Origin of the sequence: Streptomyces sp. NPDC001668 (genome assembly GCF_042893155.1) — a bacterium.
Lineage (GTDB): Bacteria > Actinomycetota > Actinomycetes > Streptomycetales > Streptomycetaceae > Streptomyces.
On the sequence record NZ_JBIAUQ010000020.1, the window covers coordinates 113,545 to 168,597 of the forward strand.

56 protein-coding genes and 2 pseudogenes (2 of these 58 cut by a window edge) are annotated in these 55,053 nt (G+C 70.0%); 33 read left to right on the plus strand and 25 right to left on the minus strand.

Features of this window, described 5'->3' with window-relative positions; genetic code table 11:
* Nucleotides 1–360: the 3' portion of a TetR/AcrR family transcriptional regulator gene (locus tag ACFYZ8_RS40190; RefSeq protein WP_388541171.1), read on the plus strand. It extends 294 nt beyond the left edge of the window; only the last 360 of its 654 coding nucleotides appear in the window; its start codon lies off the left edge, out of view; it ends in the stop codon at nt 358–360.
* Between the two features lie 24 nt (nt 361–384).
* On the opposite strand, the gene ACFYZ8_RS40195 is transcribed toward ACFYZ8_RS40190, so the two are convergent.
* The 3 genes from ACFYZ8_RS40195 to ACFYZ8_RS40205 form a co-directional block, all read right to left on the minus strand.
* Nucleotides 385–1,518, minus strand: coding sequence for an acyltransferase family protein (locus tag ACFYZ8_RS40195; RefSeq protein WP_388541172.1), 1,134 nt, complete (start codon nt 1,516–1,518; stop codon nt 385–387).
* Between the two features lie 146 nt (nt 1,519–1,664).
* Complete coding sequence (locus tag ACFYZ8_RS40200; RefSeq protein ID WP_388541174.1) at nt 1,665–3,020, minus strand: alpha-2,8-polysialyltransferase family protein; 1,356 nt, start codon at nt 3,018–3,020, stop codon at nt 1,665–1,667.
* The gene (locus tag ACFYZ8_RS40205; RefSeq protein WP_388541176.1) at nt 3,020–4,006 is read right to left on the minus strand and encodes a glycosyltransferase family 2 protein; all 987 of its coding nucleotides are present in this window, start codon (nt 4,004–4,006) and stop codon (nt 3,020–3,022) included. The genes ACFYZ8_RS40200 and ACFYZ8_RS40205 overlap by 1 nt, the downstream gene beginning before the upstream one ends.
* A gap of 198 nt (nt 4,007–4,204) precedes the next feature.
* Here ACFYZ8_RS40205 and ACFYZ8_RS40210 point away from each other — a divergent pair, with 198 nt between their 5' ends.
* From ACFYZ8_RS40210 to ACFYZ8_RS40230, 5 genes are all read left to right on the plus strand, one after another.
* Nucleotides 4,205–5,548 (plus strand): DUF6716 putative glycosyltransferase, encoded by a 1,344-nt coding sequence (locus ACFYZ8_RS40210; protein WP_388541178.1) that lies wholly within the window; start codon nt 4,205–4,207, stop codon nt 5,546–5,548.
* 35 nt (nt 5,549–5,583) lie between these two features.
* Entirely contained in the window at nt 5,584–6,849 is a 1,266-nt protein-coding gene (locus tag ACFYZ8_RS40215) for a cytidylyltransferase domain-containing protein (protein ID WP_388541180.1), read from the plus strand.
* 14 nt (nt 6,850–6,863) lie between these two features.
* On the plus strand, nt 6,864–7,805 hold the full coding sequence (locus ACFYZ8_RS40220) for an N-acetylneuraminate synthase family protein (RefSeq protein ID WP_388541182.1): 942 nt from the start codon (nt 6,864–6,866) through the stop codon (nt 7,803–7,805).
* 126 nt (nt 7,806–7,931) lie between these two features.
* Complete coding sequence (locus tag ACFYZ8_RS40225; RefSeq protein ID WP_388541274.1) at nt 7,932–8,996, plus strand: hypothetical protein; 1,065 nt, start codon at nt 7,932–7,934, stop codon at nt 8,994–8,996.
* Between the two features lie 129 nt (nt 8,997–9,125).
* Nucleotides 9,126–10,799 carry a LuxR C-terminal-related transcriptional regulator gene (locus ACFYZ8_RS40230; protein WP_388541184.1) on the plus strand — a complete coding sequence of 558 codons (1,674 nt, stop codon included), beginning with the start codon at nt 9,126–9,128 and terminating at the stop codon, nt 10,797–10,799.
* A gap of 39 nt (nt 10,800–10,838) precedes the next feature.
* Here the strand turns inward: ACFYZ8_RS40230 and ACFYZ8_RS40235 are convergent, their stop codons facing one another.
* Together ACFYZ8_RS40235 and ACFYZ8_RS40240 are read right to left on the minus strand one after the other, a co-directional pair.
* The gene (locus ACFYZ8_RS40235) at nt 10,839–11,762 is read right to left on the minus strand and encodes a DMT family transporter (protein WP_389050810.1); all 924 of its coding nucleotides are present in this window, start codon (nt 11,760–11,762) and stop codon (nt 10,839–10,841) included.
* Complete coding sequence (locus ACFYZ8_RS40240; protein ID WP_359039562.1) at nt 11,759–12,550, minus strand: methyltransferase; 792 nt, start codon at nt 12,548–12,550, stop codon at nt 11,759–11,761. The genes ACFYZ8_RS40235 and ACFYZ8_RS40240 overlap by 4 nt, the downstream gene beginning before the upstream one ends.
* A gap of 311 nt (nt 12,551–12,861) precedes the next feature.
* Between ACFYZ8_RS40240 and ACFYZ8_RS40245 the strand changes: the two genes are divergently transcribed.
* The 9 genes and pseudogenes from ACFYZ8_RS40245 to ACFYZ8_RS40285 all read left to right on the plus strand — a co-directional run bounded on the left by ACFYZ8_RS40245 (nt 12,862) and on the right by ACFYZ8_RS40285 (nt 19,862).
* Complete coding sequence (locus tag ACFYZ8_RS40245; RefSeq protein ID WP_359039564.1) at nt 12,862–13,260, plus strand: SseB family protein; 399 nt, start codon at nt 12,862–12,864, stop codon at nt 13,258–13,260.
* The gene (locus ACFYZ8_RS40250) at nt 13,257–13,859 is read left to right on the plus strand and encodes a hypothetical protein (RefSeq protein WP_359039566.1); all 603 of its coding nucleotides are present in this window, start codon (nt 13,257–13,259) and stop codon (nt 13,857–13,859) included. Before ACFYZ8_RS40245 ends, ACFYZ8_RS40250 begins: the two co-directional genes overlap by 4 nt.
* Nucleotides 13,859–15,265 (plus strand): annotated as a pseudogene (locus ACFYZ8_RS40255) (putative T7SS-secreted protein); the annotation flags it as partial. The gene ACFYZ8_RS40250 and the pseudogene ACFYZ8_RS40255, both read left to right, overlap by 1 nt.
* Nucleotides 15,266–15,584: 319 nt before the next feature.
* Nucleotides 15,585–16,985, plus strand: a pseudogene (locus ACFYZ8_RS40260) (polymorphic toxin type 28 domain-containing protein); the annotation flags it as partial.
* Nucleotides 16,982–17,416: a contact-dependent growth inhibition system immunity protein gene (locus tag ACFYZ8_RS40265; RefSeq protein ID WP_388541186.1), complete on the plus strand. Its 435-nt coding sequence runs from the start codon at nt 16,982–16,984 to the stop codon at nt 17,414–17,416. The pseudogene ACFYZ8_RS40260 and the gene ACFYZ8_RS40265, both read left to right, overlap by 4 nt.
* Before the next feature lie 161 nt (nt 17,417–17,577).
* Nucleotides 17,578–18,114 (plus strand): hypothetical protein, encoded by a 537-nt coding sequence (locus ACFYZ8_RS40270; protein WP_388541188.1) that lies wholly within the window; start codon nt 17,578–17,580, stop codon nt 18,112–18,114.
* A gap of 617 nt (nt 18,115–18,731) precedes the next feature.
* Nucleotides 18,732–19,040, plus strand: a complete 309-nt coding sequence (locus ACFYZ8_RS40275) for a hypothetical protein (RefSeq protein ID WP_388541191.1) — start codon at nt 18,732–18,734, stop codon at nt 19,038–19,040.
* A 32-nt stretch (nt 19,041–19,072) separates the two neighbouring features.
* The gene (locus ACFYZ8_RS40280) at nt 19,073–19,504 is read left to right on the plus strand and encodes an SMI1/KNR4 family protein (RefSeq protein WP_388541276.1); all 432 of its coding nucleotides are present in this window, start codon (nt 19,073–19,075) and stop codon (nt 19,502–19,504) included.
* A gap of 49 nt (nt 19,505–19,553) precedes the next feature.
* The gene (locus tag ACFYZ8_RS40285; RefSeq protein WP_388541193.1) at nt 19,554–19,862 is read left to right on the plus strand and encodes a hypothetical protein; all 309 of its coding nucleotides are present in this window, start codon (nt 19,554–19,556) and stop codon (nt 19,860–19,862) included.
* A 16-nt stretch (nt 19,863–19,878) separates the two neighbouring features.
* On the opposite strand, the gene ACFYZ8_RS40290 is transcribed toward ACFYZ8_RS40285, so the two are convergent.
* The 3 genes from ACFYZ8_RS40290 to ACFYZ8_RS40300 form a co-directional block, all read right to left on the minus strand.
* Entirely contained in the window at nt 19,879–20,538 is a 660-nt protein-coding gene (locus ACFYZ8_RS40290; RefSeq protein ID WP_388541196.1) for a class I SAM-dependent methyltransferase, read from the minus strand.
* A gap of 75 nt (nt 20,539–20,613) precedes the next feature.
* A complete protein-coding gene (locus tag ACFYZ8_RS40295) occupies nt 20,614–20,814 on the minus strand; it encodes a DUF397 domain-containing protein (protein WP_359039576.1) in 201 nt (66 codons plus the stop codon).
* Between the two features lie 8 nt (nt 20,815–20,822).
* A complete protein-coding gene (locus ACFYZ8_RS40300; protein ID WP_388541198.1) occupies nt 20,823–21,674 on the minus strand; it encodes a Scr1 family TA system antitoxin-like transcriptional regulator in 852 nt (283 codons plus the stop codon).
* A 216-nt stretch (nt 21,675–21,890) separates the two neighbouring features.
* Between ACFYZ8_RS40300 and ACFYZ8_RS40305 the strand changes: the two genes are divergently transcribed.
* The 10 genes from ACFYZ8_RS40305 (at nt 21,891) to ACFYZ8_RS40350 (ending at nt 33,014) form a co-directional block, all read left to right on the plus strand.
* Nucleotides 21,891–22,298: an ATP-binding protein gene (locus ACFYZ8_RS40305; RefSeq protein ID WP_388541201.1), complete on the plus strand. Its 408-nt coding sequence runs from the start codon at nt 21,891–21,893 to the stop codon at nt 22,296–22,298.
* A gap of 323 nt (nt 22,299–22,621) precedes the next feature.
* Nucleotides 22,622–23,203 carry a flavodoxin family protein gene (locus tag ACFYZ8_RS40310; protein WP_359039582.1) on the plus strand — a complete coding sequence of 194 codons (582 nt, stop codon included), beginning with the start codon at nt 22,622–22,624 and terminating at the stop codon, nt 23,201–23,203.
* Between the two features lie 464 nt (nt 23,204–23,667).
* Complete coding sequence (locus tag ACFYZ8_RS40315; protein ID WP_388541278.1) at nt 23,668–24,888, plus strand: M20 family metallopeptidase; 1,221 nt, start codon at nt 23,668–23,670, stop codon at nt 24,886–24,888.
* Between the two features lie 288 nt (nt 24,889–25,176).
* The gene (locus tag ACFYZ8_RS40320) at nt 25,177–26,238 is read left to right on the plus strand and encodes a BMP family ABC transporter substrate-binding protein (RefSeq protein ID WP_359039584.1); all 1,062 of its coding nucleotides are present in this window, start codon (nt 25,177–25,179) and stop codon (nt 26,236–26,238) included.
* A 296-nt stretch (nt 26,239–26,534) separates the two neighbouring features.
* The gene (locus ACFYZ8_RS40325) at nt 26,535–28,106 is read left to right on the plus strand and encodes an ABC transporter ATP-binding protein (RefSeq protein WP_388541280.1); all 1,572 of its coding nucleotides are present in this window, start codon (nt 26,535–26,537) and stop codon (nt 28,104–28,106) included.
* Nucleotides 28,103–29,230, plus strand: coding sequence for an ABC transporter permease (locus ACFYZ8_RS40330; protein WP_359039586.1), 1,128 nt, complete (start codon nt 28,103–28,105; stop codon nt 29,228–29,230). Before ACFYZ8_RS40325 ends, ACFYZ8_RS40330 begins: the two co-directional genes overlap by 4 nt.
* The gene (locus ACFYZ8_RS40335) at nt 29,230–30,510 is read left to right on the plus strand and encodes an ABC transporter permease (RefSeq protein WP_388541204.1); all 1,281 of its coding nucleotides are present in this window, start codon (nt 29,230–29,232) and stop codon (nt 30,508–30,510) included. The genes ACFYZ8_RS40330 and ACFYZ8_RS40335 overlap by 1 nt, the downstream gene beginning before the upstream one ends.
* A complete protein-coding gene (locus tag ACFYZ8_RS40340; protein WP_388541206.1) occupies nt 30,507–30,908 on the plus strand; it encodes a cytidine deaminase in 402 nt (133 codons plus the stop codon). The genes ACFYZ8_RS40335 and ACFYZ8_RS40340 overlap by 4 nt, the downstream gene beginning before the upstream one ends.
* An 84-nt stretch (nt 30,909–30,992) precedes the next feature.
* Nucleotides 30,993–32,270 carry a thymidine phosphorylase gene (locus ACFYZ8_RS40345; RefSeq protein WP_359039592.1) on the plus strand — a complete coding sequence of 426 codons (1,278 nt, stop codon included), beginning with the start codon at nt 30,993–30,995 and terminating at the stop codon, nt 32,268–32,270.
* Between the two features lie 96 nt (nt 32,271–32,366).
* On the plus strand, nt 32,367–33,014 hold the full coding sequence (locus tag ACFYZ8_RS40350; protein WP_388541208.1) for a Uma2 family endonuclease: 648 nt from the start codon (nt 32,367–32,369) through the stop codon (nt 33,012–33,014).
* On the opposite strand, the gene ACFYZ8_RS40355 is transcribed toward ACFYZ8_RS40350, so the two are convergent.
* Nucleotides 32,918–33,841 carry an AEC family transporter gene (locus ACFYZ8_RS40355; RefSeq protein ID WP_388541211.1) on the minus strand — a complete coding sequence of 308 codons (924 nt, stop codon included), beginning with the start codon at nt 33,839–33,841 and terminating at the stop codon, nt 32,918–32,920. The two genes, ACFYZ8_RS40350 and ACFYZ8_RS40355, sit on opposite strands and share 97 nt — an antisense overlap.
* A 133-nt stretch (nt 33,842–33,974) precedes the next feature.
* Between ACFYZ8_RS40355 and ACFYZ8_RS40360 the strand changes: the two genes are divergently transcribed.
* Entirely contained in the window at nt 33,975–34,361 is a 387-nt protein-coding gene (locus ACFYZ8_RS40360) for an STAS domain-containing protein (RefSeq protein WP_388541213.1), read from the plus strand.
* Here the strand turns inward: ACFYZ8_RS40360 and ACFYZ8_RS40365 are convergent.
* Nucleotides 34,245–35,261, minus strand: a complete 1,017-nt coding sequence (locus ACFYZ8_RS40365) for a sigma-70 family RNA polymerase sigma factor (protein WP_388541216.1) — start codon at nt 35,259–35,261, stop codon at nt 34,245–34,247. The two genes, ACFYZ8_RS40360 and ACFYZ8_RS40365, sit on opposite strands and share 117 nt — an antisense overlap.
* Before the next feature lie 189 nt (nt 35,262–35,450).
* On the minus strand, nt 35,451–36,719 hold the full coding sequence (locus ACFYZ8_RS40370; protein WP_388541218.1) for an MFS transporter: 1,269 nt from the start codon (nt 36,717–36,719) through the stop codon (nt 35,451–35,453).
* Nucleotides 36,720–36,782: 63 nt separating this feature from the next.
* Between ACFYZ8_RS40370 and ACFYZ8_RS40375 the strand changes: the two genes are divergently transcribed.
* On the plus strand, nt 36,783–37,733 hold the full coding sequence (locus ACFYZ8_RS40375; RefSeq protein WP_388541220.1) for a LysR substrate-binding domain-containing protein: 951 nt from the start codon (nt 36,783–36,785) through the stop codon (nt 37,731–37,733).
* Nucleotides 37,734–37,754: 21 nt separating this feature from the next.
* On the opposite strand, the gene ACFYZ8_RS40380 is transcribed toward ACFYZ8_RS40375, so the two are convergent.
* On the minus strand, nt 37,755–38,510 hold the full coding sequence (locus ACFYZ8_RS40380) for an alpha/beta hydrolase (RefSeq protein WP_359039606.1): 756 nt from the start codon (nt 38,508–38,510) through the stop codon (nt 37,755–37,757).
* Between the two features lie 113 nt (nt 38,511–38,623).
* Here ACFYZ8_RS40380 and ACFYZ8_RS40385 point away from each other — a divergent pair, with 113 nt between their 5' ends.
* Both ACFYZ8_RS40385 and ACFYZ8_RS40390 read left to right on the plus strand, forming a co-directional pair.
* The gene (locus tag ACFYZ8_RS40385; RefSeq protein ID WP_359039608.1) at nt 38,624–39,787 is read left to right on the plus strand and encodes an adenosine deaminase; all 1,164 of its coding nucleotides are present in this window, start codon (nt 38,624–38,626) and stop codon (nt 39,785–39,787) included.
* Nucleotides 39,788–39,925: 138 nt separating this feature from the next.
* Complete coding sequence (locus tag ACFYZ8_RS40390; RefSeq protein WP_359039610.1) at nt 39,926–40,288, plus strand: ATP-binding protein; 363 nt, start codon at nt 39,926–39,928, stop codon at nt 40,286–40,288.
* Between the two features lie 82 nt (nt 40,289–40,370).
* On the opposite strand, the gene ACFYZ8_RS40395 is transcribed toward ACFYZ8_RS40390, so the two are convergent.
* The 5 genes from ACFYZ8_RS40395 to afsQ1 form a co-directional block, all read right to left on the minus strand.
* Nucleotides 40,371–40,571 (minus strand): PspC domain-containing protein, encoded by a 201-nt coding sequence (locus ACFYZ8_RS40395; RefSeq protein ID WP_020141249.1) that lies wholly within the window; start codon nt 40,569–40,571, stop codon nt 40,371–40,373.
* A 93-nt stretch (nt 40,572–40,664) separates the two neighbouring features.
* Nucleotides 40,665–41,216 carry a VanZ family protein gene (locus ACFYZ8_RS40400; protein WP_388541224.1) on the minus strand — a complete coding sequence of 184 codons (552 nt, stop codon included), beginning with the start codon at nt 41,214–41,216 and terminating at the stop codon, nt 40,665–40,667.
* Between the two features lie 93 nt (nt 41,217–41,309).
* On the minus strand, nt 41,310–41,960 hold the full coding sequence (locus tag ACFYZ8_RS40405; RefSeq protein ID WP_359039615.1) for a hypothetical protein: 651 nt from the start codon (nt 41,958–41,960) through the stop codon (nt 41,310–41,312).
* On the minus strand, nt 41,960–43,537 hold the full coding sequence (locus ACFYZ8_RS40410) for an ATP-binding protein (RefSeq protein ID WP_388541226.1): 1,578 nt from the start codon (nt 43,535–43,537) through the stop codon (nt 41,960–41,962). Before ACFYZ8_RS40410 ends, ACFYZ8_RS40405 begins: the two co-directional genes overlap by 1 nt.
* Nucleotides 43,534–44,211, minus strand: a complete 678-nt coding sequence (afsQ1, locus tag ACFYZ8_RS40415; RefSeq protein ID WP_037718821.1) for a two-component system response regulator AfsQ1 — start codon at nt 44,209–44,211, stop codon at nt 43,534–43,536. Before afsQ1 ends, ACFYZ8_RS40410 begins: the two co-directional genes overlap by 4 nt.
* Before the next feature lie 230 nt (nt 44,212–44,441).
* On the opposite strand from afsQ1, the gene ACFYZ8_RS40420 reads away from it, so the two are divergent.
* A complete protein-coding gene (locus ACFYZ8_RS40420) occupies nt 44,442–45,185 on the plus strand; it encodes a SigE family RNA polymerase sigma factor (RefSeq protein WP_359039620.1) in 744 nt (247 codons plus the stop codon).
* 163 nt (nt 45,186–45,348) lie between these two features.
* Here ACFYZ8_RS40420 and ACFYZ8_RS40425 read toward each other — a convergent pair whose 3' ends face one another.
* Together ACFYZ8_RS40425 and ACFYZ8_RS40430 are read right to left on the minus strand one after the other, a co-directional pair.
* Nucleotides 45,349–45,672 carry a DUF6281 family protein gene (locus ACFYZ8_RS40425; protein WP_388541230.1) on the minus strand — a complete coding sequence of 108 codons (324 nt, stop codon included), beginning with the start codon at nt 45,670–45,672 and terminating at the stop codon, nt 45,349–45,351.
* A gap of 62 nt (nt 45,673–45,734) precedes the next feature.
* A complete protein-coding gene (locus ACFYZ8_RS40430; RefSeq protein WP_359039624.1) occupies nt 45,735–46,439 on the minus strand; it encodes a uridine kinase in 705 nt (234 codons plus the stop codon).
* A 60-nt stretch (nt 46,440–46,499) separates the two neighbouring features.
* On the opposite strand from ACFYZ8_RS40430, the gene ACFYZ8_RS40435 reads away from it, so the two are divergent.
* Complete coding sequence (locus tag ACFYZ8_RS40435; protein ID WP_359039626.1) at nt 46,500–46,895, plus strand: hypothetical protein; 396 nt, start codon at nt 46,500–46,502, stop codon at nt 46,893–46,895.
* Between the two features lie 62 nt (nt 46,896–46,957).
* Here ACFYZ8_RS40435 and ACFYZ8_RS40440 read toward each other — a convergent pair whose 3' ends face one another.
* The 3 genes from ACFYZ8_RS40440 to deoC are packed head-to-tail and all read right to left on the minus strand — an operon-like array spanning nt 46,958 to nt 50,266.
* A complete protein-coding gene (locus ACFYZ8_RS40440; RefSeq protein WP_388541233.1) occupies nt 46,958–47,860 on the minus strand; it encodes an aldehyde dehydrogenase family protein in 903 nt (300 codons plus the stop codon).
* Nucleotides 47,850–49,301: an aldehyde dehydrogenase family protein gene (locus tag ACFYZ8_RS40445; protein WP_359040601.1), complete on the minus strand. Its 1,452-nt coding sequence runs from the start codon at nt 49,299–49,301 to the stop codon at nt 47,850–47,852. Before ACFYZ8_RS40445 ends, ACFYZ8_RS40440 begins: the two co-directional genes overlap by 11 nt.
* A 5-nt stretch (nt 49,302–49,306) precedes the next feature.
* Nucleotides 49,307–50,266: a deoxyribose-phosphate aldolase gene (gene deoC, locus ACFYZ8_RS40450; protein WP_359040607.1), complete on the minus strand. Its 960-nt coding sequence runs from the start codon at nt 50,264–50,266 to the stop codon at nt 49,307–49,309.
* A 162-nt stretch (nt 50,267–50,428) separates the two neighbouring features.
* Here deoC and ACFYZ8_RS40455 point away from each other — a divergent pair, with 162 nt between their 5' ends.
* Entirely contained in the window at nt 50,429–51,100 is a 672-nt protein-coding gene (locus tag ACFYZ8_RS40455; RefSeq protein WP_359040603.1) for a PH domain-containing protein, read from the plus strand.
* 283 nt (nt 51,101–51,383) lie between these two features.
* Here ACFYZ8_RS40455 and ACFYZ8_RS40460 read toward each other — a convergent pair whose 3' ends face one another.
* The 3 genes from ACFYZ8_RS40460 to ACFYZ8_RS40470 form a co-directional block, all read right to left on the minus strand.
* Nucleotides 51,384–53,021 carry a phospho-sugar mutase gene (locus ACFYZ8_RS40460; RefSeq protein WP_388541237.1) on the minus strand — a complete coding sequence of 546 codons (1,638 nt, stop codon included), beginning with the start codon at nt 53,019–53,021 and terminating at the stop codon, nt 51,384–51,386.
* A 527-nt stretch (nt 53,022–53,548) separates the two neighbouring features.
* Nucleotides 53,549–54,373 (minus strand): purine-nucleoside phosphorylase, encoded by an 825-nt coding sequence (locus tag ACFYZ8_RS40465; RefSeq protein WP_359040386.1) that lies wholly within the window; start codon nt 54,371–54,373, stop codon nt 53,549–53,551.
* 113 nt (nt 54,374–54,486) lie between these two features.
* Nucleotides 54,487–54,924 (minus strand): gamma-glutamylcyclotransferase, encoded by a 438-nt coding sequence (locus ACFYZ8_RS40470; RefSeq protein ID WP_266521562.1) that lies wholly within the window; start codon nt 54,922–54,924, stop codon nt 54,487–54,489.
* A gap of 96 nt (nt 54,925–55,020) precedes the next feature.
* On the opposite strand from ACFYZ8_RS40470, the gene ACFYZ8_RS40475 reads away from it, so the two are divergent.
* Nucleotides 55,021–55,053, plus strand: partial view of an NAD(P)H-quinone dehydrogenase gene (locus ACFYZ8_RS40475; protein WP_359040389.1) — the start only. Its footprint extends 1,416 nt past the window's final position; 33 of the gene's 1,449 nt are visible here — the first part of the coding sequence; it begins with the start codon at nt 55,021–55,023; the stop codon falls past the right edge of the window.

Here is a 55,053-nt window from a genome sequence, read left to right on the forward strand (position 1 = left end):
CGCGACGGCGCCAAGGTCTACAGCGGCTCACGCTTCACGGGCCTGGTCCACGTCGAGCAGATGGAGGAGACCCTGAGCCTCTTCACCACGGCCGGCTTCACGCTCGCCCAGGCGGTGCGGGCCACGTCGACCTCGTACTTCTACACGCTCGGCTTCGTCACGGAGGAACAGGGCGTGGAGCCCCTGCCCGGAGAACGCCGGGAGGGCTTCGACGTGGCGGAACGCGCCCGCGTCATGGCCGACTTCCCGCTGTCGGCCGCGGCGGGCGCGGAGATCTTCCAGGACTTCGACCGGCATTACGAGGAGGGCCTGGAACTGGTCCTCGCGGGGATCGAGCAGCGGTACGGCAGCACCCGCTAGGGGCGCGGGACCCCGCGCTCGCGCTCAGCGCACCTTGTTGAGCGCCGTGCGCAGCCGCGGGGTCAGACGGTCCTCCACGAAGCGGTTCAGGAGCCAGGCCAGGGTCAGCATGGAGGCGATGGTCAGGGTGAAGGTCACGGCCGAGGGGAGTCCCAGGTCGCGGTGGAGGACCTTGATCACCACCCAGCCCAGGTGTTCATGGACCAGGTAGAAGGGGTACGTCAGCGCCCCCGCCACCGTCAGCCAGCGCCAGTTGGCCCGGTCCAGCCAGCCGAGGGCGATCGCGGCGACGGCGAGGAACCCGAAGGCGACGATCAGGACGATGCCGTACGACGTCCGGTGGGCGAAGGCGTTGGGGTCGGAGACGTTCCACAGGTCGCGTACCGCGTAGTGCTGGCCGATCAGGAAGCTGACGGCGACGATGCCCCACGCGTAGGCGTCCTTGCGGTCGCGGTGGACCAGGTAGAGGCCCATGCCGCCGATGAAGAACGGCGCGTACTCCGGCATCAGCACGATGTCCAGCAGCGGCATCTTCGCGCCCTGGGCGATCGCGGCCGCGAGGGTCCAGCACGCGCTGAACATGATGACCCGGCGCCGGCTCGCCCCCGGCAGGACCACGACCAGGGCGAACAGGGCGTAGAAGCGGATCTCCGCCCACAGGGTCCAGTCCACGCCGAGTACCCGGTCCACGCCCAGCGGCTGCTGGAGCAGGGTCAGGTTCACCAGGGCGTCGCTCGGCGAGACCGTCTCGTAGGCGACCCACGGGAGCGCGAACACCCCGGCGACCAGGAGGACGGCCGCCCAGTACGCGGGCATCAGCCGGGACACGCGCGAGGCGAAGAACGAGCGCAGCGGGCGGCCCCAGCCGCTCATGCAGATGACGAAGCCGCTGATGACGAAGAAGATCTGGACGCCGAGGCAGCCGTAGGCGAACGGCGTGTGCAGGGTGGGGAACTGCTGCTGGGCCGAGCTGCCCCAGGCCCCGGTGACTTCGCCGCCGCGCCCGCCGTAGTGGTACAGCGCCACCATCAGCGCGGCGATCAGCCGCAGCCCGTCCAGCGCGCGGAGCCGGCCCCCCGCGCGCCGCACGGGCACGACCTCGACGGGTGCAGCCGTGACGGACTGCGGCTTGGTGGTGCTCACGACCGTCTCGGTCACGGTGGTAACCCCTAGCAGGGAGAAGTGGCGTCCACCAGCAGGTTAGGCATCACCCCGAGGACTTTTGTTCGAGGAGATCCCTCTTCGCTCAGCTCTCTCCAAGGGTTCACCTGGCCGACGTACAGGATTTCCGAACTGTTCCCGGCCTATCGGCGCACCGACTTCTTCAGGGCCCGTGCCCTGCGTACCACCCGGCGCGCGGTCGCGTTGTGCGGCAGGAAGGCCAGCCGCTCCGGGATCCCGCCCGGCAGCCCGAGCGCGGTCAGGCGCTTCTTGCGGAAGTAGCGCCGGGTGCGCGGGCCGAAGTGCTGGGAGAGATAGCGTTCCGCGGCCGGCCGCAGCGACGGGTGGATCTGCGCCTGCATCGTGAAACTCAGCGCGGTGACCAGGGCGTTCAGCAGATCTGCCGGAATGGGGTCCTCGCCCTTGCGGCCCTCCAGATCCGGCAGCACCGCATCCGCCAGCACCACCGGGACCCGGTTGCTGTTCTGGTACGGCGTCAGCCGCTCGAGGAGGAGCTCCGTGCCGATCCGGGCGGCCGGGAGGTCGTAGAGCGCGGAGGCCGTGAACAGGGCGGTGGAGAAGCAGCCGACGACCAGCGCGGGCCGGGCCTTCTCGAACAGCACCTCGGCGAGCACCGGGGTGTCCAGGACGGTCAGGTCCACGCCGAGCTCGACCGCCTCCGCCTCCAGGGCGCGGCTGAAGCGGGCCGGGGCGCTGGGGTGCGGCTTGAAGACGACCGAGCGGTGCCCCTGGGCGACCGCGCCCTTCAGCATCCGTACGTGCAGGTCCTCCTCCTCCTCGGGGGAGAGGATGTCCAGCGCGGACAGGTACTGGCCGAGCAGCAGGGCCGCGCTGTCCGGCAGCGGCGGCAACTCGTCCACGGCCGCCGTGAGTTCGCCCATCGCCTTCAGGAAGGCCGACGTCGGCACCACCACCGGCGGTACGCCGAACTCGGTCAGCAGCATCGGCGTGAGACCCGCGATCAGGTCCAGGTGGAGCAGGCGGCGCACCCGCGTGCCGACCAGCGGGTCGAGCTTGTTGCGGGTGGGGCCGTAGCTCATCAGACCGTCGGCGTAGACGTCGACCGGGGCGCCGGTGAAGATCTGGGCGACGGTGAGAGCGGGGGCCACCTGGATGGACTCCAGGACCAGTTCGACCCGGTCGTCGCCGAGGCCCCACAGCAGGCGCAGATAGCGCTCGAAGAGCGGGACGTCGTCCGAGCGGGGCGTCCAGGAGCCGGGGTGGAAGGGGCGGATCGCCTCGTTCCAGGAGAGCACCTCGTCGAAGTGGTCGCGCAGCGGAGCGAAGCCCGGCATCTCGTCGAGCGGTACCGAGGTCTCCGGTGTCGCGGTGTTGTTGAACACCAGCAGCACCCGGCGCTCGGGCTCCTCGAAGAGATCGGAGTCGATCGCGGCGGCCAGTGTGACCGCGCCGTACAGCGTCGAGGCGCAGAAGATCTGGGTCGTACGGGAAGCCGTCGGGGAGCTGGTCCGGGACATCACGCGGCCGCCTTCGCAGTGGTGACCCGCCGCCGCAGCCGCCGCAGCTTGGCGGAGCGGCGCAGGTCCATGGTGTCGAGTACCTCGGCGAGCATGTCCTGCGGCATCCGCTTGATGGCCGCCGCGCTCATCGCCCGCAGCTGCCGGGCCACGGACGGCTCCCACTTGGACTCGTCGGACAGATGGTGGGCGATGATCGCGCAGTAGGTGCGCACCGCCTTGGGCAGGAGCCGGTCGGCGTCCCGGTCCGCCGCCGTCTCCTCGATGACCTGGTCGAAGGCGCGGATGAAGTCGAGCTGGCGGGCGTCGCCGATCTGGGTGAGGGAGGAGGCCACCCCGCGCCGGTAGAACACGCCCAGCAGGCTCACCACGGCGAACGACTCGGCCTCGCGGTGCAGCTTCCAGATCCACGGCCGGTCCTCGGCCGTGCGCAGTCCGTCGGTGAAGTGCAGCAGGCCCTTGTCGAGCAGACGGCGGTGGTAGGCGCCGGCCCACGCGTACGCGTAGTCCACGGACGTCGAGCGGTCGGCGGGCAGGATCGCGTCCCGCGGGTTCATCACCTCGTTCCGCCGCCCGATCGGGACCCGGTGCACGGTCCGGGCGCGGGCCACGGTCTGCACATGGTCGGTGCGCACGAAGTCGCAGCCCAACTCCTCGATGGCGGTGACCAGTTCCGTGAGGTAACCCGGCGCGAGCCAGTCGTCGCCGTCCAGGAAGGTCAGATACTCGCCGCGCGCCGCGTCCAGGCCGGTGTTGCGCGCGGTGGCGAGCCCTCCGTTCGTCTCGTGGTGGAGGACCTGCACCTGGGCGACGTCCGAGAGCTCCTCGGCCGCACGGTCGAGAATGGCCGGGGTTTCGTCTTTGGATTTGTCGTTCACCAGCACGAATTCGAAGTCCCGACGGGCATTCAGACGAAGACTTCGGAGGGTGTCCGGGGCGTATTGCTGCACGTTGTAGAACGGCACGATGACGGAGAGCTTAGGCACCCGAGAAACGCTAGAAGGCGGTCCGGCAGCACAACTTTCCGGAAAGGGTACTGCGGGTGAACTCGATGTGTCGGATCGGTGCATCCCGTGTACTTCCTGGTCTTCAGCGGGCCAGTTCGGCTCTCGGTGGGCTGTTGTTAACTTTTCGTTGATTCCCGGTTGGGCGGGACCTAGAAATTCCTTCCTAGCGTCGTCGTCGTGCCGCCAAGTACAACGAAGCCCCTTCGAATCGCCGTCCTCGCGGACTCCGACACCCGCTGGAAATGGGGTGCGCTGACCGCCGACCGCATCGCTCCGGATCCGTCCATGGAAACCGGACCGCGAGGCGGGGCGCAAGTCGGTCTCGCGCTGGACGGATATCTGCTGCGCGGCCGGGCCACGCCCACCGCACGCCAGCTCGAAGAGGTCGGCGTGCGCGCGGACTCCCTGCGGGAGGTCACCGCCGTCGAGTTCCTGCGGGCCATGGCCGAGACGTCGTACGACATCGTCGTGCTGGCCCTGGTCGGCGGCGGCGTCCAGGCGATGCTGCACGGCCTCGCGAAGGTCTGGGACGGTCTGGAGAAGCGGCCCGTCGTCGTCACCGGCTATGTCGGCGTCGTCTACGAGAAGCTCGCCGACGGCCTGCTCCTGCGGCACGGAGCCGACCTCGTGCTCGCCAACTCCCGTCAGGACGCCGAGCGTTTCCGCGCGGTGTACGAGGGAGTCGGCGCGGACGCCTCGGCGGTGACCGAGGTGGCACTGCCCTTCCTCGGCGGTGCCCCCTACGAAGGTGAACACGACCCGTACACCGTGGTGTTCGCCGTCCAGCCCTCCGTGCCGGACAACCGCAGGGACCGCGTGTACCTGCTGGAGCGGCTCGTGCGGCACGCCCGGCTGCACCCCGAGCGCGAGGTGCTGCTCAAGCTGCGCTCCAGGCCCGGCGAACACACCACGCACATCGAGGAGCTGCCGTACCAGAAGCTGATCCAGCGGCTCGATCCGCCGGCCAACTTCCGCCTGGTGTACGGCAACATGGGCGAGGTCCTCGACCGGACCGACCTGCTGGTCACCATCAGCTCCACGGCGGCACTGGAGTCGCTGCACCGCCGGATCCCGACGGTGATCCTGAGCGACCTGGGCATCCGCGAGGTCCTCGGCAACCACCACTTCGTGGGCTCCGGATGCCTCGCCTCCTGGGACCAACTGGACGCCGGACACCGGCCGGTGCCCGACGAGGAGTGGGTGGCACGGCAGGGGGTCGTCGCGGACGGCAGCTATGCCACCGCCTTCGACGCGGCCCGCGAGCGCATCGCCAAGCTGCTGGCCTCGCCCGAGCCGCCCCCGCTCACCCCGTACTACACACCCGTCACCGCCCCCGGCTACCTGCCCGGCATCCTCGCCCGCCACCACCTCGGCCCCGACGGCACACCGCTGCCCGGCGCCCCCGCCCACGACAAGGAGCCGGGCCCGGTGCGGCAGATCGTCCGCCGCGCGGCCCGCGGCGCCTACCGGCACGGGGTGCAGCGCGTAGCTCCCGTGATCCGGCGGATGGGGGAGCTGTGACCACCTTCCGAAGCCCTTTCCGAGGAGCTGAACCCATGTCCAACCCGCAAGCCGGCCAACACGCCACCGTGCGCCGCGTGCTCGCGGTGATCCCCGCGCGCGGCGGCTCCAAGGGTGTGCCCGCGAAGAACCTCGCCCCCGTCGGCGGTGTCCCGCTGGTGGCGCGAGCCGTGCGCGAGTGCCGGGCCTCCCGCCTGGTGACCGACGTCGTGGTCTCCACCGACGACCAGGCCATCGCCGCGGCGGCCCGCTCGGCCGGCGCCGAGGTCGTGCTGCGCCCCGCCGCCATCGCGGGCGACACCGCCACCTCCGAGGCCGCCGTCCTGCACGCCATGGACGCCCACGAGGCACTGCACGGCGCCACCGTCGACGTGGTGCTGCTCGTGCAGTGCACCAGCCCCTTCATCATCCGCGAGGACGTGGACGGCGTGGTCGGCGCCATCGTCGACAACGGCGCGGACTCCGCGATGACCGTCGCCCCCTTCCACGGCTTCGTGTGGCGCGACGCCGACGACGAAGCCCGCGCGGGCACCGTGGCGGAGGCCGAGGCGGCCGTCGGCGGCGGCTACGGCGTCAACCACGACAAGTCCTTCCGCCCGCGCCGCCAGGACCGCCCCCAGGACTTCCTGGAGACCGGCGCCGTCTACGGCATGGACGCGCCCGGCTTCCGCAAGCACCAGCACCGCTTCTTCGGCCGCACCGAACTGGTGCGCACCGACCCCGCGCGCGTGCTGGAGATCGACGACCACCACGAGCTGGCGCGGGCGCGGGCCCTCGCGCCGCTGTTCGACGCGGACCGCCCCGGTTCGCTGCCTTCTTTTGAGGACGTGGACGCGGTCGTACTCGACTTCGACGGCACCCAGACCGATGACCGGGTGCTGATCGACGCCGATGGAAAGGAGTTCGTCTCCGTGCACCGCGGCGACGGACTCGGCATCGCAGCGTTGCGCGACAGCGGCCTGAAGATGCTGATCCTCTCCACGGAGCAGAACCCGGTCGTCGCCGCCCGCGCACGGAAGCTGAAGATCCCCGTGCTGCACGGCATCGACCGGAAGGACCTCGCGCTGAAGCAGTGGTGCGAGGAGCAGGGCATCGCGCCCGAGCGCGTGCTCTACGTCGGCAACGACGTCAACGACCTCCCGTGCTTCGCCCTCGTGGGCTGGCCCGTGGCGGTCGCGAGCGCCCACGACGTGGTACGCGGCGCCGCCCGTGCGGTCACCACCGTCCCCGGTGGCGACGGCGCGATCCGAGAGATCGCCAGCTGGATCCTCGGCCCCTCTCTCGACTCCCTCACCAAGTAAGGAAATCACCCGCCATGACCGTCAACTCCCGTCTGCGCACCTTCGGCACCGAGCGCATCGCCGGACCCGGCCAGCCCGTCTACATCTGCGGCGAGATCGGCATCAACCACAACGGCGAGCTGGAGAACGCCTTCAAGCTCATCGACGTGGCCGCCGAGGCCGGCTGCGACGCCGTCAAGTTCCAGAAGCGCACGCCCGAGATCTGCACCCCGCGCGACCAGTGGGACATCGAGCGCGACACCCCCTGGGGCCGGATGACCTACATCGACTACCGCCACCGCGTGGAGTTCGGCGAGGACGAGTACCGCCAGATCGACGCGTACTGCAAGGAGAAGGGGATCGCCTGGTTCGCCTCCCCGTGGGACACCGAGGCCGTCGCCTTCCTGGAGAAGTTCGACGTCCCCGCCCACAAGGTGGCCTCCGCCTCCCTCACGGACGACGAGCTGCTGCGCGCCCTGCGCGCCACCGGCCGCACGATCATCCTGTCCTCCGGCATGTCGACCCCGAAGCAGATCCGCCACGCGGTCGAGGTCCTCGGCAGCGACAACATCCTTCTGTGCCACGCCACGTCGACCTACCCGGCCAAGGCCGAGGAGCTCAACCTGCGCGTGATCAACACGCTCCAGGAGGAGTACCCGAACGTCCCGATCGGCTACTCCGGCCACGAGACGGGCCTGCAGACCACCCTCGCGGCGGTCGCCCTCGGCGCCACCTTCGTCGAGCGCCACATCACCCTGGACCGCGCGATGTGGGGCTCCGACCAGGCCGCCTCCGTCGAGCCGCAGGGCCTGACGCGCCTCGTCCGCGACATCCGCACCATCGAGGCCTCCCTCGGCGACGGCGTCAAGAAGGTCTACGACTCCGAGCTCGGCCCCATGAAGAAGCTGCGCCGCGTCACCGGCGTGATCGCCGAGGCGGAGATCGCCGCCGCCGCGGGCGAGCCGGTCTCGGTCTGAGCCACCAGGTACCGGGTCCCCGGCGGCCGGCCGCTCTCGGCGGCAGTCGTTCCGGGGACCCGGTGTTCATCACCCGCGCATCATGAGCGCCTCATGAGCGCCTTACGACGGGACGGTCGTACGTCGATGAGCCCCCGCGCCGGGAACACCGGCCCCCACACTCTCGCGTTCGTCGAGAGCCCGGTCCAGCTGCTGAACGTGCTGGAGTGGGCGCACGGCCACGCGCCCGGCGCGCAGCTCACCCTCGTCGTGCTGTCCCCGACCGACCCCATGACCCGCGGCCAGCTGCGCCGGATGGCGGAACTCGCCCGCGAGGAGGGCCACGAGGTCCGCTGGGAGGAGGCGAGGGGCGGCCCCGCGGCCCCCTTCCAGACCATCGGCGGCCTCGCCGGCATGCTCCGCAAGGCGGACCGCGTGGTGCTGGGCGACCCGTTCTCCCGCTACGTACAACTGCTCCTCACCATCACCCGCGCCACCGACCTGGTCGTGGTCGACGACGGCACGGCGACGATGGAGTTCGTGTCCCAACTCGCCCGGGGCGAACGCCTGGTGCGCTGGCACCGCAAGGGCGGCCGCCCGAGCCCCCGCGACCTCGCCTTCGCCCCCATCTCGGCGGCGGCCCGCAAGCGCCTGACGCCCGGAGAGGGCAGGGGAGTCGAGATCTTCTCCTCGATGCCGATGGAGGAGACCCCCGCGGGAGTCACGGTCTCGTCCAACACCTTCGCCTGGACCCGCGCCCGCTTCGGCCCGCCGCGCATCACCAAGGGCGCCGACATGGTGGGTACTTCGCTCGTCGAGACGGGCGTGGTGGACGCCGACCACTACCTGGAAGCGGTCACCCGCCTGGCCAAGACCCACGGCGCGACCCGCTACTTCGCCCACCGCCGCGAGTCCACGGAGAAACTCCACCGGCTGGCCGTGGAGACGGGCCTGGAGATCGTCCGCCCGGATCTCCCCCTGGAGCTGATCGCCCGCCGCGGCCCCATCGGCCGTACGATCCTCAGCTTCCCCTCGACGGTCGTCCACACGCTCCCGCTCGCCCTCGCCGGCACGGAGGTCCGCGTTGCCGTCTGCGACATCGACCCGGACTGGCTGACGGAGACGGCCTCGCCGCGCGCGCAGGGGTTCCTGTCGGGGGTCACGGGGACGGCGCGGGACGTGCACCGGCTGTCGGCGGTGGTGGCGGGCTGAGCCCGGCGAACGCACCGCGACGCCGGTCCCGTCGACCTCGATCACCGCGCCTCCCCTCGCCCACCCCCACCCCAGCGCAACCGCTTGTTACCCTCTGACCTGCGAGGAAGTCGAGACGAGGGGCGGGCCGTGGCGACGTCCGGAGGCGATGACAGCGACGTGCCGAGCAGGGCCGAGACCCTTCGCCGCCAGGCCGAGAGCGCGTTCCGGTCCGGGCGGGCCGACGAGGCGCACCGCATCGCCGTACGCGCGCTGACGGAGGCCGGGGGCACCCCGGAGGGCTCCCGCGCGCTGATCCTGGAACACCTCGGCCGCTACCTCGACGCGGGCAGCACCAGCTGGGAACACGACTACTTCGACCAGTCGCTCGCCGAACTCGGCCCCGACGCCCCGCCGCACGAGCGGATCCGGGTGCTCTGCTCGGCCGGACTCGCGCAGTTGCGGCGCGACCGGACCGACGACGGCGCCCGGCTGCTCCACGAGGCCGCCGAACTGGCCCACCGGACCGGCGACTCCGAACTGGAGACCGTGGTCTGCACGGTCGTGGCCGAGGCCGACCTCACCCTCGGCCGCCTCGACGAGTCCCTGCGCCGCACCCGTCGGGCCCGGCGCCTGGGCATCGAGTCCCGCCAGCACCACCTGGTCGTGCGCTCCTACTTCAACGAGGCCCGCGCCACCTACCTGCGCACCGGCAACATCGCCGACGCCGCCCGCATCCGCGGCGCCGGCCTGCCCTACGCCGCCGAACACGGCGAACTGGCCACCGAGGAGGGCAACACCCTGCGGCTGGCCCTCATCGAGGACCTGATCGAGGCCGGCCGCTGGAGCGAGGCCGACGACCTGCTGAACGACCCCTCCCCGTACGGGCGGCACGGCTCGCTCAACGAGGTCGAGGAAACCCTCGTCCAGGCCTGGCTGCGGAGCTGGCGCGGCCAGGTCGTGGACCCCGCACCGCCGTTCGTCCGGCTCGTCGCCACCAGCAGCCCGCTGCACGAGGCGTACTTCCTCAGCCTGGCCCTCACCGCGGCCGCCCGCCTCGGCGACCACGCGGCCGTCGAGGAACTGACCGGCCGCGCCCTCCGACTGGCCGGCGGACACCTGGCACCACCCAGCGGCGGCCTCTACGTCATCGACGCGCTCGCCGCCGCCATCCACGCCCAGACATCGAGTCCCCGCCCGCCCATGCTGCACCCCGACACCGCCCCGCACCGGCTGCTGCGGACGGTGGAGAGGGTCTATGCCCGGGTACGCCACCACGTCGCCGCGCCCTACGAACTGACGGACGGCGTGGTGGCCGTGGCACGGGCGGAGGTACACGCACAGGCCCAGGCCCAGGTACCCGGACAGGGATCCGCGCAGGACGCCGCGACCCACTGGGACACCGCCATCTGGGTCTTCAGACGCACCCACGCCCGGGCCCGGCTGGTCCACGCCCTGCTGGGCCGGGCCGCCGGACACCCACCGGGTGACGACCGCGCCGCGGCCCTGCTCGACGAGGCGGAACGGATCGCCGTACCCATGGACGCGCGGCCGTACCTCGAACGGATCGCCCGGTTGCGGGCCACGGCGGACCCCGCGGACCGGCCGCCCGACCCGGACGCCGCCCTCACCCCACGCCAGCGCCAGGTGATCGCCCGGCTCGCCGAGGGCCGAACGGACCGGGAGATCGCCGGGGAACTGCGCCTGAGCGTCCGCACGGTCAACGCACACGTGGCCCAGCTGCTGACCCGGCTGGGCCTGCGCAACCGCGCGGAGGCCGCGGGCTGGTACTACCGCTCGGAAGGACGCGACACGGCGGACTGACCGAACCTGTGACACGGCGGCGCGTCGAGCCATGGCCGGTCATCCCGGCACCGGCGCGCCCGCCCCCCGCGCACCGCCCCGGCAGGCCGCCGTGCCCGCCACGCACACCAGCACCACCCCGGCCAGCTGGCGCGCGTCCGGCGTCTGGGCCAGGACCAGGAAACCGATGCCCGTGGCCACCGCGGGCTCCAGGCTCATCAGCGTGCCGAACGCCCCGGCCGTCAGCCGGCGCAGCGCGAACAGTTCCAGGAGGTGCGGGACGATCGGCAGCAGTACGGCGGCCAGCGCCGAGACCGCCAGCACGTGCGGTCCGAACCAGTCCGCCTCCGCCCCGCCGCCGACCGCCACCACCAGACCGGTGGTCACGGCCGCCGCGGCCGTGGACAACGCGACCCCCTGCCGGCCGGGCAGCCGGTCGCCGACCCGCTGGGTCAGCACGATGTAGCCACCGAGGCCGGCCGCGGCACCCAGCGCGTACCCGATCCCGGCCCAGTCCGCGGAGGCCTCCCAGGGCCGGGTCAGCAGCAGCACCCCGGCCAGCGCCAGCAACGGCCACACCAGATCGGCCCGCCGCCGCGACCCCACGACCGCGACCAGCAGCGGTCCCGTGAACTCCACCGCGCTGACCGTGCCCAGCGGCAGCCGGTCGATGGCCTGGAAGGAGCACAGGGTCATCACCGCGCTGGCACCGCCGAGCGCCGCTGCCGCGCCGAGCCCACTGCGCGGCAGCCGCCCGGGCCGCGGCCTGGTCCACAGGAGCAGGATCACCGCCGCGCAGCTCAGCCGCAGCCAGGCCGTCCCGGCCGGAGACACCGTCCCGAAGAGGGGCACGGCCAGCGAGGCCCCGGTCTGCACGCTGACCATGGCACAGACGGTGGCGGCCATCGCCGGCGCGGCGGCCCGCACGGGGGACACGGCGCCCGGAGGTGGCGTGGCGTCCGGCGGCGTCATGGCGGCGGTCATACGGGGACGGCCTCGACCCCGGCCTCGCGGGACGGGACGTGCGCGGCGGTCGCCCGCACGAGGAAGGCGGTCTCGGCGTAGAAGAACTCCCCGTCCCGCGCGGCCTGTTCCACCGACGCGGTCCACTCGTCGAGGTCCGACACCGACAGGGGCCCCGTCCCGTTGAGCGCGCGTTCCCGCAGGGCCGCCGCGATCTGCTCCACCCGGTGCCGGGCGAACCCGGTCAGCTCGGTGCCCACGGTCACATGGGTGTCGACGCGTTCCACGGTCAGCAGGCTCTTGCGCACCAGGGCGGCCGCCTTGCGCCCCATCCAGGCGTCGCTGAACTCCATCCACTCCTCGGGAAACTCGGCCCAGCCGTGGCACACGGCACGGGTCAGCTCCGGGTCGCCCGCGTGGATCACCAGGGCGTCGTAGTCGGTGTGCGAGATCACCGCCGTACCGCCGGGCCGCAGCAGCCGGCCGACCTCGTCGACCAGGGCCGCCGGGTCGCGCAGGAACTCCAGGACGTCGTGGCAGACGACCGCGTCCATGCTGCCGGCGGCGTACCGGGTCGGCTTGTTCAGATCGTGCACCTCGATCTCGGCGGCGGCCCCCAGCAGCGTCCGCGCGGCCGCCACCGCCTCCGGATCGACATCGCACCCGTACGGCACGACCCCCGGCGCCCGCTCGACCACGGCCTGAAGCGTCCCACCGGTCCCGCACCCGAGATCCAGCACCCGCTGTCCTGCCGTCACGTCCAGGCCGGCGGCCAGCGCACGGTGTATCGAGTGACCAGGCATGGGCATGCGTATGTCCTCCACGACTCCACGACGATCAGGTACCGGAGACGTTTCTACTGGCCCAGGGGCTCGGGGACTTCGGTAGTTCTACCTAGCCGAGGTCGTTCGGCCGGAAAACGACCGGGCCGCTTCCGGTTCGCTGCGGCGCAGCCCGGGTGCGCCCCGCGTAGGCCGGGGCTCGGCGCGGCGGCTTGTGGCCGAAACACCATGGATGGCGTCCACCGAACCCGACCGTCTAGCATGATCGTTCACTTGTGCGATGTCCGGTGATGCGCGGGGCGGGCACGGGACGGGACGGCGGACAGGGACGGGCTGACGTGAGTGCCGAGGCGTTGCGGGAACGGCTGACGGATCTGGCGGCGGCCGGGCAGGGTGATCTGCGGGCCCTGGTGGGTGAGTTCCGGCGCGGCGAGGTGCTGGTGCCGGTCGTGGACGGCTCGTTGCTGTCGGCGGAGGCGGGCGGTGTCCGCTGGTTGTTCGCGTTCACGGACGTCGCGGCGCTGGAACGGTTCGCCGAGGCACGGGGTGAGGCTCCCCCCGGGTGGGTGGCGGTGTTCGGCGCCCGATTGCTGGACCAGGTGATCCCGAGGGTGGACGGCCCGGCGGGGATCGCGGTGGACGCGGGCAGCCCGACGGGCTTCGTGCTGCCGCCGGTGGTGGGGATCGTGCCGGACGCGGAGGCCGTGGACGCCGCCACGGAAGGAGCGGGCGCATGAGCGGGGGCGACGGCTACCAGGTCGATCCGGAGGCGATGCAGCGGATCACCCGCGGCATCAACCAGGCGATGGCGGAGCTGAAGCAGTTCGGTTTCGACATCGAGGCGAACCTGGGCCGCGGCTTCGACGACCTCTCCCTGACCGGACTGGAGACGGGCGACGACGCCTTGCAGGGGGTCTTCGCGGACTTCTGCGACCGCTGGGGCTGGGGTGTGCGCTCACTGATGCAGGACGCGAACGAGTTCGCGGGCCGCCTGGGGCTGTCGGCGGGGATCTACCACGAGCAGGAACAGTACGTGTCGGACACCTTGAAGGCGGCGTGGACGGCAGGCACGGGCAACCCGTACCTCTCGCCGGAGGAGGTGAAGGAACGTTCCTGGTCGGAGACGTTGAAGGACAACCCCGTCTCGCAGGTGGCGAACGCGGACTACAGCGCGGAGTCCTTCACGTCCGGCCAGGACGAGGTGAAGGCGGCCTGGTCGCAGGCGGCGGAGGACGTCTCGACGTCGACGGTGACGCCGGACGCGTTCTTGGACCCGGACACGGACTGGCAGTGGAGCGGGCCGCCCGCTCCGGATTCCCCGGAGGGTGAGGGCTGATGGGCTTCGGGGATGTCGTCAACGGCTTCGGTGACGGACTGGAGAACGCCGCCGACAGCCTGAACAAGGGTGTCGGCGAGGCGGTGGGCTGGGGCGCGGACAAGACGGCGGACGTCCTGTCGGCGGTCGGCGCGGACGGCGCGGCGGAGCGGGTCCGCGACGTCGGCGAGAGCGTGAACAACCGCCTGGGCGGCACGGTGGCCGAACGCGCGCTGGGCGAGAGCGAGGACCCGAAGGAGCTCGTACACGGCAGTGCGTCGGCCCTGCGTGAACGGGCCGGGCATCTGCACAAGTTCGCGGCGGCCTTCGAGAACGTCGGCCAGGGCATGCGCTCGCTGGACCCGGGGGAGTGGCGGGGCCGGGCGGCGGACGCGTTCCGCGCGAAGTTCGAGGTCCAGCCCAAGCAATGGCTGACGGCGGCGGACGCGTGCACGGCGGCGGCTTCCGCGCTGGAGTCGTACGCGGACACGGTGACCTGGGCGCAGGGGCAGGCACAGGTGGCGATCGACACCTACCGCCGGGCCGAGGACGCCTCCCGGCGGGCGGCGGACGCGCATGCCGCGCAGGTGCGGGCGTACAACGAGGCGGCCGAGCGCTACACCGCGACCGCCGAGGCGGGCGGCGACCCGGGCGCGAAGCCGACGAAGCCCGGCGAACTGATCGACCCGGGTACGGCGGGCCGCCAGGAGGCCGAGGAGATCCTCGCCCATGCCCGCCGTCAGCGCACCGACGTGGCCGAGGACGCCCGCCGCAAGATCGCTGCCGCGCTGGAATCGGCGCCGCCGAAACCGGAGTTCACCCACCGCGTGGGCGCCGACGCGGCGGACCTGTTCGTCGGCACCCAGCTCAACTCGGTCCACTTCGCGGGCGGCCTGCTGCGCGGCGGCACCGACCTGCTGAAACTGGCCCGCACGGCCAACCCGCTGGACCCGTACAACCTGACGCATCCCGGCGAGTGGATGAAGAACTCCCAGCTGCTGCTGGCGGGCCTGGTGGGCACGGCGGCCCACCCGGAGCGACTGCCCATGTCACTCCTGGGGACGGGGTGGTCGAGCGACCCGGGGGACGCGGCCGGGTACTTCTACTCGAACCTGATCGGGGGGAAGGGCGCCGGGGGTGTGGGGCGTGCGGCTGCGCGGGATGCTCTGCGTGGGGTCGCCAAGGACGCCGCAACGGGCGCCGCACGCAGAAGCGTCGGCAGGGGGTTGCGAGACGTTGCCCGGGAACTGTGGTGCAAGACCTTGGGTGGTGATCCGATTGACATGGCCACCGGACGTATGTCCCTGCCGCAGACGGATGTGACACTGCCCGCCCGGCTGCCACTGGTCTTCTCCCGCCAGTTCGAGTCGTCGTATCGGGCGGGCCGCTGGTTCGGCCCGTGCTGGACGTCGACGGCCGACCAGCGCCTGGAGATCGACGCTGAAGGGGTCGTCTTCGTCCGCGAGGACGGCTCCCTGCTGGCCTACCCCCACCCGGCCCCCGGCGTCCCGACCCTGCCTCTGGCCGGCGAGGGCCACCCCCTGACGGTCGACGAGTACGGCGACTACACGGTCACCGACCTGGCAACCGGCCGCATCTGGGACTTCGCGGGCCCGGGCGGCGACGGCATCGCCCTGCTCTCCCAGATCATCGACCGCTCGGGCCAGTGGCTGACGTTCGAGTACGACGACGAGGGCGCCCCGACCGGGATCGTGCACTCGGCCGGTTACCACCTGAAGAGCAGGGTCCCTGACCCTGACCCACGCTTTCGACTCCTTGGGGCGCCTGACGGAACAGGACGTCGTCGCCCCGACCGGGCGCCGCCTCCAGCACCGCGCCTACACCTACCGAGCCGATGGCAACCTGATGGCCGTCGACGACCACCTGAACGGTGCGCGCCGTTTCGAACTAGATGCGGCGGGCCGGGTCACCACAGTCCATGCGGCGAACTGGACAGAAACGTACGCCTACGACGAGGTGGGCAACCAGACACGGGCTGCCTGGCCGTCCACCCACCCGGGCCACGGGGCGACAGGTGAGCGCACCTATACCGGCACCCGTATTACCAGCGCGGGCAACGTCCGCTACGAATACGACGCAGCCGGCCGGATGCGCCTGCGCCAGAAAAGCCGCTTGTCCCGCCGACCTGAAACCTGGCACTACGAATGGGACGCAGAAAACCGCCTGACGTCGGTCACCACACCGGATGGCACCTGCTGGCGGTACACCTATGACCCCCTGGGCCGCCGCACAGCAAAGTTGCGCCTTGCAAGCGACGGCAGGACAGTCATCGAGCGAGTCGACTTCGTCTGGGACGGCATTACGCTGTGCGAGCAGACCACCACCTCGGCGTCCCTGCCCCATTCTGTCACCTTGACCTGGGACCACCAGGGTCTGCACCCGATTGCTCAGACCGAACGCATCAACGCGGTCGCCGCGTCCCAGCAGGAGATTGACTCCCGCTTCTTCGCCATCGTCACCGACCTTGTCGGAACCCCTCTGGAACTGGTGGACGAACGCGGTGACATCGCGTGGCGCATGCGCTCGACCTTGTGGGGTAAGACAGCCTGGCCCACCGACAGCAGCGCGTACACCCCTCTACGCTTTCCCGGGCAGTACTACGACCCTGAAACCGGCCTGCATTACAACTACTTCCGTCACTACGACCCTGAAACAGCCCGCTACGCCACCCCTGACCCCCTCGGTCTGGCCCCCGCTGACAACCCCGTCGCGTACGTCCACAACCCCCATGTCTGGACCGATTCCCTCGGTCTCTCGCCATATCGTGACCTGGGTTTGCGGGAAGACGCCATGAAGGCGATCAGGAAGCTTGAAAACATCAAGAAGGATCCGATCGGGGAGATAAACTCGCAACCCAATCACAATCATTACAATGCGGCCAGGCGTGAAGCGCAAGGAGAGGTCGTGGCACGCAAGCCAGACGGCACGCCCTACGATCATATTGCAGATTTGAAGGGCGCGCGAAATGGACTGGACAAGGTGAGGTTGGCTCTTGAGCGGGAGCTGGAGAATCCGCCCGCGGGCATAACTGAACGTGGCATGGAAACTCTGCTCAAGAAGCGCAAGGAAGCCATTGACGAGCTTGACAGGCTGAACGGCTTCCTGCACTCCATAGGTCATCGATGACGGAGGAATCGACGATGCCCCAATCTGGCGACCGTAGCAAGTCCCTTGAACAATTGGACGGCGAACGCTGGGGAGAACCGCCTGCCGATGCGACGTCACTGGTCAGAACGGTCCACGAATGGCGCCGACGACCTATCGGAACGCTGGAACCCGATGAGCTGGCACGTTTGATCGGCCAGGATGTCGGCTTGCTGTGGCTGCTCCCTTTGGCGGTTGAGATTCTCCGGGACGAAGCGCTTAAACAGCCTGCTGGTGGATTCGTCGACGGTGACTTGCTTTATGCGGCTGTCACGAGAAGTCCGGAAGTGTGGAGGACTCACCCTGAGCTAGCGCGCGAGCTTAAAAACGCTGTAACCCTGCTGTCCGATCTGTCAACCTATGAGAAGCGCGAGGTTGAGGCGTTCTTGGCGTCGCTTCCTGAGGAGCTTTGAATTAACTGTGCGGCTTCGGCTCTCGAATTTGCAAGCGCAGACTTTAACCCGGCTGTACGGACCAAGCCTTGACCCGCGTTCAATTGAGAAGGCAGTCGGTAAAACCCCGGGTTCCAGGCCGGCATTGAAAAGGGATTGCGCATGCTGAGAGAAAAACGGCCATGAGAATGAACGCCGGAATGTCCGATGTGCTCGAGGGTGTCGAGCTGCGTGTTCAAGCAGAACGCGTGCCAGACCAGTTCCGTGCCGTCGTGCAGGGCGGTTGGACCGTGGAAAATGGTGCGCACCTTCTGACAGCTCTGTACTCGAACTATTCGGGGGCTGGACAGTCCGACTTCGGAGATGTCATTCACTACGAGGCCACAGTCAACGGTCGAGGAATGATGGACTACGACCTCCCGGACTCGGGCCCCGAAAGGTCCATGTCGCTCCTGGACCGCTCCCTGTCCTATGCCTGCACGGCCTTGTTGGCGGCATCGGCAAGCTCGCCGTGGCCCGTCCTGGCGTACGTATCCCTGTCCGAGGGGGGTCTCGACGACAAGCTGCTCACTGCCCACGTCACGTTCTGCACTCGCCGGGTTGGGCTGCCACCCTTCGTGCAAGATATGGATTCCTACACGCATGAAGCACTGATGGAGATTTCCCAGCGTGATGCGGCGGCCATGCTTGCTCGAAATTCACCATCCAACGGATCCTGATTCGAGCGGCCCTCCGGTCCACCGGCCTGGACTCCTCCTTCGGAAGTCGAACCAGCGCTGGAGGTGGGCGAGAGCAGCCCCCGGGCGACGGAACGCAGATCGAGGCCTGCGAGGGAGATCTTGTCACCGAAGTGTTCGGCCAGGTGCATACGTGACAATACCGGAATGGAAGACGAGCTCTTTCAGTCGAAGAGTCTCACCCTGCCCGCGGTTTGAACTGGGAGGAACTTGGATGAAGACGTTTCGTTACAGGAAGCGTAGTCCGATCGGCGGGTTGGCCGCGAATATCACCGCTGAGGCCGAACCTGCTGGAACTACACCTCGACGCGCCGTTCAAATCCAAGAGAAGCTTTGGCTGGAATTGCCCGAAGCTCCCATGCACTGGCGCGATGTCGCCTGGATGGCGTACGGTCTGTCTCTGCACTCGGCGGATTTGAATGCACTGCATCCACGGGGGCTCGTTGTGAGAGTAAATTCTTTCTCCTTTCCTTACGGTGATTACGTGCCTGAAGTTGCTGCCTTCGCCTGGGGGGCGCCGGGTTTCCCTTCTCCGGGGAGGCCTCGGGGGTGCCGGTTTTTCATGTTGATCCGGCGGGGTAATGGAAGTGGAAACATGTGTGTTCGTTGATCTGATTCGGAAGATCTTGGCTCCCGAAGCTGGTGTCCGAGAACGCGCTGCCGAAGAGATCGTGGACCGCCTTGGCTTATATACGCCAGCTCAAGTGTCAGCATTGGTGGCATTGTTGTCATCAACCGCGGTCGTCGAGAAGGTGTACTCCGCTCTGGAGTCTGAATTGCACGCAATCCTTGAGCTGACTTCCACCGGGCATGTCACACTTGATCACGTTGCACCGTTACGAGAAATGCAACTTGAGGAATTGCCGAATGAAATCAAAGAGTATGTCATCGACTTGCTTGAGGGGTGAGGTGGAAGATGGGTTCAGGGGAATGGGCGGCCATGTGGCGTGAAACTTTGCTCGAATTTACAGGCGTAGAGCTGAAATCGGCTGCCACGGAGCAGGCCCTGATGCTCGTTGAAGAACGGCTTGGACAGTCTCTCCCACAGTCCCTCCGGTCACTTCTCGGGGTGTCTGACGGGATCAGTGACGAGTACGGAGTGGAGACTGTCTGGTCGGCTGACCGGATACTCGCCGAAAACATCTCCTTGCGTGACAATGAGCAGTTTCGCAGTCTGTATATGCCGTTTGATCCGCTCCTCTTCTTTGGCGACAGCGGCGGGGGAGACAGGTTCGCATTCGTCCGGACGCCAGAACGGGATGATGTGTTCGTTTGGGATCACGAGACGGATAGCAGAAACTGGATCTCGCCTTCCCTTCAAAGCTTCTTGCGGAGTTCCCTTGGGGGTGGGGGTGATGACTGGTATCGCTAACAGGGGCTTTGGTCGGCTTCCAGGTGTCCTGCTGTCATGAGGATGGAGCATGCCCTATTTCGTGAACAATGTTATGGGGGATTCTATTGATGAACCCGATGAAACGAGGATTCGTGAGCTGCTCGCAGAACTGAAGAATGCGGATCATGAGCACTTCGACATTGTTCTGGTCCATGAATCTGGATGGTCCTTGAGTGTCTATCCAGACAAGGCCGTGGTGTGGGAAAATGTCATCAATACTGCCAGTCGGCCGTGCGAGTTCACGTTTGACTCTTGGCAGGACGTCCTCGAGGCGCTATTGCATCTATCCCGAGGTGAAGTCACTGTGACCTTCCAGATGTTGCGTGACCGGTCCTGACAGGAGGACGTGTGTCCTACGCGGGTTTCCTCGCTACGAGGTAGGCGCGGGAGAGCTTTTCGTCGTCCAGGGGCTCCCTGAGGACTCGGACGATCACCTGGAGGCCGGCCTCGGCCAGGGGCTCCGCCACCGCTTCCGGGGCGCGCAGCCAGTAGTCGAGGGAGATCTTGTGGCCGAAGCGTTCGTCGAGGTGCATGTAGGTGCCGCCGGGCTCGTACTGGAAGCCGATCAGGGCGTGGGCGCCGGGGGCGAGGACGCGGTGGAACTCCGCGAAGGCCGTGGGGAGGTGGTCGTCCGGGACGTGGATGATCGAGTAGAGGGCCGTGATGCCGCCGAGCGTCTCCGACGGTAGGTCCAACGACGTCATCGAGCCCACGTGGAAGCGGAGGCCCGGGTGGGCCCTGCGGGCCAGTTCGACCATCCTCGGGGAGACGTCCACGCCGAAGACCGGGACGCCGAGTCCGTGGAGCGCCGCGGTCACGTGTCCCGGGCCGCTGCCGATGTCTGCCACCGGGCCGGCGTTCTGTTCCTTCACCAGCTCCGCGAAGCCCGTGATCTGGGCTCTGTCCAGCGTGGGGATGCCGGCCCAGTCGGAGAACTGCTCGCTGTAGGGCTCGGCGATCGTGTCGTACGCGGTTCGGGTGGCCCGTATGAAGTCGGGGTTCTCGGCGTTCACGGGCTGCACCCTAGCGGGGTGGTTGGGGCCGGGGTGTGGGAAGTCGCGGGGCGCCGTGTGGAGTTTGCCTGGCGGTCATCGGGGGGTGGGGTGCGGGGACTTGAGCGCTTCGATGAACGGCGCGAAGGCGTCGGTCGGGAAGGTGAGGATGGCGCCCCCCAGGGTCTTGGAGTCGCGTATGGCTATGTGGTTGTGAGAGTTTGCGATTTCGACGCAGGAGTCGCCGTCGCCGGGACCCGAGTAGGACGACTTCCGCCAATTGTCGGGGGTGTCCATGGGGCGCCTCACAGCTCTTTCGTCAGCCGGTGGATGAAGTCACGTGACCGCTCCGGATCGAGCGATACGGCCTCCACTTTACGGAAGAGTGTTCGAAAGGCGACGAGTTGGGCTTCGGAATCGATGAAGTTCGCTCCGTGGGGGCCGTCCCGCACGACGGTGTCCAGCCTGGGCACGGCGCCTGCCGCATATGTCATCGCGCTCGCGGCGCCGGCGAAGTCTTCCCGGTCGAAGGGGATGACGCGCACAGTGATGTGGTCCGCCTCGGAGACCTGTAGGACATGAGAGAGCTGGGCTCGTGAAGCGGCCCGGCGACTGACCATGATGCGCAGCGCCGCCTCGTGGATGACGGCCTCGTACGGCTTGGGGGCGGGTCCTTCAAGGACCACCTTGCGCCGCATTCGGTGTTGGACTCGCAACTCCAGTGCTTCGTGAGGAAGTTCGGGCACCCTGTAGGCGTATACGGCACGGGCGTAGTCCTCTGTCTGGAGGGGGCCGGGGACGTACAGAAACTGGGCCTCCCGCAGAGAGGTGGCGTGATGCTCCAGCTCGGCGAGGTCCAGGAACGGCATGGGCAGATGTCCCCGGTACTCCTCCCACCAGCCGCGGGTCCGGTCGGTAGCCATGGCCACCAGGGCGTCAATGAACTCGTCGTCCGAGCAGGAGTAGTTGGCGGCGAGTCGGCGCAGGCGCTTCTCGCTCACCCCTGACACGCCTGACTCGATCTGACTGATCTGGACGGAGTTCACTCCGAGCAGTGCCGCTGCCTCACGGGCATTCAGGGCTGCCGCCTCGCGGAGCCTGCGCAACTCCGTAGCCAAACGCATCTGGCGCGCTGTGGGCTCCCGCTTGGTCGCCATCGACCACCCTTCGGTCCAACGTGCTTGTGAGCACGACTCGTTCGGGGTCAGATTACGCGATCAGCTTGCGGTTTCTTAAATCTAAGGTCTACCGTCGGTCACGTGACGCACACGCTGCGGAATCACCGGGACCCCGGAAGCGCACCGCCCCGTCCTGCCATGGCGGTCGCGGCACTGCCACCGCCCGAAATTCCCCTACTCGACTGGAGTCGACCCATGCCCGAAAGTGCCCCCTGGGAGTACACCCTCCACATCCCGAACGACCTCCGAGCCGTCACCGTCTCCCGCCGCACACTCCGCCTCATCCTCACGATGCACGGTCTGATCCGCCTGGCCGACACCGCGGAGCTCCTCGCGGCCGAGCTGGTCTCCAATGCCGTACGGCATACGAAGGGGCCCGCGGCTCTGAGGGTGCGTTGGTCGGCGGGGGTGCTGCGGATCGGGGCGTGGGATGCGGACCCTGGGCCTCCTGAACCGCCGGGGGAGTGGGATCTGTTGAAGGAGGCGGAAGAGGGGCGAGGGCTGGCGCTGGTCAAGGCATGCGCCGATTTGTGGGGGTGGCAGCCGTTGGCCAGGCACGGCAACCGGGGGAAGTTCGTGTGGTGTGAGCTGGGCGCGGCCTGAGTTCTGTCCGTCGGCGCGGATCGTGGCGCATCTGTCGAAGCTCGGCGGCCGGGGCCGGCGGGGGAGCGGCCGCCCCGCGCTTGTCTGCTGGAAGGCCGCCCATCGGTGCCATCGCCGGCGGTCCGCAGGTGGCACCTGTGACGGATCTCCAGGTCGTTCCGGTGGATGCCGACATGCCGTTCCCGGGTGATTCGTCCCACAACATCCACCTCAGCGCTAACCAATGGGTTGCGCTAACTTTCAGTTAGTGCTTTTCTCGGGAGTGTCAGCGGGCTGCCCGTCCCGGGCTGCTCGTTCTTTCCTTCGTTCCAGGAGTACGCGCTGTGACCACCCCTGTCGTTTCCATCGCCTACCACTCCGGCTACGGGCACACCGCCGTCCTCGCCGAAGCCGTCCGGGACGGTGCCGCCGAGGCGGGTGCCGAGGTGCATCTGATCAAGGTCGACGAGATCACCGACGAGCAGTGGGCACTGCTGGACCGCTCGGACGCCGTCGTCTTCGGCTCGCCGACCTACATGGGTACCGCCTCCGGTGCCTTCCACGTCTTCGCCGAGGCGTCCTCGAAGCGCTGGTTCGGGCAGGACTGGAAGGACAAGCTGGCCGCCGGCTTCACCAACTCCGGCTCCAAGAGCGGCGACAAGCTGCACACCCTGCAGTTCTTCCAGATCCTCGCCGCGCAGCACGGCATGCACTGGGTCAACCTCGGGCTGCACCCCGGCTGGAACAACAGCGAAGGCTCCGAGCACGACCTCAACCGCCTCGGCGTCTTCGCCGGCGCCGCCGCTCAGACCAACGTCGACGAGGGGCCGGACGCCGTCCACAAGTCAGACGTCAAGACCGCCGAGCACCTGGGCCGCCGGGTGACGGAGACGGCGCGAGTGTTCCTCCAGGGCCGCGCCGCCTGATCGCCGTCAGGCGAGTGGGAGGGATCCGGCGCCGGCAAGCGGGCCGCGTCGAGGCGGGCGGGGTGCTTGACGGGGCGGGGTGAAGTGCCCCGGTGCGGGCTAGGGCGGGCTAGGGCGGGCTAGGGCGGACAGGGCCGACTCTGTGGCGATTGCCCTGGGCTGACGCCCCCGGCTCGGTCGGCGAAGCGAAATCACTTCTGTGGACCCCGTCACCGGCCCTCCTCCGGCACAGCTCTATACCCCCGCCCCCGTCCCCACCGTGTCCCAATGCCGTTTCGACAGATGAACAGAACCACCGAGCCCTAGCCCGGCATGGTATGTGTGGGAAAAGAGGGTCCTACCCATCTCAAATCACATCCATGCGTCGAGCGGCCAGATTTTCTTCCCACGCCGGGTTGAAGTTTTGTTGATCGCGGGTCGGTTGGTCGCCCCGGCGTCCTACCCTTTAGAGGGTGAAGCAACTGATGTCACTGGAGTCCGAGGTCGATCTGCCCGGGGAAGCCGCGCTTCCTGGCGTGCTGAGCGAGGAACTGCACGCCGAACTCGTACTGTTCCGACGCGACCTGCACATGCACCCGGAGCTCGGCAACCAGGAGTTCCGCACCACCGCGGCGATCAAGGAGCGGCTGGAGCAGGCCGGGTTGAAGCCGCGTGTGCTCGCCGTCGGGACCGGGCTCGTGTGCGACATCGGGGAGTGGGACGGGGGGCGGCCCATGCTCGCCCTGCGTGCCGACATCGACGGTCTGCCCATCCCGGACATGAAGACCGAGTGCTCGTACCGGTCGACCGTGCCCGATCGGGCGCATGCCTGCGGGCATGATGTGCACACCGCCGTGGTGCTCGGCGCCGGGCTCGTCCTCGCCGAGCTCGACAAGAAGGGCCTGCTGCCGCGGCCCGTGCGGCTGATCTTCCAGCCCGCCGAGGAGGTGCTGCCCGGCGGGGCCGCCGACGCCATCGGCTGCGGTGTGCTGGAGGGGGTCGGCAAGATGCTCGCCGTGCACTGCGACCCGCGGGTCGACGCCGGGAAGGTCGGGCTCAGGACCGGTGCCATCACCTCCGCCTGCGACCGGCTGGAGATCTCCCTCGACGGACCCGGCGGGCACACCGCGCGCCCGCACCTCACCACCGACCTCGTCACCGCCGCCGCCCGCGTCGTCACCGACGTCCCCGCCCTCGTCGGCCGGCGCGTCGACACCCGCGCCGGGCTCGCCGTGACCTGGGGGCGGATCGAGTCGGGGCACGCCCCGAACGTCATCCCGCAGCACGCCGAGCTCTCCGGGACCGTGCGCTGCCTGGACATCGACGCCTGGCGGCAGGCGCCGGACATCGTCGTGGCCGCGATCGACGAGGTCGCCAACCTGCACGGGGCCAAGTCCGAGATCAACTACGTGCGGGGCGTGCCGCCGGTCGTCAACGACGCCGACGTCACCGGGCTGCTCCGCGAGGCCATGACCGCCCGGCGCGGCGCCGACTCGGTCGAGAGCACCGAGCAGAGCCTCGGCGGCGAGGACTTCTCCTGGTACCTCCAGCACGTCCCCGGTGCCATGGCCCGCCTCGGCGTGCGCACCCCGGGCGAGCGGACCGTGCGCGACCTCCACCAGGGCGACTTCGACGCCGACGAGTCCGCCATCACCGTAGGCGTGGAGCTGTTCACGGCCGCGGCCCTGCTCGACGCCGCACAGTGATCCCAGCGTGACGGACGGCCCCCTCGGGGGCCGTTCCGCCGACCGGCGCAACATGCTCGTAAGCCAATCGTGCGCTCATCGCAATCCGGGTGTGCGAAGCCCGTAGAGCCTCAGTTCAGACGCTGTTTGCCTCGAATCGATAACGGCTTCGGAGTAGGTCTGTTTCCGACATCTACGCGCGTTACGATGCCGCGAAGCCAACGCCGCAGGGGCGTACAGGCCCGAGCACTGGCATGGTGCTCACATGAAGCGCCGACGAGGCGCTCAGGTCAGGTGAAGGAGCCTCCCGTGCGCCGGGTAGCCAAGCTTTCCGCTGCGTGTATCGCGACCGCAGCACTCGCACTGACTGCCACCGCGTGTGGCAGCACCTCCTCGGAGAACGACAGCTCGTCCTCCTCGTCTTCCTCGGACGGCGGCAAGGGCGGCATCAAGATCGGTCTCGCCTACGACGTCGGCGGCCGTGGTGACCGTTCCTTCAACGACTCCGCCGCGCGCGGTGCCGACAAGGCGGCGAAGGAGTTCGGCGGTTCCATCAAGGAACTCACCGCCAAGAGCTCCGACACCGAGGCCGACCGCGAGCAGCGCCTGACCGACCTCGCCGACGCCGGCTACAACCCGATCGTGGCCGTCGGCTTCTCCTACGCCACCTCGGTCGACAAGGTCGCCGCGAAGTACCCGAAGGTCAATTTCGGCCTCATCGACGCGGTCGCGAACGCCAAGAACGTCGACAGCATCACGTTCACCGAGGAGCAGGGTTCCTACCTGGCCGGTGTCGCCGCGGCGCTGAAGACCAAGAAGGACCACGTCGGCTTCATCGGCGGTGTGGACACCCCGCTGATCAAGAAGTTCGAGGCGGGCTACACCCAGGGCGTCAAGGACACCAACCCCAAGGTCAAGGTCGACGTCCAGTACCTGACCCATGGCTCGGACTTCTCCGGCTTCGCCGACCCCGCCAAGGGCAAGGAGGCCGCGTCCGGCATGCTGGACAACGGCGCCGACGTGATCTACGCCGCGGCCGGTTCCTCCGGCAACGGCTCGATCGAGGCCGTCTCCGGCGTCAAGGGCGCCTGGGCCATCGGCGTCGACTCGGACCAGTACAACATCCCGGGTCTGGCCAAGTTCAAGAACTCGATCCTGACCTCGATGGTCAAGAACGTCGACGTCGGCGTCTACGACTTCATCAAGTCCGTCCACGAGGGCAAGCCGCTGACCGGCAACCAGCTCTACTCGCTCGCCAAGGGCGGTGTCGGCCTGTCCACCAGCGGTGGCTTCATCGACGACATCCAGCCCAAGCTGGACGAGGCGAAGAAGAAGATCGTCGACGGCACCATCAAGGTCAAGACCAGCTGACCTGACGGTTCCCGCCGGAACCCGGGCTCGGCGAAGGGGCCTCGACAGCCCCCTCGCCGGGCCATAACAATGTGGCGACTCTACGCGTGTAGCACGGAGTAGCCGCGCCAAGGCCCGTCCGGCGGATCAGGCCGGCACCAAGCAGCGGTACCTTGTCTGCGCACGTGCCCCCCGTGACACCGGCATGGTCCCCCGGACAGGCCCCAGCGTCGCCGACGCCTGCCCTCCCCTACGCAGCCCCTTTTCCCCGAGGAGAGTGCGCCATCAACGCGTCCAGCCCTCCCGCTGCCGTCGAACTGCGCGGCATCACCAAGCGATTCCCCGGCGTCGTCGCCAACAAGGACATCGACATCACCGTCCGCACGGGCACCGTGCACGCCCTGTGCGGTGAGAACGGTGCCGGCAAGTCCACCCTGATGAAGATCCTCTACGGCATGCAGCAGCCGGACGAGGGCACCATCACGGTGAACGGCGAGACGGTCACCTTCCACACCCCCGCCGACGCCATCGCCCGCGGCATCGGCATGGTGCACCAGCACTTCATGCTCGCCGACAACCTCACCGTCCTGGAGAACGTCGTCCTGGGCGCGGAGAAGCTGTACGGCATCGGCGCCAAGGCCCGCGCGAAGATCAGGGAGATCTCCGACGCGTACAGCCTGAACGTCCGCCCCGATGTCCTGCTGGAAGAGCTCGGCGTCGCCGACCGCCAGCGCGTGGAGATCCTCAAGGTCCTCTACCGCGGCGCCAAGACCCTGATCCTCGACGAGCCCACCGCCGTCCTCGTGCCGCAGGAGGTCGACGCCCTCTTCGACAACCTGCGGGAGCTGAAGGCGGAAGGCCTCACGGTCATCTTCATCTCGCACAAGCTGGGTGAAGTCCTCTCCGTGGCCGACGAGATCACCGTCATCCGCCGCGGCACCACCGTCGGCACGGTGGAGCCGGCCGGCACCACGACCAAGCAGCTCGCCGAGCTGATGGTCGGCAGCGAACTGCCCACCCCGGAGACCGAGGAGTCCACGGTCACCGACGTCCCGCTGCTGAAGCTGGACGGCCTGCGCCTGGCCCAGACCGACCTCGACGGCGTCGAGCGGATCATCCTCGACGACATCTCCTTCACCATCCACAAGGGCGAGGTCCTCGGCATCGCCGGCGTGGAGGGCAACGGCCAGTCCGAACTGGTCGAGGCCATCATGGGCATCCGTGCCCTGAACGCCGGCACGATCGCCCTCGACGGCACCGACATCTCCCACGTCCCCACCCGCCGCCGCCGCGAGGCCGGCGTCGGCTACATCCCCGAGGACCGGCACCGCCACGGCCTGCTCCTCGAGGCCCCGCTGTGGGAGAACCGCATCCTCGGCCACGTCACCGAGAAGCCCAACTCCCGCGGCCAGCTCCTCGACATCAAGGCCTCCCGCACCGACACCGAGCGCATCATCCAGGCGTACGACGTCCGCACCCCGGGCATCGACGTCACCGCGGCCTCCCTCTCGGGCGGCAACCAGCAGAAGTTGATCGTCGGCCGCGAGATGAGCCACGCGCCCAAGCTGCTCATCGCCGCCCACCCCACCCGCGGTGTGGACGTCGGCGCGCAGGCCGCGATCTGGGACCACATCCGCGAGGCCCGCCGCGAGGGCCTCGCCGTGCTGCTGATCTCCGCCGACCTGGACGAGCTCATCGGCCTGTCCGACACCCTGCGGGTGATGTACCGCGGCCGACTGGTCGCCGACGCCGACCCCGCCACCATCACCCCCGAGGAGCTGGGCTCCGCCATGACCGGTGCGGTCACCGGCCACCTGGAGCACGCAGAGGGCTCCGCAGAGGCCTCCGCAGCGGTCTCCGCCGAGGACGACGAGGACGACGCCCGATGAACAAGCTGACCCAACGCATCGACAAGGAGCGGCTGCTCCTCGGCATCGCGGCCCCGCTGCTCGCGGTCGTCGCCGCGCTCGTCGTCACCACCCTGGTGATCCTCGCCACCGGCAAGAACCCGGGTGCCGCGTTCAGCGACATGCTGACCTACGGCTCCGCCAGCGACAGCCAGGTCTACATCCTCAACAAGGCGACGACGTACTACCTGGCGGGCGTCTCGGTGGCCATCGGCTTCCGGATGAACCTGTTCAACATCGGTGTCGACGGCCAGTACCGCATCGCCGCGTTCTTCGCCGCCGTCCTCGGCGGCGCGCTGACCACGCCGGGCTGGATCTCCATCCCGCTGATCATCCTGTGCGCCATGGGCACCGGCGCCGTGTGGGCGGCCATCGCGGGCATCCTCAAGGTGACGCGCGGAGTCAGCGAGGTCATCTCGACGATCATGCTGAACTCCATCGCCACCGCGATCATCGCCTACCTGCTCCAGCCCGGAAAGCTCGCCGAGCTCCAGGCCGGCGGCACGGTCGTCTCCACCAAGCCGCTGCCGGAGTCCTCGTACTTCTTCCAGATCGACACCGGCGCCGCGGGCGAACTGTGGGGCTTCATCGTCATCGCCGTACTCGTCGGCGTCGCGTACTGGTTCGTGCTCGGCCGCACCCGGTTCGGCTTCGACCTGCGCACCGTCGGCCAGTCCGAGTCCGCCGCCGCCGCGAGCGGTGTCTCGGTGAAGAAGATGGTTGCCACCAGCATGGTGATCTCGGGCGCGGTGGCCGGTCTGATCGGCATGCCGACCCTGCTCAACGACAGCCACCAGTTCAGCAACGACTTCCCCGTGGGCATCGGCTTCACCGGTATCGCCATCGCCCTGCTCGGCCGCAACAACCCGGTCGGCATCGCGCTGGGCGCCCTGCTGTGGGGCTTCCTGGAGCGCACCACCAACCACCTGGAGTTCGAGGGCTACGACAAGGAGATCCTCGGCGTGATCCAGGGCGTCATCGTCCTGTGCGTCGTCATCGCCTACGAGGTCGTACGCCGTTACGGACTCAAGCGCCAGCAGCAGCGGGTCGGCGCCGAGCTCGCCGCCCAGGCCGCAGCCCCGACCCAGAAGCAGGAGGTGGCGTGATGACTGCCACGATGACCGACACGCCGCCCCCCGCGGCACCCAAGGCGGACACCACCCGGTCGGGCCGCTCGCTCGGCCAGATCCTGATGATCGTCGCCGGCGCGCTGCTGCTCATCGCCGCGGTCCGCGTCATCTCCGGCTCCGACCAGCTCACCTCCGACGGCCAGGTCTCCGCCGCGCTCAGCCTCGCCGTGCCGATCGGCCTCGCGGGTCTGGCCGGTCTGTGGTCGGAGCGGTCCGGCGTGGTCAACATCGGCCTCGAGGGCATGATGATCCTCGGCACCTTCGGCGCCGGCTGGATCGGCTGGCAGTCCAGCCCCTGGCTCGGCCTGCTGTGCGGCGTCGGCTTCGGCGTCCTCGGCGGCCTGCTGCACGCGGTCGCGACCGTCACCTTCGGCGTCGACCACATCGTCTCCGGTGTCGCGATCAACCTGCTCGCGCTCGGCACCACCCAGTACCTCGCCAAGCTGTTCTTCGTGGACGGCAAGGCGGCGGCCGAGGGCGGCAACCCCAAGCAGTCCCCGCCCGTGGACTCCCTGCCCAACTTCGACGTGCCGGGCCTGTCCAGCGGCCTGCACTCCATCGAGAACCACCACTGGTTCCTGATCTCCGACATCGCCGGCATCCTCGGCGGTCTGGTCACCAACCTGTCCGTGGTGACGGTCCTCGCGGTCGTGCTGTTCGTCGGCAGCTGGTGGCTGCTGTGGCGCACCCCGTTCGGTCTGCGGCTGCGCTCCTGCGGTGAGAACCCGATCGCCGCCGAGTCCCTCGGTGTCAACGTCTACAAGTACAAGTACATGGCCGTGGCCGTCTCCGGCGGCCTCGCCGGCCTCGGCGGCGCCTTCCTGGCCCTGGTCACCTCGCACACCTACCTCGAAGGCCAGACCGGCGGCCGCGGTTACATCGGTCTCGCCGCCATGATCTTCGGCAACTGGCGTCCCGGCGGCCTCGCCATGGGCGCGGGCCTGTTCGGCTACTCCGACGCGCTCCAGCTGCGCAACGGCGGCGAGACCGTCCACGCGCTGCTGCTCCTGCTGTTCGTGCTGCTGCTGGCGATGGCCGGCTGGAAGCTGTACAAGAAGGCGCACTGGCAGGGCGGCATCAGCCTCCTGGTGGCCGCGGGCGTCCTGGTCTGGTACCTGTTCACCGACGAGGTCCCCAGCGACTTCGTGGGCGCCACCCCGTACGTCGTCACCCTGCTCGTGCTGTCGCTGTCCGCGCAGCGCCTGCGGATGCCCAAGGCGGACGGCATGCGCTACCGGAAGGGACAGGGCAAGTGACATCCCCCGGCGGGGTCGACTGGGAGGCACTGCGGGCCGCGGCCCGAGCCGCCATGTCCCGGGCGTACGCCCCGTACTCCCGCTACCCGGTCGGCGTGGCCGCCCTGGTCGACGACGGCCGCACGATCACCGGCTGCAACGTCGAGAACGCCTCCTACGGCGTCGGCCTGTGCGCCGAGTGCGGTCTGGTCTCGGAGCTGCAGAACACCGGGGGCGGCCGCCTCACGCACTTCACCTGTGTGGACGGCAAGGGCGAGGTCCTCGTCCCGTGCGGCCGCTGCCGCCAGCTGCTGTACGAGTTCGGCGGCCCCGACCTCGTCATGGAGACCCCGGCGGGCATCCTGCCGCTGTCCGAGATGCTCCCGCAGGCCTTCGGGCCGGGGCATCTCACCAAGTAACTCCCGCGCGGCCCCTCCGAGTTGATGATCCTCTACGGCTCGGAGGGGCCGTCGCTTTGAACGTTCGGAAGGAAAGCCACAGCCATGGACGCCATCTCCGTCATCCGCACCAAGCGGGACCGCGGTGAACTCAGCGACGAGCAGATCGACTGGGTCATCGACGCGTACACCCGCGGGGAGGTCGCCGACGAGCAGATGTCCGCGCTCGCCATGGCGATCCTGCTCAACGGCATGAACCGCCGCGAGATCGCCCGCTGGACCGCCGCGATGATCGCCTCCGGCGAGCGCATGGACTTCTCGTCCCTGTCCCGCCCGACGGCCGACAAGCACTCCACGGGCGGCGTCGGCGACAAGATCACGCTCCCGCTGGCGCCCCTGGTGGCGGCCTGCGGCGCGGCCGTCCCCCAGCTCTCGGGCCGCGGCCTCGGCCACACCGGCGGCACGCTGGACAAGCTGGAGTCGATCCCCGGCTGGCGCGCGCTGCTGTCCAACGAGGAGATGCTGAACGTCCTCGACACCACCGGCGCGGTGATCTGCGCGGCGGGCGACGGACTGGCCCCCGCCGACAAGAAGCTGTACGCCCTGCGTGACGTCACCGGCACGGTCGAGGCGATCCCGCTGATCGCCTCCTCGATCATGTCGAAGAAGATCGCGGAGGGGACGGGCTCGCTGGTCCTGGACGTGAAGGTGGGCACCGGTGCCTTCATGAAGACGATCGAGGACGCGCGGGAACTGGCCTCGACGATGGTGGGCCTGGGTACGGACCACGGGGTGAAGACGGTCGCACTCCTGACGGACATGTCGACCCCGCTCGGCCTCACGGCCGGCAACGCCCTCGAAGTCCGCGAGTCGGTGGAGGTCCTGGCCGGCGGCGGCCCCTCGGACGTCGTGGAGCTGACCCTCGCCCTGGCCCGCGAGATGCTCGACGCGGCGGGCGTGCGCGACGCAGACCCGGCGAAGGCGCTGGCCGACGGCTCGGCGATGGATGTGTGGCGCCGGATGATCGCGGCGCAGGGCGGCGACCCGGACGCGGAGCTGCCGGTGGCCCGCGAGCAGCACGTGATCAAGGCCCCGTCCTCGGGCGTCCTGACCCGCCTCGACGCCTACGGCATCGGCGTCGCCGCCTGGCGCCTCGGCGCGGGCCGCGCCCGCAAGGAGGACCCGGTGCAGGCGGGCGCGGGCGTGGAACTGCACGCCAAGCCCGGCGACACGGTCACCGAGGGCCAGCCCCTGCTGACCCTCCACACGGACACCCCGGAGCGCTTCGCGTACGCGCTGGAGGCGATCGGGGGTTCCTACGACATCGGGGCGGCGGGGGCGGACTTCTCGGCGTCGCCGGTGGTGCTGGAGCGGATCGCCTGAGCGCGAGTTCTTTCGGGTGAACGGGGTCGGTGAACCAGCGCCGACCCCGTTCGGCGTGTTGGCTGCCCCCATGGATGCGCTCGAAGGCGACTACTCATGGCCGACACCGAGTGGGACGAACTGGTCTGGGTCTGGCGGCGGACGGACGTACCCAAGGGCTGCCGTGTGGAGATCCTCGCGGGGCTGATCACGGTGACGCCCTACTCGTCCGGGACTCACCACGGCATCGTGGAGCGCATGCAGCGGCGCCTGTACGACGTGATCCCAGCAGGCTGGGGCATCTACCAGTGGCTGGGCATGGCTGTGCCGTCCCGGCTCGGGCTCTACGTCCCCGACCTCGCTGTAGTCCCCCAGAAGGCGCTGCGCGCGGGCGACGAGCCGGTGCCCGCCGGGGCTGCCGGACTCGTCGTGGAGATCACCTCGGAGTCCACCGCGCATCACGACCGGACGACGAAGGCCGCCGGCTATGCCCATGCCGGTGTCCCGCTCTACCTCCTCGTCGACCGCCTGGCCCCGGGCGGACCCACCGTCACGCTGTACGGGGAACCACGGGACGGTGCCTACCGCGTCCTCCGCGCCGGCAAGTCCGGTGACTCGGTCATCCTCCCCGAGCCGTTCGCCCTCTCCCTCGACATCGGAGAATTCGCTCACCCCAACAGCGCCGCGACAACCACCAGGACCGGCACCGACACCACCGTCGACACCAGGATCGAGTCGCGGGCCAGGCGTTCGCCCACGCCGTAGGTCGACGCGTAGGTGTAGAGGTTCTGCGCGGCCGGCAGGGCCGAGGTCACCACCACGTCGAGGAGTTGCGCTCCGTGGAGGCCGAAGACGCCGACCGCCAGCGCCCAGGCCGCTGCCGGCTGGCCCACCGACTTGAGCGCGACCGAGAGCAGGACGAGCTGCCGTTCCGGCCCGCGCCCCGGCATCGTGCTGCCGCACAGGGAGATGCCGAAGGCGAGCAGCACCGCCGGGACCGACATGCCGCCGATCAGGGTCAGGGGGTCCATGACGGGAGCCGGGACCTTCAGACCGGCCGCCGAGACCGCCACACCGGCCAGCGAACCCAGCGCGATCGGATTGCGCAGCGGGGTGAGCAGTCGTCGCCACAGCGGGCCCTTCTCGCCCTCGCCCGACGTCATGTCCAGGACCGTCAGCGCGACCGGGGTCACCCCCACCAGCTGGAACAGCAGCACCGGCGCGACGAGCGAGGCGTCGCCCAGGACGTACACCGCGATCGGGATGCCGAGGTTGCCGGAGTTGACGTAGGAGGAGCACAGCGCTCCGATCGTCGTACGGCCGACTCCCCAGCCCCGCACGACACCCACCGCCACGAAGACGCCCGCCGCCGCTGCCGTGCTCAGCGCCGTCACCAGCAGGCGGCTGGAGAAGATCACCGACAGGTCGGTCCGGGCCAGCGTGGTGAACAGCAGGGCCGGGGACGCCACATGGAAGGCGAGCTTGGTCAGGACCTCACGGCCCTGGTCGCCGAGGTAGCCGCGCAGACCGATGAGATAGCCGACCCCGATGACCACCGCGATGACCGCGAAACCGGTCAGCACTCCCTGCACGGAGACCCCCCGAGGGTGAGGAGGGCGTGGCGTATCCAGGGAGGTGCTGATGGGTGGCGCATACAGGTAACCCTCGGGGGAAGAGGGCACGCAGGTCAACGTGATCCTGCCCGCGCGGAGGGGGCATCGGCCGATGAGTTACGCCCGCCTACCAGGTCTACCGATCGTGGACGCCATGACACCCGCTGTACTCGTGCTGGCCGGCCCCGTCACCCGGGACGAGGTGACGGGGCTGAGCGACGAGGTCCGGGCGCTGCTGCGCACGACCCGGGCCGAAGTCGTGGTGTGCGATGTCGCCGGGCTCGGACCACCGGGGCTCGGCACCGTCGATCTCCTCGCCCGGCTCCAGCTCGCGGCCCGGCGCGCCGGGGGCTGGATCAGACTCCGCGACCCCGACCCCGCGCTACAGGCCCTCCTTGACCTCGTCGGCCTCCGCTTCGAGGTGGAGGGGCAGACCGAACAGCGGGAACCAGCGCTGGGTGTCCAGGAAGAAGTGGAACCCGGTGAGCCGGCCGTCTGAGATCTCCAGCACCTGGACCGCCCACGGGGCGAAGCCGCCCTTCTCCGGATCCGGCTTGTACTGGGCGAACCCCGGCAGGCCGTTGACCTGCACCGGCACCAGGCGGGAGCCCTCGCAGGCCGAGCCCAGGGTCGTCATGAAGCCCGTGATGTCGTCATGGCCCGTCAGCCACAGGTCGAACGGCGGCATCGTCATGATGGCGTCCTCGTGCAGGAGGGCCGTCAGCGCCGTCATGTCGTACCCCTCGAACGCCTTCACATAGCGCTCCAGGAGCTTTTGCTGCTCCTCGTCCAGCGGGTCCGACACGGCCGCGTCGGCGCCGTGCTCCTCCCGCTCGGCGAGGGTGGCACGGGCCCGCTGGAGGGCGCTGTTGACCGAGGCGACGGAGGTGTCGAGCAGCTCGGCGACCTCGCTCGCCTTCCAGGCCAGCACCTCACGCAGGATCAGCACCGCGCGCTGCTTGGGCGGCAGTTGCTGGAGGGCGGCCATGAAAGCGAGCCGCACGGTCTCCTTGGCGACCGCCGCCTCCGCCGGGTCCTCGACGGTCGGCAGGATGCGGCTGTCCGGCATCGGCTCCAGCCAGGTGTGGTCGGGGCGGGGGGAGAGGGCGGCCTGGGCGAGGGGCGTCGACTCGGTAAGGTCCATGGGGCGGGCGCGCTTGTTGCCCGCCGTCAGCATGTCCAGGCAGACGTTGGTCGCGATGCGGTACAGCCAGGAGCGGAGGCTGGAACGGCCCTCGAACTTGTCGTAGCTCCGCCAGGCCCGCACCATCGTGTCCTGCACCGCGTCCTCGGCCTCGAAGGAGGAACCGAGCATGCGGTAGCAGTACCCCGTCAGCTCCGTGCGGTGTTTCTCGAGCCTGACGTCGAGGTCTGTCGTCGTAGCCGTAGCGTCCGTCATCGTCCACCCACCCCTGTGGCCGTGCTGTGTCGCGCCTTTGCGCCCAGTACTCGGAAACTACCGCAGCCCACTGACAACGGCCCCTGGAGCGGACGAACACGCAGGTGGGGGGCCGTGTGAAGCAAACCCTCCGGACAGTCCGATCCCCCCGGTCGACCGACCTCGACCGGGGGGAAGCAAACGCACGGCTCAGGCCGTCGCGAGCCGCTGCTGGGCCCGAGCCGCGCGTGTCCCGAGGACGGTGATCGACACCACGCCGAGCACCGCCAGGAGTCCGACCCCGACCGTCCCGGCCCAGCCGCCCGAGTGGAAGGCGAGCGCGCCGATCGTGCTGCCCGCGCTGGAGCCGATGTAGTAGGCGGACTGGTAGAGCGCCGAGGCCTGGGCGCGGCCGTGGGTGGCCGTCTTGCTGACCGCCGAGGACGCCACCGCGTGCCCCGCGAAGAACCCGCCGGTGATCAGGACCAGGCCCAGCAGGACCAGCCACAGGGAGCCGGAGAGGGAGAGCAGCAGTCCGGCCGCCGTCGTACCGCCCGCCGCGTACAGCGCGCCCCGGCGGCCCAGGCGGCCGACCAGCCGGCCCGCCGTCGACGCGGACACCGTGCCCACCAGGTAGACCAGGAAGATCGAGCCGATGATGCCCTGGGGGAGCGAGAAGGGGGCCTCGGTCAGCCGGTAGCCGATCACCGTGTACACGCCGCCGAACACCGTCATGAACAGCGCGCCGATGGCGTACAGGCGGCGCAGCAGCGGATCACCCAGGTGCTCACGCACCGTGCCGAGCAGCACCCGCGGCCGCAGCGAGCCCGCCACGAAGTGCTTCGGCGCCGGGAGCAGCAGGCGGAACGCCACCGCGCAGGCCACCGCGATCGCGCCGATCACACCGACGGCCACCCGCCAGCCCCACTCCTGCGCGACCCAGCCGGTGATGACCCGGCCGCTCATCCCGCCGACGCTGTTGCCGGCGACGAACAGGCCGATTGCCGTGACCAGCGCCTTCGGGCGGACCTCCTCGGCGAGGTACGCCGTCGCGGAGGCCGGCAGCCCGGCCAGGGCCGCACCCTGTACCGCCCGCAGCACGACCAGCGCGGGCAGCGAGGGCGCGAAGGGGACCAGGATCCCGACCGTCACCGCGACCGCCAGCGAGGCCGTCATGACCGTACGGCGTCCGAAGCGCTCGGAGAGGGCGCTCATCGGCAGCACGAACAGCGCGAGCCCGCCGGTCGCGGCCGCCACCGTCCAGCTCGCCTCGCTCGCCGCGACCCCGAACTCGCCCGAGATCAGCGGGAGGAGGGCTTGCGTGGAGTACAGCAGCGCGAAGGTCGCGACACCGGCGAGGAAGAGGGCGAAGCTCATCCGGCGGTAACCGGGGCCGCCCGGGGTCAGACGGGAATCGACGGCGACAGGAGCGGGGGATACGGCGCCCACGCGGGTGGACGCCTCGGTACTGGCAGGCATGCCTCGAAGTTACGTACGCCCCCTCTCATCCGTCCAATGCATGGATTCGCCATAATCGTTCCCATGGAGCATCAGCAGAGGTCACAGCCGCGCCTGTCACCATCCAGTGACACAGAAGACATGGTGATGTTGCTGGCCCCGCGGCTCGCCCACTTCGCCGGGGTCGCCCGCACCGAGCACGTCACCCGCGCCGCCCAGGAGATGGACGTACCCCAGTCGACGCTCTCGCGGGCCATGGTCCGCCTGGAACAGGACCTCGGCGTCGACCTCTTCGCGCGCATCGGCCGCACGGTCTCCCTCACCCCCGCCGGCCGCACCTTCCTCGGCTCCGTCGAACGCGCCCTCGCCGAGATCCGGCGGGCCGCCGACGAGGTCCGTGCCGACGCCGACCCGGCCACCGGCAAGGTCGCCTTCGGGTTCCTCCACACCATGGGCTCGGAGACGGTCCCGGGCCTGATCCGCGCCTTCCGTGCCGACCATCCGCGGGTCCGCTTCAGCCTGGTCCAGAACTACGGCGAGGCGATGATCGAGCGGCTGCGCGCGGGCGAGCTGGACCTGTGCCTGACCTCCCCGGTGCCGGACGCCCCCGACCTCGTCGCCCGGCGCCTCGACGAGCAGAAGCTGCGGCTCGTGGTCCCCGCCGACCACCCCCTCGCGGCCCGCAGGCGCGTCCGCCTCGCCGAGGCCGCCGAGGAGTCCTTCGTCACCCTGGAACCCGGCTACGGCCTGCGCCGCATCACCGACGACCTGTGCCAGGAGGCCGGCTTCAAACCGAGGATCGCCTTCGAGGGCGAGGAGGCGGAGACGTTGCGGGGGCTGGTGGCGGCGGGCCTGGGCGTCGCCCTCCTGCCGCCCCCGGCCTTCCCCCGCCCAGGAGTCGTGGAACTGACGGTCACGGCCCCTCGGGCGGCCCGCGAGATCGGCGTCGCCTGGCTCGACGGCCACCCGGACACACCCCCGGTGGCCGCCTTCAAGAGGTTCCTGCTGTCGAGAAGGGGCAACCTCCTGCCGTGATCTGCAACCCGCTGCCCTGATCTACCGCCGCCGCCCGAACCCCGAGGCGAGCGGCATCCGCAGCCCCAGCGGCGGCGGAGCGGCGAGCGCGTCCCGCACCGGCCGCGACAGCGCCCGCCCGAACAGCGCCCCCATCACGAAGTCCTCGGTGAGCGCATGCACTTCGGCCCGGTACTGATGCAGTCCGTGTCCGTCGGAGTGCACCTCGAACCGGCACACCTCCCGGTTCGCCTTCTTCGCCCGGGACGCGAGCCGGAACGACAACTCGGGGTCCGTCTGCTCGTCGTTGGTCCCGTGCACGATCAACACCCGCCGCCCCACGAGCTGCTTCACCGGTTCGGGCGTGGCCGCCACATCCTCCTCGGGCAGCCAAGGAGCAACGGCCACCACGGAGTTGACGGCCTCGTGCCCACCCGCGCGCAGTGCCGCCCGTGCGCCCATGTCGACGCCGACCAGGGACACCGGGACGTCGCCGTAGCGCCGTACGACCTCGTCGGCGGCCCAGGTCGCGTCGTGCGCGAGATGCGCCTCGCTGCCGTTCCACCCGCGATAGCGGTAGTGCACCAGGTGGGCCGCCAGCCCGTCAGGGTGCCCCGCGCGGGCGAGCCGCCGTCCCAACGCCCTGACGGCGGAGGGCAGTCGCATCGAGGAGGGCCTGCGCAGAGAGGTTTCGTCGCCGCCCGGGAGGAGCAGCACCACCCCGCTCACCGCCGCCGGCTCCGGGCCGAGTGTCCTGCCCAGTCGGGCGCTGCGCACCGGCGTCGCTTGCTGTGCCATGGCAGAACAGTGTCAGAAGCGCGGGTGTACGACACGGGGCGGGGCGGTCACCGTTACGTATCGGCGGATTCGTACAGCGGGCGCTCTACGCGCGTAGGAGTTAGAGTGCCAGGATGACGAGCCAGACTGACCGGATGGGGAAAGCCCCGAGCCAGGACCAGATCCGCCGGGCACCCAAGGTTCTGCTGCACGATCACCTCGACGGCGGGCTGCGCCCCGGCACGATCGTCGACCTCGCCCGGGAGACCGGGTACACCCAGCTCCCCGAGAGCGACGCGGACCGGCTGGGCGTCTGGTTCCGCGAAGCCGCCGACTCCGGTTCGCTGGAGCGGTACCTGGAGACCTTCTCGCACACCGTCGGCGTCATGCAGACCCGTGAGGCGCTCACCCGGGTCGCCGCCGAGTGCGCCGAGGACCTCGCCGAGGACGGCGTCGTCTACGCCGAGGTGCGGTACGCCCCCGAGCAGCACCTGGAAAAGGGACTGACCCTCGAAGAGGTCGTCGAGGCCGTCAACGAGGGCTTCCGCGAAGGCGAGCGCCGGGCCAGGGCGAACGGCCACCGCATCCGCGTCGGCGCCCTGCTCACCGCCATGCGGCACGCGGCCCGCGCCCTGGAGATCGCCGAACTCGCCAACCGGTACAGGGACTTGGGTGTCGTGGGATTCGACATCGCCGGGGCCGAGGCCGGTTACCCGCCCACCCGGCACCTCGACGCCTTCGAGTACCTCAAGCGCGAGAACAACCACTTCACCATCCACGCCGGTGAGGCCTTCGGGCTGCCCTCCATCTGGCAGGCGCTCCAGTGGTGCGGCGCCGACCGGCTCGGGCACGGCGTGCGCATCATCGACGACATCCAGGTCCACGAGGACGGCACGGTCAAGCTCGGCCGGCTCGCCTCCTACGTCCGTGACAAGCGGATCCCGCTGGAGCTGTGCCCCAGTTCCAACCTCCAGACCGGGGCCGCGTCCTCGTACGCCGAGCACCCGATCGGGCTGCTGCGCCGACTGCACTTCCGGGCCACGGTGAACACCGACAACCGGCTGATGTCCGGGACCAGCATGAGCCGGGAATTCGAGCACCTTGTCGACGCGTTCGGTTATTCGCTCGACGACATGCAGTGGTTCTCCGTCAATGCGATGAAATCAGCGTTCATTCCTTTCGATGAACGACTCGCGATGATCAATGACGTCGTCAAGCCCGGATATGCCGAGCTGAAGTCCGAATGGCTGTTCCAGCAGACCGCCTCCACCAGCGGTTCTGTGGCCGAGGAGAGCTGACCGGGGCAATGGCGGGGTGCGGAATGCGGGCGGGTGTTCACAGTCCGTCCGCATTTCGATGTTTGCGGTGAGCGGGTTCCCGTGTTTACGGTCGTGGACCGCTCACATCCCCGTAAACCCATTTCGAGGACGCATTTCATGAAGCAGTCTGCTGCCAAGACCCTCGGTGTCGCCGCCCTCGGTGCCGCCTTCGCCGCCGCCGGCGCGGGTGCCGCGAACGCCGCTCCGGCGGTCCCGGACGCCTCCCAGGCGCTCGGCTCCGTCTCCCAGGGGCTCCCCACCGAGAACGTCACCAAGGCGCTGCCGGGTGCCGGTGAGGCGCTGGCGCAGGCCCAGCCGGCGCTCGGCGCGGGCCTGGCGGCCGCCCAGCCCGCTGCCCAGAAGGTGCTCGCCGACGGCCCGACCGCGCCCGTCGCCGGTCTCCTCGGCGGTCTGCCGATCGGCAAGGTCCTGCCCGGCGGCGGCGCCGGCACCGCCCTGAACGGCCTGCCGCTCGGCTGAGCCAGACGCTCCTCGCACGCGCCGGTGGGGCGCACCCCGTGGTCTCGGGGTGCGCCCCACCGGCGTACATGGGCAGCGGGTGTCACCAGGCGGTCTGCGCCTTCTCCTCCGAGGGGAACAGGATCCACAGCGCGATGTAGAGCAGGAACTGCGGGCCCGGCAGCAGACAGGACACCAGGAAGATCACGCGCATCGTGGTCGCGGAGGTGCCGAAGCGCCGTGCCAGCGCGGCACACACTCCGCCGATCATGCGGCCGTTGGTGGGGCGGGCGAGGCGGGACATTGCGGCTCCTTCGTGAGCGTCGACGGTCCGGGTCCGAGTGACCCTTTCCAGCTGTCTTCAACGCTACGGAGACGAACGGCACAAAGCGTCGCTCTACGGTGCGATCCCGACCCTGGGAATCGTCGGGGTCCTACCCTGAGCCGGCTCGTCCTGGCGGACGGCGGCCGCTCGGCGCCGCTCGGTCCCGCGGCGGAGCGAGTGGCGTACCGCCGGCACCACCGCGAGGTGCGCGAGGGCCACGCCCGCGGTGTTCAGGAACAGCGAGTCGATGTCGACGACCTGGCCGGGGACGCCGGTCTGGAGCAGCTCTATGCCCAGGGAGATCAGCGCGCCCGCGGCACAGGTGCGGATCAGCGAACCGACCGGGGACGCCCACAGCCGGCCGTGCACCATCGGAAGCAGGAAACCGAGCGGGGCCAGGAGCGCGAGCCCCTCACCGATCCTGCGGGCCGCCACCTGCCCGCCGAGGGCGAGGTCGGCGCGGATGCCCGCGAACGGGTGCAGGTTGGCCGGGACCACCCAGGGCACGTCCAGCGGTCGCAGCGTGAACCAGGCGACGAACGCGAGATGTGCGACCAGGAGGGCACCTCCTGCCACACGGACGCGAAGGGCGGCATTGCCGCCGACGAAGCCTTGACGCTGCACGATCCCCAAGACGCCGCGCTCGGCACGATCGGTTCCGGAACACCCCGAGGTACCTGGGTGAGGTCTGCGCCACACGTGACGGCCGGGCCCGCGTCAGCCGCCCGTCACCTCGGTCGACGGCGGCTGGTGGCCGGCCGGCTGGGAGCGGACCTCGTCCGTGCAGTCGTAGCGGCGCAGCGGTGTGTTCGCGGGGCCGCCGAGGACGACGGACCCGTCCCCCTCGGCGGCGGCCGAGTCGGAGAAGGTGCACACGAGCTGGGCGAGGGCGTAGTCGGAGAGCTCGGCGGGCGGGGTGCTCAGCCGGAGCGCGTCCTCGGGGTCCTTGGGGCGCGGGCCGCCGACCGTCATGCCGCCGCGCACATAGGTCTGGTACCCGGCCTCCCGCTCGGCCGCCGACGGTGTCTCGGCCAGCTGGTCGAGGAGCCCCTGCGCGACCAGCACCCGCCGCTCGGAGTCCGCGGTCCCGTCCGGGACCCTGAGCCCGCGGTCCACGGCCACCAGCGACGACCCGCACAGCAGGAACACCTGCACGGCCAGTCCGTGCGAGGCCTGCTCCGAGGCGTTCGGCTCGGACAGCGAACACCGCACCCGCGAGGGCGCGGGCCCGAAGTCGGTGGGCACCTCGGTGGGCCGGATCCCGCAGCCGGCCACCAGCAGACCGAGCAGGGGCAGCGCCAGCAGCCGCCGCGCGTTCCGCCCCTTGCGCGGCCCGTGCGCTCGCGGTGTGCGTCCCTGTACGGGCATCACGCCTCCCCCTTCTTCGCCCCGGCGTCGTCCTTCTTGGCCTCCATGAGCTGCTCCGCGAGCTCCGAGGCGTCCCGGGGCAGCCGCAGCGTGAAGACGGCACCCCCGTCGGGGGAGTTCGCCGCGGTGATCCCGCCGCCGTGGATGTGGGCGTTCTCCAGGGCGATCGAGAGGCCGAGGCCGCTGCCCTCGGAGCGCGGGCGGGAGGCACTGGCCTTGTAGAAGCGGTCGAAGACATGGGGGAGCACGTCCTCGGGGATGCCGGGGCCGTGGTCGCGGACCCCGATGACGACCTCGTCGTCCGCCGCGCTCACCGCCACCCGCACCGGGGAGCCGCCGTGCTTGAGGGCGTTGCCGATCAGGTTGGCCAGGATCACGTCCAGGCGGCGCGGGTCGAGGCGGGCGTGGATGCCGCGCTCGGCGTCCAGCTCCACCGCGTCCAGCCACGCCCGCGCGTCGATGCACGCGGTGATCTGGTCGGCCACGTCGACGTCGTCGAGGACCAGCCGGGCCGTGCCCGCGTCGAAGCGGGTGACCTCCATCAGGTTCTCGACCAGGTCGTTGAGCCTGCGGGTCTCGCTGACCACCAGCCGCACGGCCGGCTCGATCATCGGGTCCATGGAGCCGGACTCGGCCTCCAGCTCCTCCTCCAGGATCTCCGTCACGGCCGTGATCGCGGTGAGCGGCGTGCGCAGCTCATGGCTCATGTCCGCCACGAACCGCCGGGACGCGTCGTCGCGCGCGGCCATGTCCTCGACCCGCTTCTCCAGCGCCTCGGCCGCGTGGTTGAACGTCCGCGAGAGGTCGGCGAGTTCGTCGGTGCCGGACACCCTGAGCCGGGTGTCCAGCTTCCCCTCGCCGAGCCGCCGGGCGGCGACCCCGAGCCGGTGCACCGGCTTCAGTACGGTCGTCGCGGCGGCCTGCGCGAGCAGCGCGGAGCCGATCAGGGCGAGCCCGGTGGCGATCCCCAGCGACCAGGCCAGGGAGTTGAGGTCCTTGGCCTCCGGCTCAAGGGACTTGAGCATGTACCCGGTAGGACCGCCGCCGATCACCCGCGTGCCGGCGACCAGATACGGGGTGTCGTGGTCGACGGTCCGCTGCCAGTACAGGTGGTAGGCGTACTTGTTGGCGGAGTCGACCGCCTGCTTCTCGTTCACCGCCTCGCGCAGCGACACCGGCACGTCCTGGAGGGTGAAGCCGTCCAGGGCGCCCGAATTGCCGTACACCGTCCTGCCGTTGGCGTCGGAGGACACGAGCAGCACGCTGAAGCGCTGGCTGCTGCCCGCCATCTGCCCGGCCGCCTGCTGGAGTTCGTCCTGGGTGGGGTTCTCGGGCAGGGCGCCCGCGCGGTTCTGCATCTCCTGCTGGAAGTCCCGCAGGACAGCGTCCTGGGCGCGGGTGAGCACCGCCTCCCGGTTGAGCCAGTAGGCGATCCCGGACGCCGACACGGCGGCCGTCAGCGCCACCAGGCCGAAGACGACGACAAGACGCAGCCGCAGACTGGTGAAACGCAGCCGTGACCACACACCCTTGCGAGCCGCGAACCAGTCGCGGAACCCCCCTTGCGCTTCGGTCACTGAGGCGTGTCCAGCCGGTAACCCACGCCCCGCACGGTACGGATCAGCGTCGGGGACGACGGCACGTCCTCGACCTTGGCGCGCAGCCGCTGCACACACGCGTCCACCAGGCGCGAGTCGCCGAGGTAGTCGTGCTCCCACACGAGCCGCAGCAACTGCTGGCGGGACAGCGCCTGGCCGGGCCGCCGGCTCAGCTCCAGGAGCAGCCGGAGCTCGGTCGGGGTGAGCTGCAGGTCCTCGCCGTTCTTCGTCACGGTCATGGCCGCGCGGTCGATGACCAGGGAGCCGAAGCTCGCCGCGTCGGTCGACTCGCGTTCCCCGCGCCGCAGCACGGCCCGGATCCGGGCGTCGAGGACCCGCCCCTGGATCGGCTTGACGACATAGTCGTCGGCGCCGGACTCCAGTCCGACGACGATGTCGATGTCGTCGTTGCGCGCGGTCAGCAGAATGATCGGCAGCTGGTCCGTGCGCCGGATGCGCCGGCACACCTCGAACCCGTCGATGCCGGGCAGCATGACATCCAGCACGATCAGGTCCGGCCGCTGCTCACGCAGCAGCTTCAGGCCGTCCTCGCCGGTGGCAGCGGTGGCAACCCGGTGACCCTGGCGCGTGAGGCTCAGCTCCAGGGCCGTACGGATGGCGTCGTCGTCCTCGATCAGCAACAGGGAAGGCACGGGCTCATTCTGGCCCATGGAGGGGGTGCGGTTCGACCTGTGGGGACACGCAGTCCATACGGCGTCCATCCGTGGGTCCGCTGTGCAATTCCTGGGACGGGCCCCTGTGACAGGTCTGTGACAGTCGGCGGACACGGCCATGAAGGTGCGAGGGCAAGCTTTTCGGCATCGGGCAGGGCAGCACCGCCCGAGCGGACCGAACACCGGAAGTCCACGACGGGGGGCGCGAGATGAACACGCTGCACAGCATCAGCACCAGCGCAGTGATCACTCGGCTGCACGACGTGAACGGGGGCCGGGGTTCCAAGGAGTCCGGTGCCGTGAGCGGGCGGGGGTGCGCTCGCGGCACCGGGCGTCAGCACACCGGGTACATGTCGGTGGTTGACACCAGCACGGGGGAATCGCACGGGGGATCGTCGTACAGGGAGGACACGGGGGAACGGCACTCGCTGTCGGAGGCGGAGTTCACCGCCTACGTCCAGGAGCGCCGCGCCTCCCTGTACGCCACCGCCTACCACCTGACCGGTGACCGCTTCGAGGCCGAGGACCTGCTGCAGAGCGCGCTGTTCTCGACGTACAAGGCCTGGGACCGGATCAGCGACAAGGCCGCGGTCGGGGGCTACCTCCGCCGCACCATGACCAACCTGCACATCAGCGCGTGGCGCCGCCGCAAGCTGAACGAATACCCGACCGAGGAGCTGCCGGAGACGCCCGGCGACACGGACGCGATGCGCGGCACGGAACTGCGCGCGGTCCTGTGGCAGGCGCTCGCCCGGCTCCCCGAACTCCAGCGCACGATGCTGGTCCTCCGGTACTACGAGGGCCGCACCGACCCGGAGATCGCGGAGATCCTCGACATCAGTGTCGGCACGGTGAAGTCCAGCATCTGGCGGTCCCTGCGCCGCCTGCGCGAGGACGAGGTCCTCAGCTTCGGCCGTGACGAGGAGAACGCCTTCGGGGAGCTCGTGGCCTGAGGGTTGGGGGGAAGCAAGGAAACGGGGGGGGAACGGGGGACCAGGGGTACCGGCTGGGGGGCCGGTACCCGTGGGGGGATCAACGGGGAATCGCACGGGGAAGCACCAGGAAGCGGGACTGGAGGGCCGGGGGGTCCGTCCAGTCCCGCTTTCGTGTCTGCGGTCAGCCGGCCGTCATGAGCGTCGTCCCGGCCGGCGTGTCACCGACGGCGATGGCCTCGGCGGGGTCCCTGCCCTCGACGAGGTACGCGTCGGCCGCGCCTTCGGGAACGGCGCCCCCGGGATCGTCCGGGGTGTCGTCGCATTCCGCGACGCGGGCGGTGCCCAGGCGCTCGCCGACGGTGAAGTCCTCGTCCTGGGTGGGCAGATAGTCGCGGTTCTCGTACGTCACCACCCCCGCGCAGGAGCCCGCGACCTCGCCGCCCGACGAGCAGCCGAGAGCCACCGTCAGCATCGCCACCGTCATGACCAGCCGTGCCGTCGTCATCGGCTTCCTTTCCGCAGGGACCGTGTCTTCCGGTCCTACGACGGAGAAGGCGCCGTTCGCGTTCAGGCCGCCGGAGTCGCCGCCGGGCGGCGGCCCGCCGCCGCGGCGGCAAGGCGGCCGAGGGCCTCGTCCTTGTCGCACGGGTGGGCGCCCAGCGCGGTCTGGCGGGCGACGATCGAGCGCTCCAGGCGCATCAGCCGCCAGCCCCGGCGCAGCAGGAACGGCACGGACTTGCGGCCCTCGCGCAGATCCCGCAGGAACCGGCGGCGGAAGGTGCGCACCGGGCCCCGGCTCAGGCACAGCGCGTCGGCCAGCACACCGAGCTCCCGGCAGCGGGTGACGATCTCGGCGGCGAAGATGCCCTCCGCGATGAACAGCGGGGTCCGGCCCATCTCGACCGCCTCCTCGCCGGTGCGGGCGCTCAGCGAGATGTCGTAGACCGGGATCTTCGTACGGCCGGTGCGGCACAGTTCGACGATCGCCGTCACCGCGGTGTCCGCGTCCCAGGATCCGGGGTGGTCCCAGTCGATGTCGGAGCTCCCCGCCACCAGCGGCAGTGTCGGGTCGTCGCCCTCCTTGTAGAAGTCGTCGAGCCTGAGGACCGGAAGACCGGAACGGGCCGAGAGAAGGGACTTGCCGGAGCCGGAGGGGCCGCAGAGCAGCACGACTCGCGTCGGTATGGGCGGTTGGGAACTCACGGGACACCAGTGTGCGGCATTCACCCGCTGTTCATCGACCCCGCGGGTTGGCTTTGAAGCGTGCGTCACACGTCAACTACCCTTCGTGTCGACATGCTTACCCAGTGCACGGAAAAGGTGTCAGAAACGATGGCCCGACACGCGAACCCGACCGCCCAGCGCACCCTCACCGCTCTCGCCGCCGCGGGTGTCGCTCTCGGCGCAGGCGCCGGGGCGGCCGCCGCGGACTCCGAGCCGCTCGTCGACGTGCTGCACACCCGGCCCACCTCGCTCGGCAACATCGACCCGCAGGCCGGCCTCCGGTCCCTCACCGGCACGGTCGGGTACGTCACCGGCCCGGTCGCCGGTCTCAAGCCGAACCCGCTGGCGGGGACAGGTGTGGACCCGCTGGACAACGGTCTGGGGACCCAGCTGGCGGATTTCCAGCCGCTGACGTCGCAGGCAGTGACCGGGCCGGTCGCGCAGGCGCAGTCGATCGGGAGCATGCCGGTGGTGGGGCAGGTGGCGGGACTGCTGAGCAACTGACACGGCGGAGAGCCGCGCTTCCCACCGGACGGAGGGAAGCGCGGCTCTCCGGCTTCAGGGGCTCAGTACGCCGACCCGGACGCGCCCAGCGATCCCGTCGGGTGCCAGACCGTCTTCGTCTCCAGGAACGCCGTCAGGCGGTCGATGCCCGGCGTCGCCGACCAGTCGTCCACAGGCTGTGGACGCAGGACCCGCTTCAGGTTGTCCGCCGCCGCGATCTCCAGTTCCTTCGCGAGGATCTCGTCCGCGCCCGCCAGGTCGATCGCGTTGACGTCCTGGTGGGAGGCGAGGGGGGCCGCGATCTCCGCCGTACGGCCCGAGAGGACGTTGACCACGCCTCCGGGGACGTCGGAGGTGGCCAGGACCTCGCCGAGCGAGAGCGCCGGGAGCGGGGACCTCTCGCTCGCCACCACGACCGCCGTGTTGCCCGTCGCGATGACCGGGGCCAGCACCGAGACCAGGCCCAGGAACGACGACTCCTGCGGGGCCAGGACGGCCACCACGCCCGTCGGTTCGGGGGAGGACAGGTTGAAGTAGGGGCCCGCGACCGGGTTGCCGCCGCCCACGACCTGGGCGATCTTGTCGGTCCAGCCCGCGTACCAGACCCAGCGGTCGATCGTGGCCTCGACCTGCTCGGCCGCCTTGGACTTCGACAGGCCCTCGGCGTCGGCCACCTCGTGGACGAACTGCGCCCTGCGGCCCTCCAGCATCTCCGCGACGCGGTAGAGGACCTGGCCGCGGTTGTACGCCGTCGCGCCGGCCCAGCCGCCGAACGCCTTGCGCGCGGCCACGACCGCGTCACGGGCGTCCTTGCGGCTCGACTGCGGCGCGTTCGCCAGCCACTTGCCCTTTGCGTCGGTCACCTCGTACACCCGGCCGCTCTCGGAACGCGGGAACTTCCCGCCGACGTACAGCTTGTAGGTCTTGAAGACGGACAGACGCTGCTGCTCGGACTTATCGGACATCGAGGTATGCCTCCAGGCCGTGGCGGCCGCCCTCGCGGCCGAAGCCCGACTCCTTGTACCCGCCGAACGGCGAGGTCGGATCGAACTTGTTGAACGTGTTGGACCAGACGACCCCGGCCCGGAGTTTGTTCGCCACCGCCAGGATCCGCGAACCCTTCTCGGTCCAGATGCCCGCCGAGAGGCCGTACTGGGTGTTGTTGGCCTTGGCGACGGCCTCGTCCGGAGTGCGGAAGGTGAGGACCGACAGCACCGGGCCGAAGATCTCGTCCCTCGCGATGGTGTGCGCCTGGGTGACGTTCGTGAAGAGCGTCGGGGCGAACCAGTAGCCGGAGGACGGGAGTTCGCACTCCGGGGACCAGGGCTCGGCGCCCTCGGCCGCGCCCTTCTCGACGAGCGAGGTGATCCGCGAGAGCTGCTCGGCGGAGTTGATCGCGCCGATGTCGGTGTTCTTGTCGAGCGGGTCGCCGAGGCGCAGCGTGGACAGGCGGCGCTTGAGCGAGTCAAGGAGCTCGTCCTGGATCGACTCCTGGACGAGGAGGCGGGAGCCCGCGCAGCAGACCTGGCCCTGGTTGAAGAAGATGCCGTTGACGATCCCCTCGACGGCCTGGTCGATGGGGGCGTCGTCGAAGACGATGTTGGCGCCCTTGCCGCCCAGTTCGAGGGTGAGCTTCTTGCGGGTGCCGGCGACCGTGCGCGCGATCTCCTTGCCGACGGCCGTCGAGCCGGTGAAGGCCACCTTGTCGACGTCCGGGTGTGCGACGAGCGCGGCGCCCGTGTCGCCGTAGCCCGGGAGGATGTTGACGACACCCCTGGGCAGGCCGGCCTGGCGGCAGACGTCCGCGAAGAAGAGCGCGGAGAGCGGGGTCGTCTCGGCGGGCTTCAGCACGACCGTGTTGCCGGTGGCGAGTGCGGGCGCGATCTTCCACGCCAGCATCAGGAGCGGGAAGTTCCAGGGGATGACCTGGCCCGCGACACCGAGGGGCTTCGGGCTCGCGCCGAATCCCGCGTGCTCCAGCTTGTCGGCCCAGCCCGCGTAGTAGAAGAAGTGCGCGGCGACCAGGGGGAGGTCGGCGTCGCGGGTCTCCTTGATGGGCTTGCCGTTGTCCAGGGTCTCCAGGACGGCGAGCTCGCGGCTGCGCTCCTGGATGATCCGGGCGATGCGGAACAGGTACTTGGCGCGCTCGGAGCCGGGCAGCGCCGACCACTTCTCGAAGGCCTTGCGGGCGGCCCCCACCGCGCGGTCGACGTCCGCCTCGCCCGCCTGGGCGATCTCGGACAGGACCTCTTCCGTGGACGGCGAGACGGTCTTGAAGACCTTGCCGTCGGCCGCTTCCACGAACTCGCCGTCGATGAACAGGCCGTAGGAGGGGGCGATGTCGACGACCGAGCGGGACTCGGGGGCGGGTGCGTACTCGAATGCGGATGCAGATGCAGGTGCCATGGTGATCAGTCCACCGTCACGTAGTCGGGGCCGGAGTAGCGGCCGGTGGCCAGCTTCTGACGCTGCATCAGCAGATCGTTCAGGAGCGAGGAGGCGCCGAAGCGGAACCAGTGGTTGTCCAGCCAGTCCTCGCCGACGGTCTCGTTGACCAGCACGAGAAACTTGATCGCGTCCTTGGACGTGCGGATACCGCCGGCCGGCTTCACGCCCACCTGGACGCCGGTCTGGGCGCGGAAGTCGCGCACGGCCTCCAGCATGAGGAGGGTGTTCGCGGGAGTGGCGTTGACCGCGACCTTGCCCGTCGACGTCTTGATGAAGTCCGCGCCCGCCAGCATGCCGAGCCAGCTCGCGCGGCGGATGTTGTCGTACGTCGACAGCTCGCCGGTCTCGAAGATGACCTTGAGCCGGGCGTCCGTGCCGCAGACCTCGCGCACGGCGACGATCTCGTCGTACACCTTCAGGTACCGGCCCGCGAGGAACGCCCCGCGGTCGATGACCATGTCGACCTCGTCGGCGCCGGCGGCCACGGCGTCGCGCACGTCGGCCAGCTTCACGTCGAGGGCGGCGCGGCCGGCCGGGAAGGCGGTGGCGACCGAGGCGACCTTCACGCCGGAACCGGCGACGGCCTCCTTGGCGACGGCCACCATGTCGGGATAGACGCAGACGGCGGCCGCGGCGGGGGTCGTCCGGTCGGTCGGGTCGGGGCGGACCGCCTTGGCGCCGAGCGCCCGGACCTTGCCCGGGGTGTCCGCGCCTTCCAGCGTCGTCAGGTCGACCATCGAGATGGCGAGGTCGATGGCGTACGCCTTCGCGGTGGTCTTGATGGAACGGGTACCGAGAGAGGCGGCACGCGCCTCCAGGCCGACCGCGTCCACGCCGGGCAGCCCGTGAAGGAACCGGCGCAGCGTGCTGTCGGACGCGGTCACGTCCGTGAGCGGGTGTGCGGCTGATGCAGTGGTGGGCATGGTCACCAGACGAGCATATCTACGCGCGTAGCGGCTGTACACCCCGGAGAACGGTTCCGAACGCCTTCGGAAGGTGTTCCGAAGGCGTTCCGGAGGCACTCCGAAAGCACCCGCACCGCCCGCACCTCAGCACCGGCGCGGACGGCGCTTAGGATCGGCCCCATGACGACCGCACCCCCCGAGTCCAGGGACCGCATCTACCGCTCACCCATGGCACTGATCGGCGGCTCCCTCCTCCTCGTCATCATCGGCTGGCTCGGCATCGACGCCGTCGTCTCCGGCACCGGCCGCACGCCGTGGCTGGCCCTCGCCGCCCTGATCCTCCTCGTACCGCTGGTGGTCGCCTTCACCCTGCGCCCGGCCGTCTTCGCCAACAACGACCGCCTGCGCATCCGCAACCCCTTCCGCGTGATCGTCGTGCCGTGGGGCGAGGTCGCGACGCTCCGCTCCGCCTACTCCAACGAGGTGGTGGTCAAGGCGGGCGGCAAGTACCAGCTCTGGGCGATCCCGGTCTCCCTGCGCGGCCGCAAGAAGGCCGCCCGGCAGACGGCACGGCAGGCGGCCCGGCCCTCCGACGGCCGCGGTGCCGGCCGGGGTCTCGGCCTGTTGGGCGGCGGAATGCAGGCGGACGTCTTCGGCGGCCGTACCCCGGTCCCGGAGGGGCCCACCCGCGCCGAGACCGACAAGATCATCGACGAGCTGCGCGAGCTGCTGGAGGCGCGGGGGGAGGCGAAGACCTCGCAGGGGGAGGTCTCCGTGCGGTGGGCCTACGAGATCGTGGGGCCCGCGGTGGCCGGGGCGGTGCTGCTGGTGATCCTGGCGGCGGTGGGCTGACGCGTTTCCGCGGCCGTCGTCGGAGGCTTCTTCCTCACGTCGGTACCCGCTCACTCCGCCACGTCGGCGGACCGTGGCGTGGTGTCGGCCAAGGCCTCCGTCACCTGCGACACGAACCAGCTGCGCCAGCAGATCGCCAACCTCAAGGCCAAGGCCGCGAAGCGAGCAAGCCGTTCCCCGGACAGGTTTCCGGTTTTTTCCCTGTGTGGCGCTGCCCCTCCCGTTCGGCCCGCCGGAGGAACGGAGGGGTGGCGCCACACCTTGCCGCCGACGCGCGACGCGCTTAGATGCCTGCCGCCGCCGACAGGTCGCGCTTGATCGCGGTCAGCAGGTCGGTGGCCTTGGTGCGGGCCGTCGGGAGGTCCGCGTGGGTGGCCACCGGGACCACCACCTCCAGGTAGCACTTCAGCTTCGGCTCGGTGCCGCTCGGGCGGACGATGACCCGGGCGCCGGTGAGGGTGTAGCGCAGGCCGTCGGTGGGCGGGAGCGTGTCCGTGCCCTGGGTGAGGTCCTCCGCCTTGGTGATGGGCAGGCCCGCGAGCTCCGTCGGGGGGTGTTCGCGCAGCTGCTTCATCGCCCGGGCGATCACCGACAGGTCCTCCACGCGGACCGAGAGCTGGTCCGTGGCGTGCAGACCGTGTTCCACGGCGAGGTCGTCGAGGAGGTCGGGGAGCGTGCGGTTCTGTTCCTTCAGCTCGGAGGCGAGCTCCGTGATGAGGAGGGCGGCGGTGATGCCGTCCTTGTCCCGTACGCCCTCGGGGTCCACGCAGTAGCCGAGGGCCTCCTCGTAGCCGTAGCGCAGGCCCTCCACCCGGGCGATCCACTTGAAGCCGGTGAGGGTCTCCTCGTAGGGGAGGCCCGCCTTCTCGGCGATCCTGCCGAGGAGGGAGGAGGAGACGATCGACTCGGCGAAGGTGCCCTGCGCTCCACGGGTCACCAGGTGGGCGGCGAGGAGGGCGCCCACCTCGTCGCCCCTCAGCATGCGCCAGGTGTTGTCTTCCTTGACGGCCACCGCGCAACGGTCCGCGTCGGGGTCGTTCGCGATGATCAGGTCCGGGTCCGTCTCGGCCGCCTTCGCGAAGGCGAGGTCCATCGCGCCCGGTTCTTCCGGGTTGGGGAAGGCGACGGTCGGGAAGTCGGGGTCCGGGTCGGCCTGTTCCGCGACGAGGTCCGGGGCGGGGAAACCGGCCCGTGCGAACGCGGCGAGGAGGGTGTCCTTGCCGACGCCGTGCATCGCGGTGTAGACGGTGCGGGCGGTGCGGGGGGAGTTCTTGGCGAGTACGGCGTCCGTGCGGGCGAGGTAGGCGTCGAGGACGCTGTCGTCGAGGGTCTGCCAGCCGGCGTCGGGGCGGGGGACGTCGTTGAGGGACGTGATCGCCTGGATTTCGGCTGCGATCTCCGCGTCCGCGGGCGGGACGATCTGGGAGCCGTCGCCGAGGTAGACCTTGTAGCCGTTGTCGCGGGGCGGGTTGTGGCTGGCGGTGACCTCCACGCCGGCGACCGCGCCGAGGTGCCTTATCGCGTACGCCAGGACGGGGGTGGGCAGGGGGCGGGGGAGGACGGCTGCCTTGAGTCCGGCGCCGGTCATCACGGCCGCGGTGTCCCTCGCGAAGTCCTCGGACTTGTGGCGGGCGTCGTAGCCGATGACGACGAGGCCGTCGGTGCCGCTGCCGCCCTGCTTCTTGAGGTACGCGGCGAGGCCGGCGGCGGCTCGGATGACGACCGCGCGGTTCATGCGCATCGGCCCTGCGCCGAGTTCGCCGCGGAGGCCTGCGGTGCCGAACTGGAGGGTGCCGCTGAAGCGGGCGGTCAGTTCGGTGACGTCTGCTGTGTCGATGAGCCTTGCGAGCTCGTCGCGGGTGTCCGGGTCGGGGTCCTCGGCGAGCCAGGTCCTGGCGCGGGCGATGAGGGCGTCGTGCACGGGTGCCTCCGGCGGTTGGGCGGTTCTTGTTCGGGTGCGGGTTGGTGGGGGCGGGCGTTTTGCGCAGTTCCCCGCGCCCCTGAATGCCTGCGGCGGCCTGTGCGGCTTCGGTGGGGGCGGGTGTAGCGCGTTCTGTTCGGTGGGTGGGTCGGGGCCGGGGGGGGGGGGGGGGGGGGGGGGGGGGGGGGGGGGGGGGGTGTGGTGGGGGGGGGGGGGGGGGGGGCGGGGGGGGGGGGTATCCGTCCTCGGTCCGGCGGCTCGGTTTCTTGAGATGTACTGGATGACGGACGCCGGCCGCTGCGGGCGGACACCCCCCACCCCGTCCCCTTCCCGCCGTACGCGGCCAACGGCCCGAGGGGGCCCGCGAGGCGTAGAGAACGGTCCGTCGTGGCGCAGGCCAACTGCACCCCCCTAGGGGCGCGGGGAACTGCGCGACCGGCCACGACGCACCCGCAGCCGCTCGACAACCGGACCCGGCACCCCCTCAGGCGCCCCGCTCAGGCCCAGCGCAGCGGCCCCGCGCGTACTCAGATACGGCCCAGGACCTGCGCCAGCAGTGAGCCCATCCGGGTCGCGCTGTCGCGGCCGGCCTGGAGGACCTCCTCGTGGTTCAGCGGTTCGCCCGTCATGCCCGCGGCGAGGTTCGTGACCAGGGAGATGCCGAGGACCTCCGCGCCCGCCTCGCGCGCGGCGATCGCCTCGAGGACCGTCGACATGCCCACCAGGTCCGCGCCGATGACGCGGGCCATGCGGATCTCGGCCGGGGTCTCGTAGTGCGGGCCGGGGAACTGGGCGTAGACGCCCTCCTCCAGGCTGGGGTCGATCTCCTTGCACAGGGCGCGCAGGCGGGGGGAGTAGAGGTCGGTCAGGTCGACGAAGTTCGCGCCGATGATCGGGGACGTGGCGGTGAGGTTGATGTGGTCGCTGATCAGGACCGGCTGGCCGGGGCGCATGCCCTCGCGGAGGCCGCCGCAGCCGTTGGTGAGGACGATCGTCTTGCAGCCGGCCGCGACCGCGGTGCGCACACCGTGGGCCACTGCGGCCACGCCACGGCCCTCGTAGTAGTGGGTGCGGCCGAGGAAGACCAGGGCCCGCTTGTCGCCGATCCTGTACGAGCGGATCTTGCCGCCGTGTCCCTCCACCACCGGCGGCGGGAAGCCGGGCAGCTCGGTGACCTGGAACTCGGCGTCGGGGGCGCCGAGGGCGTCCACGGCCGGTGCCCAGCCGGAGCCCATCACGAGGGCGACGTCGTGGGTCTCGGCGCCGGTCAGTTCGCGCAGGCGCGCGGCGGCGGCGTCGGCGGCGGCGTGGGGGTCGCCCTGGATGTCGTCCGGAAGAAGAGATGCGTTCACGCGGATGAGGGTAGCCGGTCCGGGCCTACGCGCGTAGATGACAGAGCTGACGGGATGGCGATCGTTGTCTTGTCGTTTCCAACCAACTGTGTGAGGCGAGTGGCCTGTGTGAATCAGCAGGGGCGCTTGCGCAGTTCCATGACGTAGTCGTGGGGTGCGCCCGCCGATTCCGCCGCGTCGGCCACCTCGCCCAGGTAGCGGGCGGAGGGGAGGCCGCCCTCGTAGCCGTTGAGGACGTAGGTCCAGGCCTGCTCCTCGCCCTCCAGGGTGTGGACCCGGATGCGGGTGCGGCGGTAGATGTCCAGGCCCACGCCCTCCCAGCGGTCCATCGACTCGTCGTCGGCGGGTGCGATCTCGTAGAGCGCCACGAACACCTGGGAGAGGGGGTCCTCGACGATCGTCGCCAGGGCTCCCTCCCAGCCCATGTGCTCGCCGCCGAAGGTCAGCCGCCACCCGTTCAGCCACCCCGTGGCGCGCATCGGCGAGTGCGGGGCGCGGCGGGTCATCAGCCGCGCGTCGAGGTTGCCGGCGTAGGCGGCGTAGAGCGACATGGGTCGAGGGTACGGCAGCCTTCCCCGGTGTCTCTCCCGTAACAGTGGCGTCTCGGGGTGCCCCCCAGGCCGTGGCACCCCGGGTCGTGCGGGACAATGGAGTACGTGACTCGGATCGTGATCATCGGT

Excerpts from the sequence above, each read along its gene's own strand:
- ACFYZ8_RS40240 (WP_359039562.1), bottom strand. The coding sequence starts at position 12,550 with ATGCCCATGCCTGGTCACTCGATACACCGTGCGCTGGCCGCCGGCCTG.
- ACFYZ8_RS40455 (WP_359040603.1), top strand. The coding sequence starts at position 50,429 with ATGACGACCGCACCCCCCGAGTCCAGGGACCGCATCTACCGCTCACCC.
- ACFYZ8_RS40225 (WP_388541274.1), top strand. The coding sequence starts at position 7,932 with ATGAGCCCCCGCGCCGGGAACACCGGCCCCCACACTCTCGCGTTCGTC.
- ACFYZ8_RS40405 (WP_359039615.1), bottom strand. The coding sequence starts at position 41,960 with ATGCCCGTACAGGGACGCACACCGCGAGCGCACGGGCCGCGCAAGGGG.
- ACFYZ8_RS40285 (WP_388541193.1), top strand. The coding sequence starts at position 19,554 with ATGCCCTATTTCGTGAACAATGTTATGGGGGATTCTATTGATGAACCC.
- ACFYZ8_RS40350 (WP_388541208.1), top strand. The coding sequence starts at position 32,367 with ATGGCCGACACCGAGTGGGACGAACTGGTCTGGGTCTGGCGGCGGACG.
- ACFYZ8_RS40265 (WP_388541186.1), top strand. The coding sequence starts at position 16,982 with ATGACGGAGGAATCGACGATGCCCCAATCTGGCGACCGTAGCAAGTCC.
- ACFYZ8_RS40235 (WP_389050810.1), bottom strand. The coding sequence starts at position 11,762 with ATGACCGCCGCCATGACGCCGCCGGACGCCACGCCACCTCCGGGCGCC.
- ACFYZ8_RS40445 (WP_359040601.1), bottom strand. The coding sequence starts at position 49,301 with ATGGCACCTGCATCTGCATCCGCATTCGAGTACGCACCCGCCCCCGAG.
- ACFYZ8_RS40305 (WP_388541201.1), top strand. The coding sequence starts at position 21,891 with ATGCCCGAAAGTGCCCCCTGGGAGTACACCCTCCACATCCCGAACGAC.
- ACFYZ8_RS40215 (WP_388541180.1), top strand. The coding sequence starts at position 5,584 with ATGTCCAACCCGCAAGCCGGCCAACACGCCACCGTGCGCCGCGTGCTC.
- ACFYZ8_RS40440 (WP_388541233.1), bottom strand. The coding sequence starts at position 47,860 with ATGTCCGATAAGTCCGAGCAGCAGCGTCTGTCCGTCTTCAAGACCTAC.
- ACFYZ8_RS40375 (WP_388541220.1), top strand. The coding sequence starts at position 36,783 with ATGGAGCATCAGCAGAGGTCACAGCCGCGCCTGTCACCATCCAGTGAC.
- ACFYZ8_RS40295 (WP_359039576.1), bottom strand. The coding sequence starts at position 20,814 with ATGGACACCCCCGACAATTGGCGGAAGTCGTCCTACTCGGGTCCCGGC.
- ACFYZ8_RS40380 (WP_359039606.1), bottom strand. The coding sequence starts at position 38,510 with ATGGCACAGCAAGCGACGCCGGTGCGCAGCGCCCGACTGGGCAGGACA.
- ACFYZ8_RS40420 (WP_359039620.1), top strand. The coding sequence starts at position 44,442 with ATGAACACGCTGCACAGCATCAGCACCAGCGCAGTGATCACTCGGCTG.
- ACFYZ8_RS40425 (WP_388541230.1), bottom strand. The coding sequence starts at position 45,672 with ATGACGACGGCACGGCTGGTCATGACGGTGGCGATGCTGACGGTGGCT.
- ACFYZ8_RS40385 (WP_359039608.1), top strand. The coding sequence starts at position 38,624 with ATGACGAGCCAGACTGACCGGATGGGGAAAGCCCCGAGCCAGGACCAG.
- ACFYZ8_RS40300 (WP_388541198.1), bottom strand. The coding sequence starts at position 21,674 with ATGGCGACCAAGCGGGAGCCCACAGCGCGCCAGATGCGTTTGGCTACG.
- ACFYZ8_RS40470 (WP_266521562.1), bottom strand. The coding sequence starts at position 54,924 with ATGTCGCTCTACGCCGCCTACGCCGGCAACCTCGACGCGCGGCTGATG.
- ACFYZ8_RS40270 (WP_388541188.1), top strand. The coding sequence starts at position 17,578 with ATGAGAATGAACGCCGGAATGTCCGATGTGCTCGAGGGTGTCGAGCTG.
- ACFYZ8_RS40200 (WP_388541174.1), bottom strand. The coding sequence starts at position 3,020 with ATGTCCCGGACCAGCTCCCCGACGGCTTCCCGTACGACCCAGATCTTC.
- ACFYZ8_RS40395 (WP_020141249.1), bottom strand. The coding sequence starts at position 40,571 with ATGTCCCGCCTCGCCCGCCCCACCAACGGCCGCATGATCGGCGGAGTG.
- ACFYZ8_RS40280 (WP_388541276.1), top strand. The coding sequence starts at position 19,073 with ATGTGGCGTGAAACTTTGCTCGAATTTACAGGCGTAGAGCTGAAATCG.
- ACFYZ8_RS40365 (WP_388541216.1), bottom strand. The coding sequence starts at position 35,261 with ATGACGGACGCTACGGCTACGACGACAGACCTCGACGTCAGGCTCGAG.
- ACFYZ8_RS40335 (WP_388541204.1), top strand. The coding sequence starts at position 29,230 with ATGACTGCCACGATGACCGACACGCCGCCCCCCGCGGCACCCAAGGCG.
- ACFYZ8_RS40390 (WP_359039610.1), top strand. The coding sequence starts at position 39,926 with ATGAAGCAGTCTGCTGCCAAGACCCTCGGTGTCGCCGCCCTCGGTGCC.
- ACFYZ8_RS40315 (WP_388541278.1), top strand. The coding sequence starts at position 23,668 with ATGTCACTGGAGTCCGAGGTCGATCTGCCCGGGGAAGCCGCGCTTCCT.
- ACFYZ8_RS40220 (WP_388541182.1), top strand. The coding sequence starts at position 6,864 with ATGACCGTCAACTCCCGTCTGCGCACCTTCGGCACCGAGCGCATCGCC.
- ACFYZ8_RS40370 (WP_388541218.1), bottom strand. The coding sequence starts at position 36,719 with ATGCCTGCCAGTACCGAGGCGTCCACCCGCGTGGGCGCCGTATCCCCC.
- ACFYZ8_RS40345 (WP_359039592.1), top strand. The coding sequence starts at position 30,993 with ATGGACGCCATCTCCGTCATCCGCACCAAGCGGGACCGCGGTGAACTC.
- ACFYZ8_RS40250 (WP_359039566.1), top strand. The coding sequence starts at position 13,257 with ATGAGCGGGGGCGACGGCTACCAGGTCGATCCGGAGGCGATGCAGCGG.
- ACFYZ8_RS40330 (WP_359039586.1), top strand. The coding sequence starts at position 28,103 with ATGAACAAGCTGACCCAACGCATCGACAAGGAGCGGCTGCTCCTCGGC.
- ACFYZ8_RS40435 (WP_359039626.1), top strand. The coding sequence starts at position 46,500 with ATGGCCCGACACGCGAACCCGACCGCCCAGCGCACCCTCACCGCTCTC.
- ACFYZ8_RS40360 (WP_388541213.1), top strand. The coding sequence starts at position 33,975 with ATGAGTTACGCCCGCCTACCAGGTCTACCGATCGTGGACGCCATGACA.
- deoC (WP_359040607.1), bottom strand. The coding sequence starts at position 50,266 with ATGCCCACCACTGCATCAGCCGCACACCCGCTCACGGACGTGACCGCG.